Origin of the sequence: Candidatus Francisella endociliophora (assembly GCF_000764555.1) — a bacterium.
Taxonomy (GTDB): domain Bacteria; phylum Pseudomonadota; class Gammaproteobacteria; order Francisellales; family Francisellaceae; genus Francisella; species Francisella endociliophora.
Genome location: NZ_CP009574.1, coordinates 403700 through 461370, shown reverse-complemented (window position 1 = coordinate 461370; position 57671 = coordinate 403700). Strand labels below are relative to the sequence as shown.

Sequence of the window (57671 nt, the reverse complement as noted above, 5' to 3'; positions counted from 1 at the left end):
AACTACTTTTATTAAATGAGTCATTAGCAAATGATTTAGAGTTAGGTTTTTGCGATTGTAATGATGCTGAAAAGCTTGAATTTTTACTTGGTTACACTAGTGAAAATCCAATATCTCAAGCTTATGCTGGACACCAGTTTGGTCACTTTACAATGCTTGGAGATGGTCGAGCAATACTGATAGGTGAGTATCAAAAGCCAACTGGTGAAATTGTAGATTTTCATTTGAAAGGTGCTGGATTAACTGATTTTTCTAGAGGTGGCGATGGTAAGGCTGCTTTAGGACCTATGCTTAGGGAATATATCGTAAGTGAGGCAATGCATAATTTAGGTATACCTACAAGTAGGATATTAGCTGTAATAATTACAGGTGAAAATATCCAAAGAAACAGTCTAGAGCAAAGTGCAATAGCTGTAAGAGTAGCAAGTAGTCATATACGTGTAGGGACATTTCAATATGCAGCAATGCTTGGACAAGAGTATAGCCAAGAACTTTTAGATTATACTTTGAAACGGCATAATATTGCTTTTGGTGATAATAAGGCTTTATCTTTACTTGACCATGTCATAGATAAACAATCCAGTTTAATTACACAATGGGAAAGGGTTGGGTTTATTCATGGTGTTATGAATACTGATAATATGACAATATCAGGAGAGACTATTGATTATGGTCCTTGTGCATTTATGGATAACTATGACCCAGATACAGTTTTTAGTTCGATTGATCAAGGTGGTCGTTATGCTTTTGCAAATCAAGCTTCTATTGCTGGTTGGAATATTGCTAGGCTAGCAGAGAGTCTTTTACCATTGATTTCATTAGATCAGGATGAGGCTATTAAGTTAGCTCAAAATAAACTAGAAGAATATTCAAATATCTATAAAGATAAGTGGAAAAAAATGTTTCTTAGTAAACTTGGTTTGGATAGTAAAGTTGATAAATACGATGAAATCATTTCAAATCTACTTATAGAGATGCTTAAAAATAACCTAGATTATACAAATACATTTTATGATTTGAGTTATGAGAAGTTTGAAAGCTTAAAATCAAAAGGCCTATCTGATTGGTTAGATACTTATTTCAAAAATAAAGATATAGATCTTACTAAGATGAAACAAGTAAATCCTGTAATTATTTCAAGAAACCATCAAGTTGAGAAAGCTATAGTATCAGCAGAAAATGGTAAGTTTGGCAATTTATATAGCTTACTTGAAGTAATTAAGACTCCTTATAAGTTTGAAAATACAAAAGAAAAGTATATGTTAGAGCCAAAAGGAGATGAAAAAGTTAAGGCTACTTTTTGTGGTACATAAATACTAAGAAGTTGAAGTAGTTCTATCAACAATGATTGCTGTAGTCATACTTCCATGAATATTTAAAGGTGTTCTAAAACTATCAATAAGAGCATCAACACCAATAATAAGAGCAATCATATGCCAAGGAAGACCAAAGTAAGAGAATACTACTCCAGCAGCAACAAAAGCAGTTCCTGGTATTCCTGATACGCCAAGAGATGCTAGCATACAAATAAATGAAATTAAGAAAATATTTGATAATGTAATATCTACACCAGTAGCATTCATAGCCATTATAGCTAATACAGCAGGGAATACTCCGGCACAAGCATTCATACCTAAAGTTGTTCCCATAGTTGGAGCAAAAGTAGCTATACTGCTAGATGTGCCATATTTGTTTAATCCATCTATAGATAGAGGAAGAGTTCCCATGCTTGATCTAGAGGTAGCAGCCACTAACATAGCTTTCCAAATACTTTTGTAAAATCTAACTATATTTGTTCTAAATACAACTAATAAGACAATATGCATCACTAAAACGATCATCATTGCGATGTAACAAGTTAAGATAAAATATAAAACCGTAGAGATACTATTTTTATCAAGTTCAATACTCATTTGAATCATTAGCCCAAGCACACCATATGGAGTTAGAGCAATAATTATTCTAGCAAGCTTTTTAATTACAAAAAAAGCAGAGTCAATGAAACTAATAAAAGGCGCAGCTAATTTACTATCTTCACGATGTGCAATTAGCATTGAGAATCCAAGGAATATTGCAAAGATAACTACAGCCATTACGTTGTTATTATTCATCTGATGGAATAGGTTATCTGGTAAAAAACCTAAGATAGTTTCTGAAATGGTTGATGTTTTCATATCTTTTGCAACGTCACCTGTTATAGATGCAAGATCTATACCTTGACCTAGATGCATAGAAATCGCTACTATAGAACCAATTGCTGCACTTATGCCTGTTAAAACAAGTAGTATAGCTATTGTCTTATATGCAAATCTTATAACATAAGAGCCATCATAGTTTTTTAAATTAACAATTGAGTGAACTATAGAAGTCAGGACTATTGGAATAATTAACATCTTTAGCAAAGATATATAACCATCACCTAAAATATCGCTAATTTGAACAAAACTTGTACTATTATAGTTAGTAGTATTGTATATTATTCCTATAACTATACCTAAGATTAGTGCAAGAATAGTTCTAAAATTAAAGCCAAAATTTTTTAGATGTAATAAAACTAAGGCAAATACTGAGCCAATAAGTAATATAAGCATTATAGTCCTTATGAGAATCTAATAAACGAGATTGGAATTTTAACATACTTTACCAAACTGGTATACATTTGTTAGCAAATGATATTTGGATAATTTATTATCGTAGTCAAAATTTGATGTATATTTTGATGTAATTAAATATTGATCATGATTATAATAAAGCAATTATAGCTTTTAATTATTATCGTTAAATGAAAGAAACTCTTATGCACAAAGAAGCTAGCAGTAGCTTTGAAAAAGTTGCTAATCAGCTTAGCTTAAATAAAGATATTATCAAAAATATTGTTAAAGATCTTAAAGAAAAAAACATTAGAAGAGTAATTACAATCGCAAGAGGTAGTTCAGACTGTGTTGCAAACTTTGTGAAATACCTTTTTGAAACACAACTAGGTTTTAGTGTTTCATCTCTCCCTCCTTCTGTCACTACCATATATGGAAAAAATATAGGTGATGAGCAGACTTTAGCTATCGCTATCTCCCAGTCTGGAGGATCACCTGATCTAAAAATGGCTTTAGAGGGATGTAAAAAGGCTGGTTGTACTACATTGGCTGTAGTTAATAAAGAAAAATCACCTTTAGCTGATTGTGCTGATCTAGTTTTACCAGTTAGAGCTGATGCTGAGAATGCTGTTGCAGCTACAAAAAGTGTTATAACTTCTTTAGTAGCTTTGATAAATATTGTTGCCGAATATAATCAAGATCAAGAACTGCTAACTGAGTTAAATCGTTTACCAGAAGTGCTCGAAAAAAGTCTTGAGTCTGATTGGTCGATTGCTATAGAAGAGTTGAAAAAAAGTAAAAATATGTTTGTAATAGGAAGAGGTTTTGGTTTTCCTATTGCTCAAGAAATGGCACTTAAATTTAAAGAAACATGTGGCATTCATGCCGAAGCATTTAGTTCAGCAGAGGTTCTACATGGACCTTTTGCTTTGATGAATCAAACATTCACTACATTCACAATTTTACAGAATGATCAGAGCGCCTCTGGCACACATGAAATTGTTAAACGAATGACTGATTTGGGAGTTAAAACAGTTTTTGCAACAACTGATTTAGATTCGGCTGCAAAAGTACATTTACATGTAGATGTTCAAATTCACCCAATACTCGAAACAATTGTATTATTACAAGAGTTCTATCTTATGGTTAATCAGTTGGCTTTGTCATTAGGATTTAACCCAGATAGTCCGAGTAATTTAAAAAAAGTTACTGAAACTGTTTAATTCTATCAGTATTGAATTTAGAGGATAACTAGCATGAGCGAAACTATTAAGTTGAAGTTTAGAATTGCTGTGATTGTATTTTTTTCAGCAATGGGTGGTATGCTATATGGTTATGATATAGGAATAATAAACAGTGCTTTTTTATTTATAAACAAAGATATTCCAATGAGTAGTTTTCAGACATCTCTTTTAGGGGGATCTGTTCTTTTTGGTGGTGCTTTTGCTATTTTGATTGGTGGAATAATTGCAGATATTCTTGGTAGGAAAAAAACACTAATTTTATCTGCTTTAATTTTTATAGCATCAGTAATTATGATTGAAAGCTCTACTAATTATACTATGCTTTTATTATCAAGGCTTGTTCAGGGCACTTCAGTAGGCTTTATCTCTGTAACAGTACCTATTTATTTAACTGAGACAGTTCCTAGTACAATTAGAGGTTTTGCAGTCACATGTTTCCAACTGTTTTTAACTGCTGGGATACTCATAGCAAATTATGTCGGTCTTTTGCTTGAAAATACTGGTAATTGGCGAGCTATGTTTTTTACAGCTTTAATACCTGGGGGTATATTCTTTTTAGGTTGTTTTTTCCTGAGTAAGTCTCCTCGCTGGTTATTGATGAATGGTAAGAAAAAAGAAGCTAAAAAAGTTTTAATTGAAACAGTCGGGGAACAGAAAGCCAATATTGAGTTAGAGGAAGCTTTGGTAGTTATAGAGCAAAGTAAACTAGAGACGGTTACTTTAAGCTCTATATTAACTACGAGACATTACCTAGTGCCGATACTTTTAGTTTTCTCCATTGCTATATTAGCTCAACTTACAGGTATAAATAGTTTTTTAGAATTTTCAGCAACTTTATTAAAAGCAGAAGGTTTAAACTCAAACTATGTAAGTATAGTTGGTGGAGTTGTTATAACAGCTATAAATTTTTTGGCTACTATGATTGCTGTTTTAATCGCTGACAAAATAGAAAGAAAGTTTACGATTATGGTATGTACATTTTTTGTAGGCTTTACTTTGCTTGTAACAGCAATCGCTCTTTGGATTCTTCCTGTCTGTCTTTTGCAAGGATGGATTTTATTAGTTGGGCTTGTTGTATTTATATTTTTCTTTGCGCTAGGGCCAGGAGCGTATGTTTGGGTTATTATGTCAGAGTTATTACCAACTCAAATACGAAGTAAGGCCTTAGCTGTAGCTTTATTCTTAAATAGTATGATGTCTGCTATTTTAGCATCAGTATTTCTTCCAGCTACTAAGCATTTAGGAGATAGCAGCATGTTTTTTATATGCGGAGCATTTACTTTATTATATGGTTTTATAGTATTTAAGTTTGTTCCAAAAACTAGTGGTAGATCTCTAGAGGATATTGAAAAAGAGTTTATAAAATAAGTTAAGCAGGGTTATCAATATCTATAAATTTTGTTTCTAAATTAAATTTGTCTCTTAATAAATCTGCAATTGCTTTGGCTCCTTCTTTCTCAGTTGCATGATGCCCAGCTGCAATGTAATTTATACCAAGCTCACGAGCTGTATGAGTTGTGCGTTCTGAGATCTCTCCTGATATAAAAGTATCAGCTCCAACTTTGTGGGCATATTCTATATAGTCCTGAGCTCCACCAGTACAAATCGCTACTTTTTTATTTCTATCATTAGCTTTTATAACTGTTGGAATTCTACTTGATTTATTCTCAATTAGTTTAGCAAAATTATCTAGATTAGTATCACAATCTCCAATAATAGAAATATCAGGTTTTGAACCAGTTTCAAAAAACTCTAGATTTGTAAGATTTAACTTTTTCGCTAATAGAATGTTGTTACCAATCTTCGGATGTCCATCTAAAGGTAGATGGTAGCCAAATAGATGTATACCATTTTTTATAAGTTTAGCTATACGCTCATATTTCATACCAACTATTGGGTAACTCTCACCTTTCCAAAAATAGCCATGATGTACTACAATAGCATCAGCATTTTCATCGATAGCTTTATCAATTAAAGCTTGGCACGCTGTAACACCAGTGATTACCTTTTTGATATCTTTATCACCTTGAACTTGTAATCCATTAGGAGCGTAATCTTTAAAGTTTTCTATTTCAAAATAATTATTTAAATAATTTTCTAACTCTTTGAAGTGCATAGGTCTGAAAAATCTCTTTTATAATGATATAATCTTGTATTGTATATTTTTCGTAGAATTTTTTGAAATAGAATTACATTTTTTTGGAATTTTAGAATGAGTAAAACAAATGTTGTAAAAGTTGGCGATGTAGCCATAGGTGGAGATAATCCTGTTGTTGTTCAGTCAATGACGGATACATATACAGCGGATATTGAAAAGACAGTTAAACAAATACTAGCTTTGCATAAAGCTGGAAGTGAGATTGTAAGGCTTACTGTAAATGATGAGCCGGCAGCAGCAGCGGTTCCAAAGATTGTTGAAGAGTTGGCTAAACATAAATGTTTCGTGCCATTAGTAGGGGATTTTCATTACAATGGACATACACTTTTAAGTAAGTATCCAGAGTGTGCTAAAGCACTTGCAAAATATCGTATTAATCCTGGTAATGTAGGTTTTGGTAAAAAGAAAGATACACAGTTTGCAGAGATTATAAAAATAGCTATTGAAAATAATAAGCCAGTGCGAATAGGTGTTAATTGGGGAAGTTTAGATCAGTCATTATTAGCTAAGCTGATAGATGAGAATAATGCTCAGGAAGATCCTCTAAGTTTACAAGAAGTTATGCACAAAGCCTTGATAACATCAGCTCTAGAAAGTGCTAAATATGCTGAAGAGCTTGGGTTAGCAAAAGATAAAATTATAATTTCATGTAAAGTCAGCGAAGTACAAGATCTAGTCGCTGTCTATCAAAAACTTGCAAGTCAGTGTGATTATGCTCTTCATTTAGGTCTTACAGAAGCTGGTATGGGTACTAAAGGAATAGTTGCTAGTGCTGTTAGTTTAGGCATTTTGTTACAACAAGGGATTGGTAATACTATTAGGGTATCTCTTACACCTGCACCAAATGCTCCGCGTACAGAAGAAGTCAGGGTGTGCCGTGAGATTTTACAAAATCTAGGTATGCGCACATTTACTCCGAGTGTAACATCTTGCCCAGGCTGTGGTAGAACTACAAGCTCATTTTTTAGGGAGCTTACAAGTCAAGTTAAAGAACATCTTGATGAAAAAATGCATACATGGAAAGAACAATACAAAGGCGTTGAAGCTATGAAAGTAGCTGTGATGGGCTGTGTTGTAAATGGACCTGGTGAGTCAAAAAATGCTGATATTGGAATATCTTTACCTGGCAGTGGTGAGTCACCAGTCGCTCCAGTATTTATAGATGGTAAAAAAGCTCATACTCTAAGAGGAGATAATATCTCAGGAGAGTTTATTGAGATTGTTGAGAACTATGTTAAGAATCGTTATGGTAATAAATAGGTGAATTTAGAATATGTCAGTAGTTTTTATTAATACACCATTTCCAAGGCTAAAGCTTGGTTATACAAATAAGCTGCAAGGATTCAGCAAAGATAAGTATGCTAAATTTAACCTAGGAGATAAGGTTGGTGATAAGCACCTTGCAGTAGAGAAAAATCGTAATTTATTTAAATCATATACAAAAGCAGATGTTAAATGGCTTAATCAAAATCATACTAATATTGTTAAAAGTTTTGACGAATGCGATGCTGGTTTTTGTGATGCTATCATTACAGATAAGCCAAACCAAGTTTGTGCGGTATTAACAGCGGATTGCCTACCAATAATACTTTTTGATAAAAAGATGACAAAAGTTGCTGCAGTTCATGCTGGTTGGAGAGGTTTATCTCAAGGAATACTAGAGGAGACTTTAAAAGAGTTTATTGGTCTTGATCTAGTAGCATGGTTTGGTCCATGTATTACAGAGTCTCATTATGAAGTGGGAGCTGATGTTCATGATAAGTTTATTGAACTTCATGAAAATTTTGGCCAAGCTTTTAGGCAGAAAAAAGAAGGTAAATATTTATTTGATATGAAATTTATTGCAAGACAAATATTAAATGATAATCATTGTTTTGATATTGTTGATTCAAACTTATGTACATATAGTAATAAGAGATTTTATTCATATCGTAAAGAAGGTATTACAGGTAGGCAAGCTTCATTTGTGTGGTTTGAATAGCTTTTTAAAAAAGGATTTTATATGTCTGAAAAATTACAAGTTTTAAAAAAAATAATGCAAGAAAAAGGGTATGATTTTTATTTAGTGCCCTCAACTGATGATCATAATAATGAATATGTACCTGATTGTTGGCAATATCGTGCTTGGATAAGTGGATTTGATGGTTCTGCAGGGGATGTTCTTGTTGGTATGGATAGAGCATATTTATCTACAGATGGTAGATATTTTACACAAGCAGATTTTCAGCTGGATAAGCAAGAATTTAGCTTACTTAAACAGACAACTTTCGCATCAAAAATTGAAGAGTGGCTGAGTGAGAATTTGGCTGGTAAGATTCTAGCAATAGACCCTAAAAAAATAAGTATAGCAAGAGCTGAGAACTTATTGGAAATAGCTAATAATACTGGTGGAAAAATTGTATTTGATAGTGAAAATTTAGTAGCACAGGCTCAAAAGGAGTTATCTCAAACTGTAGAGACTCCAACAGAAAATATTTTTGTGCATGAAATTCAATATGCAGGCCAATCTGTTGAATCAAAGCTAAATAATATTCGTAAAGAACTTAAAGAAAAACAAGTAAATGCGTTAGTTATATCTAGTCTTGATGAAATTATGTGGACACTTAATATCCGTGGTAGAGATATTTGTCACACTCCTGTTGCTATTAGTTATTTGGTAGTGACTCTTGATGAACTTTATCTATACATAAATAAATCTAAGATTGATGATGAGGTTGCTGAATATCTTAGCTCAAACACTATTACAGTTAAAAATTATTCAGAGTTCTACACTGATTTGGCGACTTATGAGGCTAAATATTTGCTAGATGTAACAAGTGCAAATTTCGCAATGAAACAGGCTATCAAGCAACAAGTAAAAAGTGAAATATTACTAACTCAATCACCAGTAATACTTAGTAAAGCTCTTAAAAATACTATGGAAATAACAGGTGCTAAAGATGCTCATCGAAAAGATGCAGCCGCATTTATCTCTTGGTGGCACTGGTTAGAGAATAACTATAAAAATAGTGTAAATGAGATCCAAGCACAAGAAAAATTAACTGAGTTTAGAGCAAAACAAAAAGGTTATGTTGAAGATAGTTTTAGTTATATTATTGGACATGCTGCAAATGGAGCGATAATTCACTATAGCGCAAAAAATGATGAAAATCTTAAAACTATAGATGATCAAGCACCGCTATTATGTGACTCTGGAGGACAGTACAAGGATGGTACTACCGATATTACAAGAGTACTGCATTTTGGTAGACCTTCAAAAGAGCATAGAAGATACTATACATTAGTGCTTAAAGGGCATTTAGGATTAGGTAGGGCGGTGTTTCCTAAAGGTACAACAGGATCTCATCTTGATGTTCTAGCACGTGAGCATTTATGGCATTTTTGTTCTGACTATAGTCATGGTACTGGTCATGGTGTAGGTAGTTTCCTTGGAGTGCATGAAGGACCTCAAAGGATAAATTCTGCATCAAAAGTTGAGCTTATGCCTGGTATGATTGTCAGTAATGAACCGGGTGCATATTTCCCTGGTGAATTTGGTATTAGAATTGAAAACTTATGCTATGTAAAACAGCGTGACCAAGAGTCTCCTACTGGACATGGGCCATTTTTCTGTTTTGAAGATTTAACTTTGATTCCTTATGAATATAAGTTGATTGAAACATGGATGCTAACTTATACTGAGAAAAAAACTATAAATAACTATTATAGTAGAATTAGAAAAGAAGTATTGCCTTTGATTGAAGATAAAGATGTTAGAGATTTCTTATTATTTAAAACAAGGCATATCAAATAAGTAATATAGATACTGCAACTCACAGTATCTAAAAATGGTTATGACAAAAAAAACAACGAACAAAAAAGATACTAAAAAGCAAGATTCTAAGAAGCCTGTAAGTCCAGTCAAAATAATTATATTACTGATACTTGCGATAGGTGGAGGCTTCTCTGGAGCTTTTTTAGATAAATATGATCTTAAAGAAAAGTTCATAAGCTTTAGACATGCTGTTTATAATTATTTTACTAGTGAACCTATAAAACATTTTACTGCTAAAGATAATGAAAATATTGTTGCTAAGTTTTTCTCCGAAAGTGATGAGGCTAAAAAGCAAGGGTCTAATCAGTTTAATAATTTAGAGCAATACTCACCACAAAGAACCTTGCCAGCAGTTACAGATTACTGTCATGACTTTCTCGCTTATGGTAACCCTAGTTTTGATGTTACAGAAGGTTTGGGACAAACAAATCTTTATTTATGTAGAGATGGTTATGTTGTTGGTTATAACTATCAAACTAAAGAAGCAACTTGGGTAGCATTTAAGTTGACTAAGTCTAAGGTGGCTAATCGTCGTGAGCGTGAAGATAGATTTAAAGAAGATGACGATGTGCCATTCGTGTATAGAGCTACTTTAGATGATTATTCTCATTCTGGCTATGATAGGGGACATTTAGCTTCTTATGCTTCTATGGATTTTAGTCAAAAATCTGCAGATGAATCTTTTTTACTATCAAATATGTCTCCTCAAAAAGCAGGTCTGAATAGACAGGGTTGGGAAAGATTAGAAAGGGATGAACGTATTTGGGCAAACATGTATGATTCTATATATGTGTATACAGGCCCAATATATAAGAAACAAACAATTCATAAAACTATAGGTGATAATAAGATAGCTGTACCAGATTATTTCTTTAAGATAATTTATGTGCCATCAAAAAATAAATCTATAGCTTTTGTAATGCCAAATGCAAGAGTTGGTAAAACTAAGGTTGCTAATTATAGAGTATCTATCAAAGATATCGAGCAACGAACTGGTTTGCATTTCTTAGATAATATTCAAGATAGAGATATGGTTGTAGATAATGTTTCACCAATGTGGCGAACTTCTTATTTATAATTATTAACTATAACTAGTTTAGTAGCTTGCTGAATAATTTTCTCACTACTTGGTGCTTTTTTATCTGTAGGATCTGTATACATCATTCCTAAAGCAAAAGGTTCGGCATTTTGTGGCCATATAATCGCAATATCATTAGTCGCTCCATATTCTCCACAAGTCCCAGTTTTATCCCCTACAATCCAGTTCTTTGGAGTATTATAAGCGATCCTATTAACACCTGTATTGTTATCTTGTAGATATTTAATAAAAATTTCTTTGTGTTTTTCATCAAGAATATTACCAAAAGCAATTTTATAAATGTCATTAGTAATAGCTTTAGGTGTAGTTTTGTTGATAGTACTATCTGGTTTTGTATGATTGATTTTAGGCTCTATGTTTTTGATATTTGTATCATTGTCACCAAGTTTTTTGATGAATTTATTAAGCTTATCAATCCCTCCGAGCTCTTTGACAAGAATATTTGCCGCAGGATTATCACTAAGAATAGCAGCAAAACACAATTGAGAAATTGTTAAGTCTTTGCTAATATTTTTACCTGTAACTGGAGCATAGCCCAACGTACTAATGTCTTTCTGAGTTATGGTAATCTTTTTATCTAAGAATCCTTTATTGTGCATATCTTTTTCAAGAATAGCTCCTACTAACAAAAATTTGAAAACACTGCAAATTGGGAAATAGTAATTTTCATTATAGTTAATAGATGACTTATCTGTACTATAAATTCCAAGCTTACCATTATATTTATTTTCTAAATCTTTAAATGAATCATCTAGAGAAGTATTTGCTAATAATATTGATGGAAGTAGACATATACTTGATATTAAGAAACGCATTATAAGTTTTTTATTAAAGAATAGATGATTAGAGTTTATAGTAAAAAATTGCTATATTAGAAATCTTTTTTTGCAGAATCAAAAGCTTCGATATTTTTTTTACTATTGGCATTATAGATAAATTCATAGCCATATATATATGTTACTGGTGGTTTGTTTGCAAGATCACTTGCATGAATAACTTTTTCTAACTCTTCTTTTGAAGTATTTTGATCAACTGTTAGCATTTCATTTAATTGAGCAATTCTGCGATGTTCACCATTCCATTTTTCATGTTTGGCAGACTCTATCATATTATTGAGATAGGTTTTGCCACCATTTAGAACTCCAGTAATAATGTCAAAGAATTGATCCATCATTTTAGCTTGGGCACGATCAAAGATACTATTAAAATCATCATTTTTAAAAATAGGAAAACGTCTGCATTCTAATATTTGACCGCTATCAATACCACTATCAACAAGATGAGCTGTAACACCATAAGTAGGGCGTCTTTCATAGATTGCAAAGTTGATACAACCTCTACCAGGATGCTCAACAGGAGCTGGATGGAAGTTGATACTAGTAATGTTTGCTCTATCTAGTAGCCACTGTGGAACTAAGAATAAAGTCTTGAAGCAGATTATATAATCCCCATACCAGTTTCTAACCTCTTCTGTTAGTAGAGATTGTTTATTGGCTGTTGGAGTATAGCCAGTTAAATATTCTGTAACTTCACAATGTTGTGATTTTAAAAAGCGAATAGCTTTTTGGGTCATTTCACAATTAGCGGAACCAAATATAAGCACTTTAGTATTTTTGTTATTAATATTTTGCATAGTTTTTGTTTTTTTAAAAATACAGTTAGAAATCATAGTATTGTATAGTAGTTGATATTACAAGCTATTAAGATGTTATAATTATCAAAAATAGAGGAATGAATTATGAATTTGCCCAAGTCAGAAAGATTAAGGTATCGTTTATTATCACGATCTCAAGAAGATAAAGATCTAATACGTTTGTTAGATACAAATCCAAAGAATAAGGAGTTCTTTCCTGATGGAGCATCTTCAAAAGAAGATATTCCAAAAATTATAGAAAGATTTGTCGGTGGTTATGAAAAATATAATACTCCTATTTTTATGGTGTTTGATAATGAAAATAATTTCATTGGTCGAGCTGGGTTTGGTTATGCCGAAGAAATAGATGCTATAGAAATTGGCTATGTAATTGATCATAAGTATTGGGGTAAAGGTTATGCAACAGAGGTTGTTAAAGCTTTGCTTACTTGGGCGAAAGAAAATCTAGAGTATAATGAAGTATTTGCTTTTACAGGAGTTGATCATTTAGCATCTATTGCAGTTATGAAGAAAAATAGTATGGAATATGTTGGTAAACAAATTCTAAAAGGGATAGAGTGTGTTCTTTACAAAAAGGAAATTATCTAAATTTGGCACCGTAGGGTGTGTAGTCAATTGCATAGTTACTTTTGTTATGATTTTCTACCAGTTTTGAATGTAGGCCTGAGCTTGTTGGGCTTATATTAGAATTCATTCTATTGTATTTGCCCCATAAATTATCATGACTAAATTCAGATTGGCAGCTTCCTAATAGTATTACTATAATTAATGTTATTACGCTCTGTTTAAACATAATTTTATCCGTAGTTTTCATTCAAAGTTGCAAACCCAAAAGATCTAAGAGCTATTTTAGCAGATTAAGTCTAAAATAATTAATTTGTAGATAGATATTTATTATTAAATTTCTCTAATTTAGTAAAATATTTACTTACTCTTTTTTCATAAGAGCTATTAATTCTCAATATGTGTTTAAATTATATTATTTGTTACCCTTGCCCAGAAAATATTTTTTAATACGTTAAATTAGAATGAATGTAAGAATTTTAAAGAATCTCAAACAAGAGAAAGGTTTTTCTGTAATAGAATTAATGGTGGTAATTGCGATAATAACAATTATTGTAGCTATTGCTATACCATTATATTCAAACTATCAAATTAGAGCAAAACTCTCTAATGCAGATACTGCAGCTAGAATTTATGTTAATGAAATTGCTCATTATACATATGAAACAGCCGAATTTCCTGCAGAAGATTCTAAACTTTGGAGATGTGAAGTTATAAATAGAGATTATGTCAATCAAGTTTGTAAAGAAAGAATTGATATTCAAAATGCAGTTATTAAAGTTTATGTTGAGCCAACTTTAATACCAGAGATTACAGATCCATACTATCAATATGACTTAACATTGACTGAGTAAGAAATAGATATAGGAGAATATGATTATGGATATTACGAAGTTATTAGTTTTAATAGGAGGAGTTTTTTTTAGTATTTACTTAAATGCTACGACCCTTGAAATAAACAAATCAGCAGGAAATATGCCCGCTAACATGGTCCCCGGTGTTACAAATGAAGAAGGTGATAATGCAGAAGGTTCTTCAAATGAAGTATCTACAGGCTTTGATTCTTCCTTACTAGAAGAAGCAGATAAATGGAATGGATCTTATAGTTGTAATCAAAGTAAAGGAAAATGTTATACTTACTCAGATAATCAAAGTTTATTTGATTATAAAGATCAGTTCTCAGTTAATTTTTATGAAGGTGCAGGATTAGGTGAAAAGCCTTATGATGAGAATTTTAATTTTAAGGAATCATATAATATATATACACAACCAGTTAATGGTTATATGTATGCGAATGGAACTTTAAATGGAGAAGAGTTTGATGTAGCTTTTAATTCTTTGGAGCAAATGGAAAACTCTGATTTAGATGAAAGTATCAAAAATGATATTCGTAATTCAATAGATATGATGAAAGAAACAAAGAATTTTTGTAATAACAATAGTTCTTTTTGGGCTTGTAAGTAATTTTAAAGTTTCTATCTTTCTAATTGCTTTAAATACCATTTATTAAGAGATATTATACAGTTACCATATTTAACTGATTCATAAGTTCCACCTTTATAACTAGAGCTAACATCTGAACAGATATTGTCACGATATTTTTTAAACTTTTTTATATTATGATCTTGAATTTTATCAAGCTTAGTATCAAACTTTTGCATTTGTGATTTTAGGCATTCATTTATCTCATAAGTATTACCATCACACTTGGTAGTTTTACTAATAGCTAGAACAGGTAAGCATAATAGAGCGATTAGACTAAATATTTTAAATTTTTTCAAAGTGATTTCTCCTAAATATCAATTATATGATTTTCATGATTAATGAAATTTTCTATTTTATGTCTTTCTGTAGTTGTGATAAAAACTTGTGATCTTAATTTCTTTAGATACTCAAAAAGTGTCTTTGTATGAGTGCTATCTAATTCAGAAGTTATGTCATCTACAAGGTAGATACATTTATTTTCATTTTCTAGATTATGAACTTCTCCTTGAGCCAATTTTATAGCACAAATAAGTAGTTTCTGTTGGCCACGCGAAAATGTATCTTGTACTGGTTTATGATTTGTCGTAAGAACTATATCAGCCTTATGAGGACCATGATTTGTGATGTTATAGCGATTATCATAATTAAAAGACTCTTCAAGCACTTGAGATAGTTCTTTGTGAGAGTTCCAGCCACGAGAATATTCGATATCAAGTTTTAGATCAGGATTAAACTGAGCCAATATTTCGTATATTTTAGGCTTCAATTTTGAAAAATAAGTATGTCTTTTTTTATCCAAAATATCTGCAAATTCGCATAGCTTGTTATCAATGCCATCTATATAAGTTTTAGGATAGTTTTGTTTAAGAGCAGAGTTTCTTTGTTTTATAAGAAACTTTGTTTGTTGCCATATTTTCAAAAATGTTTTATCTAAATAAAAGGCTCCCCAATCTAAAACCTTGCATCGTTGTTGTGCTCCTGAGTTTATAATATTAAAACTCTCAGGGTTCATTAGTTGAATAGGTAAGTTCCTAGTTATCTCAGTGTGATTTTTTTGTATTTCAGAGTTTAGCTTTGAAATATTGTTATTATTTTTTTTACGCGATAGCGATATTGTAATTTCATCTGGATTATATGCTTTTGTATAGATTACAAATTCATCAGAATCATGATTAACAATACGATTAAGCTGAGAGCTACGAAATGATCTACTATGAGATAGGAAGTATATTGACTCGAGAACAGACGTCTTCCCAGAGCCATTTTTACCAACTATAAAGTTTAAGTTATCTGTAAAATCAAAGCTTTTAAAAGGTATATTTCTAAAGTTTTGTAAACGAAGATTAGCTATATACATTTTTTAGATAAGCTCTAAGCTGGTATTATAAATTTGTTGTTTTAGTATATCAGGATTTATTTGATAAATATTGCATAGCAGTTCAAAAATTTTTGGGATATTTTCAGGTGTGTTGATTACATCTTTACTATTATGCAATTGCATATCTGGAGAATCTGTTTCTAAAACTATATTATTTGGATCAATTTTTGTAAGTGTTTGTTTTAGTTTTGAATTTGGCTGAGAGATTATTCCACCAATACCAAGTTTAAAGCCAAGATCAATATATTTTTTAGCAATATCTTCATTGCCATTAAAAGCATGAATAATACCACCATTTTTAAACTTGTGATCTTTAATAGCTTTTATGATTTCATTATGAGATTTTACAGAATGGATAATTACTTGTTTATCAAGGTTTTTAGCGATATCAATTTGTGCTGAGAAAAATTCTAACTGCTTATTGTAGTTATTGAATCTTTTATCAAGACCAATTTCACCAATTAGTTTTGTTGAAATATTTTGAGTATATTTTTCTAAATCATTTAAGTCATCAATTTTATGTTTATCTATAAAAATAGGGTGTAGTCCAAAGCAGATATGAATGATTCGATACTCTTTGTTTAAATTTATCAGGTTCTGCCAAGTTGCTCGTTGTGTTGCTGGATTTATAAAATAATTGATACCCATGCTTTCACAGTTTTGTAATAGCTCTTCACGAGTATTATCAAAAACTTCAAAATCCAAATGACAGTGAGTATCAATAAACATAGTCTTTTATTTAAATTCTTTAGGTTATTAAGTTATAATACATCAAGTTATTTAGACATTAAAAATAAACATTTATCTATAAGGTTTGTAAATGAGTAAAGTTACAAAAGATTTTTTATTTGAATTAGGTACGGAAGAGCTACCACCAAAAGCGCTTAAAAATTTATCTCAGTCACTATTAGCAAGTGTTGAGAGTCAGTTAAAAGAAGCAAAAGTCAATTTTTGTAAGGCTAAATGGTTTGCATCTCCAAGAAGATTATCTTTTATAATCAAAGATTTGGCAGAATCACAAGATGATATCGTTATCGAAAAGCAGGGCCCTCTAGTAAATATTGCTTACAAAGATGGCGAGCCAACAAAGGTTGGTTTAGGCTTTGCAAAATCTTGTGGTGTTGAGTTAGATCAACTAGATAGAGTAGAAACGCCAAAGGGAGATAAGCTTTTTTATAAGGCGACTCAGCAAGGGCAAAAAACGGTAGATTTATTACAAAAGATAATTACAAAAGCTCTTAAACAACTACCAATTCCAAAAATGATGCGTTGGGGAGATTCACCTGTTGAATTTGTTCGACCTGTACATTGGGTTGTTGCAATTTTTGGTGATGCTATTGTAGATATGGAAGTGCTAGGACATAAAGCAGCAAATATCACTTATGGACATAGATTCCATCATCCTGAAGCTGTAAAAATTGATAGCATAGATAATTATGTTGATCTATTAGCAAACGTAAAAGTATTTGTAGACTGGGATCAGCGTAAACAAGAAGTTATTAACCAAGCTCAAGCAATTGCTAAAGAACATCATTATCAAGTTGTACTTGATGATGATTTAGTAGAAGAAGTTTGTGCAATTGTTGAATACCCAAATGCTATGCTGTGTAGCTTTAGTGAAGACTTTTTGAGAGTGCCACAAGAAGCTCTTATTTCTTCGATGGAAGAGCATCAAAAGTGTTTTGCTCTATTAGATAAAGATGGTAATTTAGTAGCCCACTTTATTACAATTTCAAATATTCAAAGTACTAAGCCAGAACTAGTAACATCTGGTAATCAAAAGGTTATGAATGCTAGACTAGCTGATGCAGCATTTTTCTATGATACTGATTTGAAGCATTCTTTAGAGAGCTTACTACCTAAACTAGAAAATGTTACATTCCAGAACAAACTTGGCAATATGTATCAAAAAGCTCAAAGAATCGCAAAATCAGCTCAAAAATTAGCTCAAGCAGTAGATGTGGATGCTGAGCAGGCATATAGAGCTGGTTTGTTGGCAAAAGCTGATTTAATCTCAGATATGGTATTTGAGTTTACTGATCTTCAAGGGATTATCGGGAAATATTATGCAAAAGCCCACGCTGAAGATGAAATTGTAGCTGATGCAATTGAGCAACAATATTGGCCAAAATATTCAGGTGCTGAGCTACCAAAAACTGATGTTGCTGTCTGCGTTGCTTTAGCAGAGAAGTTAGATACTCTTGTTGGTATATTTGGCATTGGTCAAAAACCTACGGGTAATAAAGACCCATTTGCATTAAGAAGATCAGCTATTGGTATTCTAAGAATGCTTAGAGATACAAATGTTGATATATCTTTAGATAAGGTTATAGATATTGCTTTAGCTAGTTATAAAGAAATTAATGGTCTGAATTTTAAAGTAGATACTAAAGAAGAAATTATATCTTTTTGTATTGATAGGTTGAAGAATCTTTACAAAGAAGAGGGTGTTTCAGTTGACACATTCGAATCTATTAATAATACTCAATATGATTCAATCAAAGATTTTGCGGCAAGAGTCATAGCTGTAAGTGATTTTAATAACTCTAATAAAGCTCAAAGTTTGATAGCTTCAAATAAGCGTGTTGCAAATATCTTAGCTAAGAATGCTCAAGGAAAATCACAAACTTATGATATTGAGTTAGCAAAATCTGTTGGTAATGAATATGAATTAGCTTTAGCTTACAGTATCGAGGAAATCACCCCTGATCTTCAGAAATATCTTAAAAATAGGGAGTATAGTTATGCTCTTGAGCTTCTAACTTGTTTAGATAAGGTTATTAGTGAGTTCTTTGATAATGTTATGGTGATGGATGAAGATGCTAAAGTTAGACAAAATAGAATAACTTTACTTGCAAATATTCACCAGATGTTTGCAGATGTTGCGGATATTTCTAAGCTTTAGACCTCAATTTTATTTTACATTCTGAATATACTTTTTTATAAATTTCAGGATGTTATTTTTAGTATTAGGATTTAAGCTGATTGCTGTAGTTTAAGTTTTTTATTTAATTTATAAATCCCAAACAAAAGTCCAATAGTTATTATAGCAAATACTAATTGTGTATATGGTGATGCAAGTACTAGATGTCTACCATGATAAAAGCTAACAACATAACTACCAATAGCAGCTATCATATTTTTTGAGAAATTTAATATGGAATTTGCTGTACCAAAGCTATGATTTACTTGATCCATTGCAAATGAATAAATTAGCGTTGAGCTAAAGGCTACATTACCACATAAAACAAACATTGTAAGGGTGTAAATTAAAGCACTATCTAAATTTAAGCTATTAAAAATAATAAGTATAATACAACTAGTTGTCATTAGAGCAATACTGTAGTATAGAAACTTTAACTGTTGTACATGACTTGAGTTTTTTTTAATAAGAATATTTGCAAATATAGCTCCTAGGCAACATAGCCCAAAATATAAACAATATAAAAATGAACCAGTTTTATAGTCGTTTAAGTATATTAAAGCTGATGATGATATATAAATAAACAGTGCTGCGAATATTGTTCCACTTGCAAGAGTCGCTAACATAAAACTAGGATTAGTAATATGATTAAAATAACCAGGAATTAACTTTAGTAAATTAGGCTGTCTATTTTTATGTTCTAAAGTTTCTTCTATCATAAAAGCAGTAATAAGCATTACTACACCATAAGCAGTTAAAAAGTGAAAAGTAGCTTGCCACGAATGTGTTAAGTCTGTAATAATTGTGCCAATTATAGGGGCTACTATTGGAGCAATTAATAATATTATAATTATTGAAGCAAGAAGGTTTGTAAGCTGAGGTCCTTTATAGCAATCCCTAGCGATGGAAAATGCAATCACTGCACCAACAGAATCAGATAGCCCTTGTACTAGTCGCATCATCTCAAGCATTTTAAAATTATAACTATATGAGCAAAGTATAGTACTAATAATGTAAATTATGCTACCTATAATTATGATTTTTTTGCGACCAAATTTGTCAGAAATAGCTCCCCAAAACAGCATGCCAAAGCTGAAGCCTATAAAATAAGTAGCAAAAGTAGTTAGTACCTTACTATCACTAACACCAAATTCATGAGCAATCAATGAAATTGCAGGCGCATAGGTATTTACAGCTAAAGGAGGTAAGGCTGCAAAAAGAGCTAAAATTATTGGAAAAATTTTTGAGTTTCTAGTTATATAATTCATTATAAGTTAGTCCGCATTATAAAATATTACGCAGAACTTTTTTGTAGCATCTTAATAAGTATTGACTTTACAGATCTATCAAATAAGTTCTTGATGATTGATTTAGTTTAGGTAAATCTTTTATTGCAGTATGCTATAAAAGTTAGAAAACTATTTATATATTCTCTAGTATATACTCTTTTAATTTTTTACCAACTACTTTATGACGCCAGCCATTTAGGAGTTTACTACTAATATAGTCTTTATCTATGCTAAGGTTATATATTAGAGAGCGAATATCTTTTCTTGAAGCAATCAGGCTAGCATCAAATCCAAGTTCTTTAGTTTCTAGATCAAAATATGCTATAACTTTATCATATGTTTCAGGAGATAGCTTATTTCCTGATTTTTTTTCTAGAATCATACTATCAACACATTGCCCTGTTTTAAGAGCTGATACAATATCCTTTTTTATCCAAGGTTTTAGTTTTTTTAATTCTGGATGCTCAAAAGAATCTAGAGATTTAGGGCTTACATGAGCAATGGTATATAAGATTTTATTGTCAAAAATAAATCTAACAGGTATATTCTTTTTTTGAGCAATTTTTTCACGCCATTGAGCTATTAAAATAGCATTTCTTTGAACTTTTTCACTAAATTTTTGGATATTGCCAATTTTAGTATGAATAATATCGACAGAATTAAATTCTGTTTTTTGTATTTCTATAAGCTCTTCTTCGAAAAAATCTTTATAACTGCTTTCATTAAGTTTTTGATCTAAATGCTCTTTTACTTCAATTAGGTGTTCAACATCTTTTAGAGCATAATCTAACTGCTTTTGTGAAAGGGGTCTTTTGCGCCAATCTGAAAACTGTGATTCTTTCTCCATTTCAATATCTAGAATATCTTTTAATAAAGACTTTAGAGATGACTGCATTTGATAACCTAAAAAGGTCGCTGCAAGTTGAGTATCAAAGACATTATTTACTTCACAGTTGAAGAATTTTTTTATAATTGGAATATCATTTGTTGCTGAATGAATAATTTTTTCAATATTTGTATTTTCAAAGATTTCTTTGAGTAATGAAAAATTTAGTTCTTTTAAGGTATCTAATAGAAATATTTCATTTTCAGTAGCTATCTGAACTAAGCATAGCTCAGGATAGTATGTACGCATCCAGTAGAACTCTGTATCCACTGCTATTTGATTCGAATCTTTAATAGTTTCAATAAGATTTTGTAGTTGTTTGTTTGTGTTGATTATCATTTATTTGCTTAGAATACTTTTGAGAACTTTTAGGTATCTCTTTGCAGTATTTATTTTTTATAAAGTATTTAATTTAGATATGTTACCATTTTCATATATTTATTGCGTGATAAAAATTAGATGATTTCTGATAATTCTCAAGATTTTGATTTAAAAAGCTTTTTAGCAAACTTAACAACTCACTCAGGCGTTTATCGTATGATTGATAGACATGGTGAGATAATTTATGTAGGTAAAGCAAAAAATCTTAAGAATCGTGTGAATAGTTATTTCTCAAAAGGTGCTAAAGATACCAAAACTTTAATGATGGCATCACAAGTGGCTAAGATTGAGATAACTATCACACCTAGTGATTATGAGGCGTATTTGCTTGAGAATAATCTTATTAAACAACACCGACCGAAGTATAATATTTTATTTAAAGATGATAAAAGCTATCCCTATTTAGTTATTTCGCGTGATAAATTTCCACGAGTTGCTTTTTATCGTGGTAAATCAGCTTATAAAAAAGGACAGTGCTTTGGTCCATTTGTATCAATTTCATCTGTAAAAAATACCCTAAATATTATCCAAAAAATTTTTCCAATTCGCCAATGTGAAAATTCATACTATAAATCAAGAGTTAGACCATGCTTACAATATCAAATTAAACGATGCTTAGCTCCGTGTGTTGGGCTAGTCTCTCAAGAGCAATATGATGAACAATTAGCAATTTTAAAAAAATTTCTTGCAGGTAAGTTTAGTAGTGTGCTAGAAGAAATTTCTGAGAAAATGTATCAGGCTTCTGAAAATATGGAATATGAAAAGGCTCAAGTTTATCGTGATCAGCTTGTAGTATTACGTAAGCTTCAGCAACAGCAAATAGTTGATATCCAAGCAGATAAAACTTTTGATGTGATTGGGATATATATCCAAGATAATTATGCAAGTATCGCCTTGTTGCAGATTCAAAATGGTGATGTGGTAGCTGATAGGCATTGGAGCATTGACGCAAAAGGGCAAGATAAGACATCCATAATGCATGCATTTTTATCACATTTTTATCTTGGGGATGAGATTCGTAATATCTGGCCAAAAAATATAATTTTATCAAAAGTTGATTTCGCTGAGATTACAGATTTGATGAATAGTATTTCACAAAAGATAGGCCAATCAATCAACTGGATAATTGCACCAGCAGCTGACAACCTTAAGTGGTTAAAGCTAGCAGAAGTAAATGCTAGACAAAAGTTAAACATATACACAAGCTCAAAATCACAATATCAAAAACGCTTAGACTCATTGAAAGAATTTCTTGAATTTGAAAATGATATTAAACGGATTGAATGTTTTGATATTTCACATTTTCAAGGTGAGGCTACAGTTGCTTCATGTGTTGTTTACACAGATGAGGGGGAGGATCGTAAATCTCATCGTAGATACAATATTAAAGATGTTAAAGCTGGTGATGACTATGCAGCTATTCACCAAGCAGTATATCGTCGAGTAAGCTCAGGATTAGAAGCTGATAATCTTCCAGATGTAATGATAATAGATGGTGGAAAAGGGCAGATTCACCAAGCAGAAGCAGTATTTCGTGAATTTGGTATTCAAAATAAAGTACAGCTTGTGAGTCTAGGTAAAGGTGTTGAGCGAATTAGTGGTAAAGAAAAAATCTACAAAGGATTTGATGATGCTGAATATACTTTAGATGAGTATGACCCAGGCTTTTTACTATTACGACAAGTTCGAGACTCTGCTCATGACCATGCTATCAAAGGTCAGCGTAAGAAAGTTAGCTCAAATAGACAATCTTCAATTATAGAGGAGATTGAAGGTGTTGGACCAAAACGCCGTAAAGCATTAATTATGCACTTTGGAGGCTGGCAAGAGTTATCTAGAGCATCAGTTGATGAAATTGCTAAAGTAAAAGGGATTAGTAAAAAACTGGCCCAAGAAATTTGGGAATGTTTTCATTAGGAATGATTAATGAATAATAAAAAATTAGCATTAATAGTTATGACTGGTTTTGGCTTAAATAGTAATAAGCTACTTTTTTGTTGATAGGCAGGTAGTGTGGTTTTTATATGAGCATAATTCAAGACAATATACCTTTATGAAGTTTTTTTAGATGATCTTGTTTCTATTATAAAAAAATTGACATTTGTTTTTTATATTTATTTTTTTACCAAGTTACTATTGAAGAAAATTATTGCTACTGATAAAAAGCCTCTGTTAGTCGCTAACGCAATTGTAATAGGACAGTTTGTTAAAGATATTTTAAAAGGTTTTTTTAGTAGATATTGGCCAGAGACATTTAAAAATAATCTGTCTCTAATTAGAGATAATGCTTATGGATTTAATTGGTTTAAATTTGATAATATCAATAACTCGTTTCCATCAGGACATGCAACACTTATATTTTCTTTTTGTGTGAGTTTGTGGATTTTATTTCCAAAATACAAATTATTATGGGCATTATTAATTTCCTTAGTTGTAACAGCTCAACTACTTCAATATTTTTATTTTGCGAGTGGTCTCGATGCTTGGCTCTTTAGTTGGATTTTACGCTGCAAAATATTATGATGAAAAATAAAATTGTTGAGTGAAAAAAATCACAATTTTAGCTTACTTTTTATGATAGGATATTTTATAGTAAAACATCCAACCTATATGAAATGAATAGAATTAAATTAGTAACAAAAAGCCAGGTTTTTTCGATAGTTACTTTTATTTCAGCAATTATTTTTTTGGTAGCCTTAGTGTATGTTTCTACTGATGAAAAAGATATAAAAGTTGAGTCTTATCAGAATTTTAGAACATATGCAGAAGAAGGCAAGTCATTTGACTTTATATTTGATGTTACAAAAGAGCCAAATGAAAAAATAATGGATGGAGTTTTGAAATATAGTGCAACGCTTGATAATTTACTTATTAAACAAAACTCAATTGTTTCTGTAGGAAAAAGATTTGATGATCAAGGTAAGGAGGTAATTGTGACAAGGACTTTTTTTCCTAATGGAGATGTCAATTTTGATGTGAAAATTTATGATAATCAGAAACTTGAACAACAGATACATAGAAAGGGCAAGCTTAACAAATCTGTGTTTTTAGAAACATCGACTGCAAGAATTAAACTTTAAAGAAATATTTCTTTTCTACTAAGTTCAAATTAGAATTTTAAATAAAATCTAGTTAAACAATATCGATATGCTAAAATTGTTACAAATATTTAATAATTAGATTTTTAAAACTATAACAATGGAACAAAAACAAAGAAAAGCAATATCACTTATATCGGGTGGTCTTGATTCAATGCTTGCTACAAAAATGATGATAGAGCAAGGTGTTCATGTCGAAGGTATAAACTTTTTTACAGGGTTTTGTGTAGAGGGACATACTCATGCAATTCGTAAACATGATAAAGAAAAACAAAAGCGAAATAATGCTCTTTGGGTTGCTGAACAATTAGGTATTAAGCTTCATATTATAGATGTAATAGAAGAATACAAAGATGTACTTTTAAATCCTAAATATGGCTATGGTGCAAATATGAATCCATGCCTTGATTGTAAGATTTTTATGGTGCGTAAAGCAAAACAGTGGGCTTTAGAAAATGGCTTTGATTTTATAATTACGGGCGAAGTTATTGGCCAAAGACCAATGTCTCAAAGAAAAGATACTATGCCAGTAGTACAGAAACAATCTGGAATTGATGATCTTTTACTTAGACCATTAAGTGCAAAAAACTTACCTGAAACAAAACCAGAAAGAGAAGGTTGGGTTGATAGATCTAAACTAATGGGAATTACAGGTCGAGGTCGTAAAGAGCAAATGAAGATGGCTAAAGATTGGGGTATAGAAGATTATGCTTCTCCTGCAGGTGGCTGTTGCTTCCTTACAGATAAACAGTACTCTGATAAGCTTGTAGATTTATGGCAAGCTCGTAATTCAAAAGAGTATGAGTTTGATGATATTATGCTTTTAAAAGTTGGCAGACATTTACGTTATAAGCCAGAATATAAGCTTATAATTGGTCGTGAAGAAGGCGAGAATAATTATCTGAATGGCTATAAAAATCAGTTTGCTTATGTGTATTGTTCTTCTCATGGTGGACCATTAATTTTAATAGATGGTGACTTTGATAAAGCTGATGAAGAATTTACCGCTAAAGTTTTGGGTAGATTCACTCAAGGTAAAAATGCTGATACTGTAACTATGGTGTTTAACTATCTTGATGGCACTAGTAAAGAGGTAACTGTAGCACCAATGCCTGCTGATGAAATCAAACAAGAATGGTATATATAGATGAAAGAAATAAATCTAGAAAGACTTTTATGTCCAATGCCTGTTATCAAAACTCAAAATGCTCTAAGAGGTATGCAATCAGGAGAGCAATTAAAAGTTATTTGTACAGATCCTGGTACTATGCATGATATCCCAGCATGGTGTAAGGTAAATGATTATATACTTGTTGAAGCTAAACAAGTAGAAGATAAATATCAATTTGTAATTGAGGTGAAATAATGGATCATTCAGTTTTAAATGTGTTAGTTTGTCCTGTTTGTAAATCAAACTTACATTATGATAAAGAGAATCAGATTTTAGTATGTAAAGCTGATAAATTAGCTTATCCAATAAGAGAAAACATACCTGTAATGTTAGTTGAGGAAGCTAAAAAACTAACTCTTGAAGAGGTAAAGAAATATGGCTAGAACTCATATTGTAATTCCTGCTAGACTTAAGTCAACTCGTCTACCAGGTAAGATGCTAGCAGATATTGCTGGTAAGCCAATGATTCAAAGAGTTTATGAGCAAGTATCTAAATCAAAGTTCGATAGCATCTTTATAGCTACAGATTCTCATGAAATTAAAGAAATAGCAGAGGGCTTCGGTGCCAATGTTATTTTAACAAGAGATGATCATGAATCAGGCACTGATAGAATTGCAGAAGCTGTTACAAAGCTTGGTTTTGATGATGAAGATGTGGTCGTTAATGTTCAAGGTGATGAGCCTCTTATCCCTATTGAGAATATTGAGCAAGCAGCGGAACTTCTTATCAATAAGCCAGAAGCAGTAGTATCGACTCTTTGTGAGCAAATTACAGATGCAAGTGATATTTATAATCCAAATAATGTTAAAGTGGTTTTTGATAAGAATAATTATGCTTTGTATTTTAGTAGAGCATCTATTCCTTTTGAAAGAGGGTTTTCTGAGAAAAATCAGGTTAATATTTCAGAATTTTTTAGGCATATAGGTATCTATACATATCGAGTTGGATTTTTGAAGCATTATGCTGAGTTGACAGTATCTCCTATTGAAAAATATGAGGCGCTTGAACAGCTTAGAGTTTTATATAATGGTTATAAGATTGCTGTAGATCAGGCTGCTAAACCAACTCCTGCAGGTGTCGATACTTTAGAAGATTTAGAAAAAATTAGGAAGCTATTTTAATGTTTGAATTAGATTCGCGTTTAAAAGCAGATACTTTTGAAGTTTGTGAGTATTTAGATTGTAAAATTTTAGTGATGAATAATTCTATTGTTCCATGGTTTATCGTAGTTCCATTTACAGATAGAACAGAGTGGTATCAGCTAGATGATTCTCAACAATACAATATCAATAAAATTATAAATAAACTATCTGACTTTATAGTCAAAGAATATAATACTGATAAGCTAAATGTCGCAACTATTGGAAATGTTGTTAAACAAATGCACATTCATGTAGTAGGGCGTTTTGAGAATGATCCAGTTTGGCCAGCTCCAGTATGGGGGAGTATTGAGTCAAAATTGTATGCAAAGCAACAAATAGAGCATCTAATTAAAAAAGCCAAAAGTATTTTTAATTAAATTTAATGTCTTTACCCATATTAAATTCTATCCTTTGATTATTAACTTGTTTATCTCATAAATTCTTAAATTTATAATAAAGAAAGTATAGATTAAATATTTTTTCCTATAAATATTTTGCTTATGTTAAAAAAAATCTTGTTATAGATTGAAATTATAGTATATGATGAATATTGCTTACTATTTAGTAAATTCATACAGGAAATAAATAACTATGAAAGAAAAAAAAATTAATTTTATAACAGTTAAGATAGCTGTTATAGCAGCCCTAGCTGGTTTACTTTTTGGGATGGACACAGGTTACATCAATGGCTCACTTAAATTTATAGCACAAAGTTTTCACCTGACAGAATCACAGCAGGGACATGTGGCTAGTATATTATTAGTCGGTGCGGCTATTGGAGCTTTATTTAGTGGTGTTTTATCTAAGAAATTTGGGCGTCGAAAAGTATTAATAATTGCTGGAGGAATTTTTTCTTTAGCTACATTGGTAAGTATTTTTGCTCCTAACTATGAAGTATTTTTTATAGCCAGGTTTGTTTTGGGAGTTGGTGTTGGTGTGGCATCTTTTATTGCTCCTTTATATCTATCAGAAATATCTCCAAAAGAGTTCAGAGGAGCTCTTGTTGGAATGTATCAACTAATGATTACTATTGGGATATTTTTAGTTTTTGTTACAAATTCAGCTCTTGAGCAAACTGGTTCATGGAGATTGATGATGGTAGCATTAGCAATTCCTTCAGTTCTAATGTTTGTTGGATGCTTAACCCTTCCAAGAAGTCCTAGGTGGTTAGTTTTAGTTGGTAAAAATGATGAAGCTGAAATAACACTTAAAAAAATAAGAAATTCTGAAAGTGAAGCTGTAGCAGAGTATCAGGAGATAAAAGAAACAACAGTGTTAAATGTTAATCCATTTTCGATGCTTAAGCATAAATACTTTATTAAAGTATTATTTTTAGGTATGGCTCTACAAGTATTTCAACAGTTGACAGGTATTAACGTATTTATGTACTACTCTGCTCAAATATTTGAAGGAGCTGGGTTTGCTAACCCAATGATTTCTACTATTACTATTGGTTTATTAAATGTTATTACAACAGTATTAGCTATAAAATATATAGATAGATTTGGGCGTAAGCCAATATTATACTTTGGTTTAGCTTTAGTAATAATTTCGTGCTTGGTTGTAGGATTTATTTTTTCAACTCATCATGTTGTTGGTCAAGCAATGAACTTATCTGAAACATTGCAGTGGACAGCTTTAGCATTTTGTTTGATCTTTGTTTTTGGTTTCGCTATAGCTATGGGACCAATTGTTTGGATTGTATGTTCAGAGATTCAGCCTGCAGAAGGAAGAGATCTGGGTGTTACTGCCTCAACTATGAGTAACTGGGTTTCTAATGCTATCATTGTTAATTTCTCTTTAGCTTTTGTAATACATTCACCAGGTAAAGTATTTATATTTTTTGGAGTAGCTAGTATTTTATGTTTAATATTCGTTAAATTCTTTGTTCCAGAAACTAAAGATGTATCATTAGAACAGATTGAAAACAATCTAAGAGCTGGAAAACCTCTTGCAAAAATTGGTAGCTAGTAATTTAATAAATTATCCATTTAAATTTTGTAACATAGCTATTTAAGTATACAAAAACTAAGAGAATTATTATGAGTCCAAGTAGAAACCATATTACATTTGTCAGCGTTACGCTGGCTTTTTTTATGTGGGGATTGCTCACATCTTTAAATGATGTTTTGATTCCTCATTTAAAAGAGTTATTTACCCTTAATTATGCTCAAGCAATGTTAGTACAGTTTGTGTTTTTTATGGCATATGCGTTGTTATCAATACCTGCTTCTAGAGTATTGCAGAGATTTGGTTATAAGTGGGCAATTGCAATAGGTTTTGCCGTTGCTGGGTTTGGCTGCTTAGGGTTTCTACCTTCTGCTGAATATGCTGTGTATGGATATTTTTTGATTAGCCTATTTGTTTTAGCTACAGGTATTGTTATTTTACAAGTAGCTGCAAATCCATATGTATCTTTACTTGGAGATAGAAAAAACTCTTCTGCTAGACTTACTTTTGCACAAGGACTTAACTCTTTGGGTACTACTTTGGGACCTGCTCTTGGAGGAGTTTTTATTTTAGGTGCTATAGCGGCAGCTAATGGAAATGAAGATATTGTTATAACAGCAATTCAACATCCTTATTTAGCTCTTGCTGTTGTTATGTTTTGTTTAAGTTTATATTTTATTTTCTTTCCTTTGCCTCAGTTGAAAGAAGAAGAGATACCTGAAGATCATATAAATATTTCTAAAAAACCTATTTGGGAGTATAAACATTTAATATTAGGTTGTGTCGCAATATTTGCATATGTTGGAGCAGAAGTTAGTATAGGAAGCTTTTTAATTAATTATTTAGGAACGGATCATGTTTTATCTTTGGCTCCTGCAAAAGCTGCTAGCTTTGTTGCTTTTTATTGGGGTGGAGCTATGGTTGGCAGATTAATAGGAGCAGTTGTCTTGACAAGGGTTAAACCATCTAAAGCTGTGACGTTTAATGCAGTGTTAGCAATAATGCTAGTTTTAATCTCAATGTTTTCATTTGGTAATATTGCCTTGTATAGTATCGTTGCGGTAGGCTTGTTTAATTCAATACTGTTTCCGACAATATTTAGTTTAGCTGTTAGGGAGTTGGGAGAAAAAACTTCTCTGGGGTCAGGGCTTTTGTGTGTTGCTATAGTCGGAGGAGCTATTATACCTGTTATTCAAGGAGTAATAGCTGATCATATAGGTATAACAATGTCTTTTATTGTGCCAATTGTATGCTATTTGTATATATTGTTTTTTGGAACTTATGGGTATGATTCTCAAGTTAGGTTGTCATAATATAATAATAGCTATATAAATTTCTCAAGTTGTATATTTTTACTAAATAATGTATCCTTTAGCCTTGTAATTATTAATAGTCAAATCAAATTAAATAAGGAACTATAATTATGAAAGCTTCAGCTAGACATTTGCTAGTACAATCAGAATCTGAATGTCAACAAATCAAAAGCGATATAAATGAAGGTAAAATCACATTTGAAGAAGCAGCTAAAAAGCATTCTCTATGCCCATCTGGTGCTAGAGGTGGTGATTTAGGTACTTTTTCTCAAGGGCAAATGGTTCCTGAGTTTGATAAAGTAGTGTTTAACGATGAACTAAATACAGTTCATGGTCCAGTACAAACTCAATTTGGTTATCATCTATTAGAAGTTACATCACGCGGATAATTTCTAAATTTCTCATAATTTTCAAATTATTAAATAAATTTCTCAAAATAATTTACGGATAAAAATGAATTCTGAAACTAAAAAAGATTTTAGCCAGCTTGGGCTAAGTCAAGATATTGTAGATACTGTTACTAAATTAGGATACGAGAATCCTACTCCTATCCAACAGTATGCTATTCCATATATCTTATCGGGTAGAGATGTGCTAGGTCAAGCACAAACGGGTACAGGTAAAACAGCAGCGTTTGCATTACCTTTAATAAATAATATGGATTTTGAATCTAGAGATAGAGCTCCTCAAGTTTTAGTATTAGCTCCAACTAGAGAGTTGGCTATACAAGTTGCAGAACAGTTTGAAGCTTTTGCAAAAAGTATTCCTAATTTAGATGTCGCTTGTATATATGGTGGTCAAGAGTATGGCTCACAAATTAGAGCACTTAAAAGAGGTGTTAAAGTTGTAGTCGGTACTACAGGTCGTGTAATGGATCATATTGAAAAAGGCACATTACAGCTTGATAACCTAAGAGCGTTAGTACTTGATGAAGCTGATGAAATGCTTAGAATGGGCTTTATTGATGATGTTAGGTATGTATTAAGTCACGTATCTGATGAGTGTCAAAGGTTGCTTTTCTCAGCGACTATCCCTACTGATATTGCTGATATCATTCAAGAATATCTTAGAAATCCTTGTAAAATACAAGTAAAAGCTAAGACAAAAACAGCTAATACTGTTACACAAAAATTTATAGTAATCAAAGGCTTTAGAAAAATTGATGCTCTTGATAGACTGCTTGAGGTTGAAGAGACTGATGGCGTAATAATTTTTGTAAAAACTAAAACAAGTACTATAGAAGTTGCGGATAATCTTAAAGCACTAGGCTATAAAGCTGCAGCTATCAATGGTGATATGCAACAATCGCAAAGAGAGTATATTGTAGATCAGTTTAGAAATTCTAAATCTGATATTTTGGTAGCTACTGATGTTGTGGCTCGTGGTATTGATTTAGAGAGAATTTCTCATGTGGTTAACTATGATCTTCCTAATGATGCTGATACTTATGTACACAGAATTGGTCGTACAGGTAGAGCAGGGCGTGAAGGTGTATCTATTTCATTAGTTCCTTTAAAAGATATGCGATTCTTGAGAATTGTTGAGAGGTTTACTAGTTCGCCGATGCAAGAAATATTTATGCCAAGTGCAAAAGATCTTGCAGATAGTAGAATTGCAAACTTCAAAACTAGAATTGCTTCAGCTATCGAGAAAAATAAATCTCTTGATAAGTATAAAGAAATTATCACAGGTATTCGTGACGAATTAGAGTTAGACTCAGATGATCTTTTAGCTGTACTTACATTGCTTACTCAAGGTAAGAAATCATTCTTCCCAAGAGAAATACAAGCTAGAGATGATAGACCTCGTAGAGATAGAAATGACAGAAACTCTAGAGATGGTAGAAGAAATGATAGGTTTGAGCGTAGAGGCGACCGTAATGATAGAGGTGATCGTGGTGATAGACGCTTTGATAGATCAGAGAGAAAACCTCGCAGAGCTCCAAATATAGATTTGACTACATATAAGTTAGAAGTTGGTCGTGATAATGATGTTCAGCCTAGAAATATCGTTGGTGCTATAGCTAATGAAGGAAATATTGATAGTAAACATATTTGTAATATTTCTATTCAAAAAGACTATACTCTAGTTGATCTACCTGCAAACTTATCTCCTAAAGTTGTCGGTCATCTTAAAAAAGTTTGGGTAGCTGGTAAAAAATTAAACATCACTGCTCAATAATTAAATCTATTTTTATAAAGGTGGCTAGTAGTTTGTCTTTATAAATATCTATTCTGAAAATTTATCAATTGATCGAAATTAATAAACTATCTTATAGATCAATACTAAATTTAGCTATGTTTGTTCTATTTGATCCTTTAAACCTGTATAATTTGTCAAACTATCTATTCAATTATAATTTTTACAAATGAGTAACTATATATTTATAGTTTCTGCACCATCTGGTGCTGGTAAAAGTTCTTTATTAAAAGCTTTTTTAGAAACGAAAACAGGTAAAAATAATTTTGCTGTAGCTACTTCTCATACAACTAGAGACCCTCGAGCTGGTGAAACAAATGGTAAAGAGTATCATTTTGTTACTATAGCCGAATTTGAAAAGATGCTTAAAAACGATGGTTTCATTGAGTATGCAAAAGTTTTCAAAAACTACTATGGTACTTCAAAGGCAGAAATAGATAAACTTCTTGCTGCTGGTAAAAACATTATACTAGAAATAGACTGGCAAGGTGCTCAACAAACAAGAGCTATATATGGCGAAAAAGCTAAGAGTTTATTTATACTGCCACCATCAATGGAGGAGTTAAGAAAACGCTTAGAAGCTAGAAATACTGATTCAAAAGAAACTATAGATTATCGTATGGATCAAGCAGAGGATGAGATTTCTCATGCCGATGAATTTGACTGTCAGTTAGTAAATGATGATTTTAGTCAATCATTAGAGCAGTTATGTAATTATTTCGAAGAAAATATCCAAGGTTAAAATCAAAGGAGCATTTGGATGTTAAATCAAGAACTTATAAAAGACAAAATATCGCAAGCTAGAAAAGAGTTACCTAGTTTAAAAATCAAAGATGCTGAAAAACAGCAATATATGCAAGAAATCAAAGATTTGCTAAAACAAAATAATGCTTGTTTAGTAGCTCATTATTATGTTGATGATGAGATTCAGGAGTTAGCTGAGCAAACCGGAGGCTTTGTAGGTGACTCTCTTGCTATGGCTAAATTTGGGCTAGAAAGCTCATGTGATACTTTGGTTGTCGCAGGGGTTAGATTTATGGGTGACTCAGCGAAAATTCTTAGCCCTGAGAAAAAAATTCTAATGCCGACCTTACAAGCAGAGTGTTCACTAGATTTAAGTTGTAATAATGGTGAGTTTGAGAAGTTTATAAAAGCTAATCCTGACAGAGAGGTGGTGGTATATGTAAATACTTCTGCTGAGATCAAAGCTCTAGCTGACTGGACGGTAACTTCTTCCAATGCTTTAGAAATTTGTTCGCATTTACATAAGCAGGGTAAGAAAATTCTTTGGGGACCTGATAGATTTCTGGGAGATTGGATCACTAAGCAAACAGGTGCTGATATGCTACTATATGATGGTAGTTGTATTGTGCATGAAGAGTTTAAGGCTCAAGCTCTTGATGATTTGATGCTTGAATATCCAGATGCAGCAGTTTTAGTTCATCCAGAATCTCCAGCTGAAATTATCAAAAGAGCAGATGCTGTAGGCTCTACTTCACAGCTCATAGCAGCAAGTAAAGATATGGAAAATGATAAATTTATAGTTGCTACAGATATTGGTGTATTCCATAAGATGAAGCAGTTATCACCACATAAGCAGTTTATCCCAGCACCAACAGCCGGCCGAGGTGCTACATGTCAATCATGTGCAAAATGTCCGTGGATGAAACTTAACCAACTTAAAAATTTAAAAGATTGCTTAATTAATCAAACAAATGAAATTTTTATAGAAGAAGAAGTTCGCCAAAAAGCTCTTGTTCCTTTAAATAGAATGATAAATTTCTAGGAAATACTTATGTCTGAAGTAATGCTAAATACTAATCAAATAAAAGAAGTACCTTTTGATATTATACAAAGGCTAGTAAAAGAATCTTTAGCTGAAGATGTTGCTAGTGGAGATATCACAGCTCAATTAGCTAGAGACATAAATACTATAGCTTTTTGCATTACTCGTGAAGATATGGTTTTATGTGGTCAAGCATTTGCTAATGAAGTTATAAATCAAGTTGATAAAGATATTCAAATAACATGGTTTTATAATGATGCTGATAAAGTAGCAGCTGGTGAGAAAATCTTTGAGTTAAAAGGTAATGCTAGAAGCATATTGACTGCAGAAAGAGCAATGCTTAATTTCATTCAGATGTTATCTGGAACTGCTACAACAACAAATAATTTAGTTACACTTATTGCTAATTATAAAACTAAACTGCTTGATACGCGTAAAACTATACCAAGCTTTCGCTTAGCTCAAAAATATGCAGTCAAATGTGGTGGTGGATTTAATCATCGTATTGGGTTGTTTGATGGTTATTTAATTAAAGAAAACCATATTCGATCTGCTGGAGGTATTGCTCAAGCTGTCACAAAAGCTAAAGATCTAGATAGTAGCAAAATAATAGAGGTTGAAGTTACGAATTTAGATGAGTTAGATCAAGCTATAAATACTGGAGCTAATATTGTCATGCTTGATAATTTTCCTCTTAAAGATATATATACAGCAGTTAATTTAGCTAAAGGTAAAATAGCTCTAGAGGTCTCTGGAAATATTGATGCTGATTCAATAGTTGAGATGGCTAAAACAGGTGTTGACTTTATATCCTCAGGAGCAATAACAAAGCATATAAAAGCAATAGATTTATCTATGCAGGTTCAGTTATAAAAATGATTACAAAAAAACATGATGTTGCTATAGTTGGTGGAGGGCTGGCAGGAGTTGTCGCTGCTATAGAACTTGCTGAAAATAATGTAGATGTTGCAATTATATATGATCAGAAAGTTAATTTCTCAGCTAGCTCTTATGCGCAAGGGGGAATCGCCGCAATAATATCTAGTGACGATACGATAGAATCTCATGTTGCAGATACTATTATAGCAAGTGGGAATCTTGCAAATCTTGATAGCGTGACACAGGTAGTCAAAAATTCATCTTCATCAATAAAGTGGCTTGAAAATCATGGTGTTGAATTTGATAAAAAAGCTGATGGTGAGTATAGCTTACATTTAGAGGGTGGACACTCCTTAGCAAGGATCTTACATATTAAAGACTATACTGGTAGGGAGGTTATCTCAAGATTATATGAGAATCTTAATAAGCATAAAAATATAATAGTATATCCAGAACATAATGTTGTAGAACTTATAAAGGGTAAAGATAAGTGTGTAGGGTTGTATGCTTATGATAAAAATTATCAGGCTGTTAAATTTATAACTAAAAAAGTAATACTGGCATCAGGTGGAGCATCAGGTTTATATAAGTATGTAACTAATGCAACAGCTGGAACTGGTAGCGCAATGATTATGGCAAATAGCATAGGATGTCAGCTAGAGAATCTTGAGTTTACGCAATTTCATCCTACTTGTTTCTTTGGAAAAGCTGGAGAGCCTATTTTAATCTCTGAAGCTATTAGAGGAAGTGGAGCTGTACTTGAGACTAAGAAAGGTATTCGCATCATGAAAAATATTCATGAAAAACAAGATCTAGCACCTAGAGATATCGTTGCCAGACAGATATACATAAATATGCAAGCTGGTAGAGAAATATATCTAAATGCGACTCATCTAAGTACAGCTCAGTGGCAAGAGAAGTTTCCATATATTTATCAAAACCTACTTGAAAATGGTATAGACCCAGCTGTGGCTCGAATACCTATATCACCAGCGGCGCATTATAGTTGTGGTGGGATAAAGGTTGATGGTAATTCTCAAACAGAAATAGAAAACCTATATGCTGTAGGAGAAGTATCTTGTACAGGATTACATGGTGCTAATAGATTAGCGAGCAACTCTTTACTTGAATGTATTGTATATGCTTTAGAAGCTAGTAAACATATCCTTCAAAATTTAGATAATGATCTTATTGATAACAATCAGAAATTTAAATTACTAGAATCAAAAAATAATTATTCTGAGCATATATCTAAAATAAGACAGTTAATGTGGGATAAAGTAGGGCTAGTTAGACAAGAGCAAAATCTTTTGGAAGCATATCAACAAATAAATTTATTGGAAGATTCTTTAGATAAAAATACTAGCCTAGATAATTATGACTATAAGTTAGAGAATTACAGAAAAACTATAAGCTTAGCTAAGCTTACCATTGAAAGTGCAATTGTGAGAAAAGAAAGTATTGGTAGTCATTTTTTGCGAAATAGTTAATTTGTCAAAAAATATATTTAACCTGAGGAATTATATGAAAAAATTATTATTGTTTTCTATTGGATTTTTTATTTGTTTCTCTGGCTTTTCTAACCAAAAACAAAAAGTATCACTTCTTATAAAAAATGGTTTAGTTTTAACAATGAATAAAAATCATGATGTGATAGATAATGGCGTTGTTGTTATAAAGGGTAATAAAATAATTGATGTGGGAAATAAAAAAATAGCTAATAAATATCTTCCAAAGGAAACTATCGATGCTCAAAATGGGATAGTAATGCCTGGGATGATTAATGCTCATACTCATGCCGGAATGTCAATTTTTAGAAGTGTTGGGGATGATGTTGCTGATAGGTTAACAAGATATTTATTTCCATTAGAGGCTAAACTGGTAAGTCCTAAGCTAGTATATGATGCCACTTTGCATTCTGCTATAGAGATGGTCAAAGGAGGTGTTACAACTATGGTTGATATGTACTACTTTGAGGATTATGCAGCTAAAGCTGTTAAGAAGATTGGGATGAGAGGCATAATGGGTGAAACAATTATGATGAACCCAACACCTGATTCAAAACAACCGTATGGCGGAATTGATTACGCTAATTCAAAACTAATTCCTAAATATAAAGATGATGAACTAATTACCCCTGCGTATGCCCCTCACGCAACTTATACTAATGATTCAAAGCATTTAAAGGAAATTGAAAAACTATCGAAACAAAATAATGTACCTATAATAATTCATCTAGCTGAAACTAAAGCAGAATCAGAAAAATATAAAAAAGAATATAATAAAACTCCTGTTGAATATCTTGATTCTATAGGTTTGCTATCTGACAGATTAATAGCTGCCCATTGTATTTTTGTAAATGAAAATGATATTAAGCTTCTAAAAAAGAATAACGTAGGAGTATCTCACAATGTCATAGCTAATATTAAATCAGCAAAAGGTATTGCTCCAGCCTTAGAGATGTATAATCAAGGTGTCGATATTGGCTTAGGTACAGATGGTCCTATGAGTAGTAATACTCTAGATATAATAAACCAAATGAGTTATGTGGCAACTATGCAAAAGTTAAAACATAGTGATAGGACGGTTATGCCTGCTGAGACAGTTGTTGATATGGCAACAATAGGAGGCGCTAAAGCAATTCATATGGATGATAAATTAGGCTCTATAGAAAAAGATAAGTTGGCAGATATTGTAATAGTTGAAACAAAATCAACCAATATGAATCCTATATATAATCCATATTCGGTTTTAGTCTATTCAGCATCTCCTTCTAATGTTGATACAACTATAGTTAATGGTAAAGTTCTTATGAAAAATAAAAAATTACTTACCTATAACGAACAAAAAGATAGAGAAATAGTAAAGAGCTATGCTAAAAAAGTAGATAGTGTAGTAACAGAAATGGATTCTAAATTATAAACAGTGGGGAAAATCTATGCTAAAAAAAGATATTTTATCAATTCCTAAAGTAGTATTGCATGATCATCTAGATGGAGGGCTAAGATCTCAAACTATTATTGAACTTGCAGATAATTATAATATAAGCCTTCCTGAGAAAAATTCGCAAAAACTTTTAGAATGGTTTTCAGAGGAATTTTCATCAAAAGATTTTGATAAATGTTTTGATTCATTTAATGTCGCATGTTCTGTAATGCAAACTGTAGAAGCTATTGAAAGAGTTGCCTTTGAATTTGCAGAAGATCATGCATTAGAAAATGTAATATATGTTGAAGCAAGATTTTGTCCATTTTTTCATAGAGAAAAGGGGTTATCATATGATCAAATAATAGAGAGTATTGCCAAAGGTTTTAGTAGGGCAAAGCAGAAGTATGATATTGAAACAGGTATATTAGTTTGTGGAATGTATCATTTCACCGATGATACTAATCTAGAACTTGCAAAATTATGCTTAAAGCATAATGAAATTGTTGGTTATGATTTTGCGGGTATGGATTTAAATGGTAGTGTATCTACAGCACATCCAAAAACTATAAGTTTTCTGCAAGAAAACAATATTGACTTTACAATTCATAGTGGAGAGTTCTCAAATATCCAAAATATAAAAGATAGTATATTAACTGGAGCAAAAAGAATTGGTCATGCCTGTAATTTGTATAAAACTGTAGATAATGATCTTTTACGAGAAGTTGTTGGACTACTTATAGATAAAAATGTACATATAGAATCTAATGTTAGTAGCAATCTAGCACTAGGGATAGTTGATAGTTTTGAGAATCATCCATATCAAAGAATGTTTGGAGATAATATAAACGTTGCTTTAAACACTGATGATAGATTAATGCTTAACAATATATCTATAACTGATGAGTATTATAGTGCACATCTAAAAAATAATTTATCTTTCTCTAGCATGGTTATTATGAATTTAAATGCTGCAAAGGCAGCGTTTATCAAAGGTGATAAAAAAGAAAAAATAGTTACAAAAGTAAAGGCTTTTGCTGAATCTGAGATATTATGATTTATTAAATAGTTGCTTGATTCTAACAGCTATTACTCCAGCAAGCATTGCATATATGAAGTTTATAATTACAGGAATAATAAATCCAAAAATTACAAAAAATATCCCATCTAAATATTTTAAAGCTTTAGGCTGAGTCATATTCATATAGTTAGCAAACCATTGTATAAACTCTTCTCTAAAAAAGAGATGAGGGGCAACTTGTAGCTTTGTTGTAAAGACAATGTTACATAATGCACCTACAAATATTCCTGGGTCAGAGATTAGTTGATGAAAATCAATGTTACTAATTTTAAAAGATCTAAAATAGACAATTTGCAAATGATTATACTCACATATTACAAATATAATTAGAAAAACAATAATGTATATTCTAAAGTTAGTCGGAGGGAGTTTATTTAGAAGGTAGAGCTTGATTGATAAACAAATTAGACAAGCAAAGCTTAATGCTAGAAGAAAAATTCTAGCGTTAAGATAGGAACTTAAAACTAAAATAAATGAACAAAATATCATCCAATTAAAAAGTTTCCATACTTTAGGTTTTAGAAATTCAAAATCATTTTGAATTTCTTTTATTACATCAGGTTGTTCAGTTTGCTTTTTTCTAAATATCATAAGATATATTTATTTGTGTTTTATCTTATTATGGGGTTTAAAAAATTTTTTTAAAAGTTTATATTAAAGGATTAATGGAGTTATTATGTTTTTATTGTGATGAAAAGAAAGATTACTATAGCAAGTATTTTCTATATTTTAGCGACTGGGTTACTATTTGCAGATACAAGTGGAGCTGTAAATCAGCCTATTCAACATTTAAGAAAGCAAATAGATAAAATTGATGAACAGATAATAAAGCTAGTTGAAAAAAGAGACGAAGTCGTAAAAAAACTAACAGATTACAAGAGTGAACATAACCTACCTGTGATATCTCCAGAGCGAAATGTGAGATTACAGAAACAACATGAAATTTTAGCTGGTAAATATAATGTATCTCAAGAGAAGATTGATGATGTTTTTAAAGCAGTAATGACACCATAAAATAGTTCTAGTTTGCCTTAAATTTGCAGAATTATCTTTTAAATAAGTCTCTAAAACATTATAGTATTAAAATCTTAGATAAATTATATAGTACTTATGAAAAAATATATAATCTTAGCTCTTGGCTTTGTTTTTTGTAGTTCAGTATTTGCAATGGCAACAAATTCTGCAAAACCATCTGTAGAAGGTTACAAAGCAAAAATAATGAATGCAGATCAACAGATTGTTCAGTTAATGGCTGAGCGTAAAGGTTGGCGCAAAAAAATGTTAAAGCTTGAGAAAAAGCAAAATCTAGAGCATTATGATCCATTTGAAGATAAATCATTAGCAAATACGCGTACATCATTTGCAATACAGTATGATGTGTCTCCTAAGTTAGTAAAAGAGATTTTTGATATCTTAAACAAAGATACTCAAACTGCAGATCAAAGTTTTTAATAAAGTATAGGAGAAGAAATAATGTCTATTTATGATTTTAAGCTTACAGCAAATGATGGTACGGAATTTTATTTACCAAAAAATAAGGTTTTGCTTATTGTAAATGTTGCAAGTAAATGTGGTTTTACTAAACAGTATAACGGGCTTCAACATCTTCATAAGTTATACCCTGATTTGGAGGTTGTAGCATTTCCTTGTAATTCCTTTGGAGGCCAAGAGCCGGGTGAAGATGGAGAGATTAAAGAATTCTGCCAAACAAATTTTGGTATTACATTTCCCATTATGAAAAAGACAAAAGTTAATGGAAAAAATGCTGAACCAATATTTGAGTATCTAAAAGAGAAAGCTAAAGGTGTATTAGGTACAGAAAGAATTAAATGGAATTTTACAAAATTCTTAATTTCAAAAGATGGTCAAACTGTACAGAGATATGCTCCTAGAGTTATTCCAGAAGATTTAATTCCTGATATTGAGAATTTCTTAAAAGACTAAATCTGTTATATAATCTAGTAATCAATAATCTCTTTTTTTAAAAAAAATGATAACAACTTCACTTTCTTACATATCATCATTGTTAATGATATGTAGCCTTATTGTACTTATTTCTAGTAGATCAAAGTCTAAAATCTTTGAATATTTTCCTGCTATTGTAATTATTTATTTCACAATAGTAGTTTTATCTATGCTTGGTTTTTGGGATGCTAGCTCAATGCAGATTAAGCAAACTAAATCACAGCTAGAAGATCTGATACTTCCTATAATGCTATTTTTGATGTTAATTCGTTGTGATATTAGAATGGTAATAAAGCTTGGGAGAAAATTACTAATAGCATTCTTTGGTGCAAGCCTAAGCATTATTATAGCGTTTACAATCATGTATTTAACAGTTGGAAAGCATATATCGCCAGATGCTTGGAAAGGATTCTCAGCATTATCAGCAAGCTGGATGGGTGGTACAGGTAATATGGTTGCAGTCAAGCAAGCTTTAGGTACTCCGGATAATCAAATGGGTTACATACTTCTTACAGATTCAATTAGTTATACTATTTGGTTTGCATTTTTATTTGTTCTAATTTCTAGAGCTAATATCTTTGATAAATGGACAAAAGCTGGCTGTATAGAAGAGCATATCAAAAAAGTAAATATAGAAGATCCTTATAATATTAAAGGGGATATAAATTTTGTAGGAATTTTTGTGCTAGTGGCTGTTGCATTTACAGCTACAGACATAGCAAATATATTATCCTCATATCTTCCTGCTACACAGTTAATATCAGCTAAAACTTGGACTATTCTTTTAGTTACGTTATTTGGATTTGTTGGTGCTATGACACCTCTTGCTAGAATCAGAAGTGATAGTATTATAGCAAGTATATTTTTATATTTTCTTGTTGCTCTTATTGCGTCTGGCTCAACTTTTGAAGGTTTCTCAGAAGCTCCAATATATATAGTTTGTGGACTTATGGTTTTAACTATACATGCAATAATTATGGTTATTATTGCTAAAGTATTTAAGTTAAATTTGGCTATGTGTTCGATTGCTTCTTTAGCAAATATTGGTGGTATTGCTGGAGCTCCAATTCTTGCTAGTGCATATTGTAGAAGTTTAGTTTCCATTGCGGTAGTTATGTCATTGTTAGGTTTTCTTATAGGAACTCAAGGTGGTTTAATTGTAGCTAAAATACTTTCTGGATTTGCAATATGAATAAAATAATAGATATAAGAACATCAATCATTAAAACACCTCTTAAAAGAACTTTTGTAACGGCTGTTAGAAGTACTAATCATATAGATTCTCTAGTTGTTGAGCTAACTTTAGATAATGGTCAAAAAGGTTATGGAGTAGCTCCTGCAACGACTGCTATAACAGGTGATACACTACAAGGGATGACTTATATAATTAATGAGGTTTTTGCACCTGTAATAAAAGGCTCAAAATTAGAGGATTATAAAGAAACTATAGAGCATGCTTTTAAGCGAGTAATGTTTAATAGTGCTGCTAAGATGGCCGTAGATCTTGCTTTTCATGGCTTACTAGCAAAACAAAAAAATATATCTGTAGCACAGTTACTTGGTGCTAAGAAAAATACTATAGAAACCGATGTGTCTATAAGTTGTGGTAGTGTTGCAGAAACTATCCAAAATATTCAGAATGGTGTTGAAGCTGGTTTTAATGCTATCAAAGTTAAAACTGGTGCGGATTTTAAAAGAGATATAGAACTTCTAAAAGCTATTGATAGTGAATTTTCGCGTGATATTAAGTTTAGGTTTGATGCTAATCAGGGTTGGAGTATTTTACAAACTAGACAATTTATCGAAGAGCTTAATAAATACGATATAAATGTTGAGATTATTGAACAGCCTGTAAAATATTCTGATATTGCTAGTATGAGAGAGATTACTCAATTTAGTAATATACCTGTGGTTGCCGATGAGTCAGTTTTTGATGCTAAAGATGCACAACGAGTAATAGATGAAAAAGCTTGTAATATGATAAATATTAAACTAGCAAAAACTGGTGGAATATTAGAAGCACAAAAAATTAAAAAAATAGCGAATGAGGCAAATATCCCATGTATGGTAGGTTGTATGATGGAATCCCCTGTTGGGATATTAGCGACAGCTAGCTTTGCATTGTCAGAAGGTATAAGTGTTGCTGACCTTGATCCTCTAGATTGGGTTGATAAAAGTATATATAGTGATTATATAGGCTTTGAAGAGCCTAATATTATTTTGAAAAATACCAAAGGTTTTGGGTTTAGTGCTTAATATATGAATGAAGATAAAGTTTTAGTATTAGTGCATGGATTTATTAAAAATAGTAAAGACATGCGTACTCTTAGAGATTTTTTTGCAAAAAAGTTTGACGATATAATATCTGTTGATTTACCTACTACTTTTGTAAGTCTTGAGGTTGCTGTTACAAGGTTATGTGAGGTTCTTAAAAATATTCCAAAAACAAAAACCATTACATTTGTCGCACATAGTATGGGAGGGCTTATAACTTGTAAAGCTATACATGAGTTAAATCTTGATAATATTGATAAATGTATTTTTATAGCGACACCATTTGCAGGATCAAAAGTGGCAGATTTTGGTGATAAGATTCCTTTTTATTCAAAAGTTTTAAAGCCAAATAAAGATTTATTAGCAACAGATAAATATATAGAGTTTTGTAATAGTGTTACAGATAAGTTTCCTACTGGTTTAATAGCTGGTAATAAGCACTCAAAGTTTAATTTGTTAGCTAAACTTTGCTTAAGTAAGGAGCATGATGGTCTAGTAGATGTTGATTCTGTTTTTGCTATTAATAGTAGTGATAGAGTTGTTTTAAATAAGAATCATAGAGAAATACACCATGATGCAGAAACTTTTAGTAAAATAGCTTACTTTTTGGAAAATAATAAATTTAAATAAGTTCATAAAATATCTGATAATAATCCATAAAAATTTTATTTTCTATTAAAATAAAGTAGTATTGTAATTTAGTTGAATTATAAATTGCATGATAATTAGGAGATTATTTTGAAGTTTTTGAAAGTGTTATTAGTTTTGACAATAGTATCTGGGGCTTATGCTAAGGACAATACGCATTACAAAAATTTTATAGTATTTGGCGATAGTATCTCTGATACAGGAAATCTTCCGGAAAACTATTTACTGCAAAATTCTGCAGAAGATCTACCGATGAATTATGTTGTTCCTGTAACTAATCCTATAGCTGAAAATATGCTAGGCACTAATTTTCAAATGCCTAGTTTTGTTGCAGATAACTATCCTGATATGACTTGGGCATGGAGTGTTCCAAATAGTGAATATGCTGAGCTTTCTCATCCAAATAAAGAACATTATTCATTTGGGTGGTTTGATTATTTTATTTATAATACTTATCCTCAAGCTAACACACCTTCGATGGTGAACTGGATAGATCTATACCGCAATCCAAATAGTCTAAAAGATAGTACTTCGCTTAACTATGCTGTTGTTGGAGCTATGACTATAGATGGTTATACCAATCCAGACTATTTCGCTGTAACTACGCCTGTCGATGAGGGCGATATAGGTAAAGAGCAAGAGCAAGTTAAGTCTAAAATAGATAGCTATACTAAAAGCGTTTCTAACGATAATTGGGAAAATTTAGCTGTTGCTGGAGTTATAAAGCAAATTAAATTTTATTTATATGATAAAAATAAATATTCTCAGCTTCAGGATAATACAGATACTGCATATATCGTTTGGATTGGAGCTAATGATATTAGTAATGCTATGTTAAATAAGCTTCTTAAAGGTAAGCTAAATGCTTTTAAGCAAGATATCGGTACATTTAAGCTGCCAGGAAATATAGCAAATAACATTCAAGAAGCTGTGAAAATGCTAGAAAAGCAAGCCGGTGCAAAACATATTTATGTTATTAATGCTTATAATTTAGGCCTAACACCAACAGCAAGAAATTTTGGAGCTTTATATTCGCTTCCTTCTTTGATATCACAAGCATTGAATGCTCAGCTAGAAATACTATTTGTTAATGATAGTAATGTGAAAGTTATAGATATGGGTAGTAAGTTAGATAAAGCAATAGTATCTCGAGAGTTTGTAGCAAAAGCTAAAAAAACAGAAACATGTAGTAAAGACTATTTTAGTGCGCAAGTTATTGAAAATAATTGTTATTATAAGCCTATGAGTCCTAGAGAAGGGTATCCTTTTTGGAATAATAGTCACCTTGCACAACCTATGCAGCAAATCATAGCATTTGAACTTATGAATAAGATAATCAATGAACCATTCTTAGAAAGAGCTAATGTTTTGACTATTCAAAATCCAGAAAAAATTGATAAAGAAATAGCAGCTATAGCTAATTCAATAGTTAATAAGTAAGTTTTTTTATTTTTTTGTAAAATTTATTTATCAAAACTCTTATTGGCAAAGAGTAAGTTCTTGTACTGGGAAAGATTGGTTAGATGTTCCCATTTGATGCACATATCCAAAACTTGTAGTTGCTAAAGTAAGAGTGATTACAGCTGTTAAGACTAGTTTTTTCATTTTTTTGCCCTTCTGTTTTGCTTAATTTATTTTATGTATCTATTATTTCACTAACATGTATATATGTAAAATTAATGTTTTTTATTATATATATCAGTAAAGTTGATATGTGCTATTTTAGGGTGGATGTTGAGTTTATAAGAAGCTTTGCTTTATTATAGATATACAGTTGTCTACAAATATTTGTCTTATGTGTTTTCTTTCTGAATTACAAAATCGTCAAATTGAAGAATATGCTATTTCTCAAGGGTTAAATCTTATTGAAAATGCTTCTGATGAAATAGTAAGCCTTATTTGCTCTAAGTTTGATAAGAAAAATAAAATCTTGGTAGTTGTTGGATCTGGTAATAATGGTAGTGATGGCATTGCTGCAGCTATCAAACTATATAGTCAAGGTTATGATGTAGATATCTATAGAGTCTTTCCAAAAGCAAACCTAGATAATCAAGGTTATTATGATAAATTTTTTAAACTTAAAAAGCCTTTGGAAAAATTACCAAATGTAAGTGACTATGATGTAATTATAGATGGAATATTTGGCATAGGATTAGATAGAGATCTTGAGGGAGATATTTTAGAGCTTGTTAAAACTATAAATCAAAATTCTAAATATACGTTAGCTATAGATGTACCAAGTGGTTTAGGTGCTTTTAATGCTAAGGTTTATGGTGAAGCAATTCTAGCTAGACAGACAGTTACATTTTTAGCAGATAAGCAGGGCTTACATACAGGCGATGGTCTTGATTATGCTGGTCAGGTAACTGTCAAAGAGCTAATTAATAGTGAAAATATCAAAATTAGTCAATCAGAGTATCAAGTCTATAAAAATCATATTCAAGATATAAATCTCGATAATATTCTTAGGAAAAAGAAAAATACTAACAAAGGCACTTATGGCAATCTAGCTATAATTGGTGGTAATGTTGGTATGAATGGGGCTTTGCAATTAGCTGGTAAAAGTTCGCTATATAGTGGTTGTGGTAAGGTCTCGATGATATCTTTAGATAAAGATTTTCGTGCAGATATGTCTATGCCAGAGTTAATGACAAAATCTCTAGGAGATATCCCTAAAAATCTAAATACTTTCTCAGCTTTAGCAGTAGGAGTTGGTTTTGATACAACTGATGACGCTCAACAAGTTTTAGAGTTGATAATTGATAACCTAACTCAACCTGCAATATTTGATGCAGATGCTCTAAATATAATCTCAACTAATCAGCAAATTAGAGAGAAATTTATTAAATTAGAAAACAAAATAATAACTCCACACCCAGCAGAGGCGGCAAGATTACTTGGCTGTACTATTCAAGAGATTCAAGATGATAGATTTGCTGCAGCTAGAACTTTAGCTAAAAAATATAATGCCACAGTCGTACTAAAAGGAGCTGGAAGCCTAATTTGTAAAGATAATGGTATCTATATAAATGCTACAGGCAATCAAGGTATGGCAGTAGCAGGGCAAGGCGATGTGCTATCTGGGATCATTGGAGCATTTTTAGCTCAAGGTTTAGATACTCTATCAGCAAGTAGGTTGGCTGTATATATCCATGGCTTAGCTGGTGATAAGTTAGCTAAAAAATTAGGTGGTTATATTGGAATATTTCCTAGTAGAGTAGCTGAAGAAGTTTGTGAGGCTTTGAATAATATTTATATTCTTCAGTAGTCTACTTCCTGCTATTTTATAGATGGTTTAACAACAGAAAGTACATATTTGCACTACTATAGTTAATTCTTTTATCAAAGTATCTCAGTATTTTTTTAATATAAAAATAAAAATTTCCTATAAATTAAGTTTAATAACTTTTATAATCAAACTAATAAGATTATAAAGTTTTGTGGTATTTTTATGGCCAAAGTATTTGATAGTCGTCCGGATGATTGGGCTGATAAAGATAAATCTGGAGCGAAGAGCCAAAGTAGCGTATCAGAATATAAAAGTGGTAAAGTCCAAAAGAATATAGTTAGCGATGATAGTATAGTTCAAGAGGAGTTAGCAGAAGGTAAAAAGAAGAAGCTAATATCTTCATCTAAGGTAGAAGAGATTAGTAAAGGAAATATCTATAACACTTACGAAGATGATACTAAGATTTATCAGCAATCTAAATCAGCCAAAGAAACATTTCATGCAAAAGATTATAAGAGCGAAACTAAGCAAGAAACGACAACTATACAAGCAAAGAGTAGAGTTGAAACGATCATGGCTGATAGTACAACCATAAGTGATAATATACTGACAGAGACTGGCTCAGGCAAGCATACAATCACAGCTACAAAGAATATCAATCTTAAATCAAACAAAGCCACGATAAGCACAGACAAGCTAAATGTAAAAAGTGCTGGTTTTCGAGTAACAGCGAAGAATCAAACAGAAAAAGCGCCATTTAAAAATATTAATGCAGGTAGTATTAAGTACAATATTGGCTCTAAGATGGTTATAGATGGTGATATGACTAAATCATCATTTAAATTACAAGAGTATCAAGTTAAACAAGCAGAATATAAACATCCTGATGATAATGCAGATGATATTTACTATATTGGTGATGTGATATATAGCCCTAAGCAAGCTAAGCTATATTTTGTACCGACAAACTTAGTTAGAGATATATTTAATTCACAAGCTAAATATTTAAGTAAATCAAAGACGAATTCTATATATAGGAATAACTTTGCTAAACGTCAAGTAGCAAATAGATTTGACACAAGTAATGACCTTGAACAAGTGATATTAGCTAATAAAGAATATATCCATATAAGCTTTGTAAGATCTGGTATCTGTATGCTAGACCAGTCTGTACTAGATAGTATGAGTATTGCAGATATAGATTTTGATAAAGATAAACATCTTGATGGAGATACATACCTGATTAACTGGGGTGCTATAGGTGGAGATTTAGAATCTAAGGTTAAAGGATTAGGTTTTAAAGGAGGCTATCAGTTTGCTAACCAACAAGCAGTAAATAATGGCATAGAGCATTTACAAAACTTATCTGAGACAAATATCAACAGATGGTTAGATATCGGTAAGACTACACAGTCAAGTATGCTATATATGGGCTTGATGTTAGCAGGTAGGTACAACTTCAAGCAGTTAGCAGAGACTTATGCTAGGTTACCATATAAGCCTGATCTAATAGCAGATATTGATTATGATAATGAAAAAGCAATAACACATAAATCATATCAACATCAAGTAGATGAAGAGTATGGAGTATTTGAGTTGGTAGCTACAGAAGAATATGTAGATAGTCAGGTATTATTATCGCAAAAAGTTAAAGTAGCAGTCAAAGATGATAAGTATGTCTTAGAAGGTGAAAATCACGATCAATATCCTACAGCTAAAGATAATCAAATAGTTGATGGAATATTGCATTGGAGTAGGGCAGCTAATACTAAGAATAGTAAGAAAATAGAAAAACTAAATCTAGGTAGGTTAAAAATCAAAGACCTACAATCAAAACAACTAACAAATCCATATCAGCTAGATTATAAAGATGATAAGTGGTTGATCTATGCAGATAGTAAATATCTACTCTCTACACATAACAAAGATCAAGACTATCCAGAGGGAGATGCTTTGATATTTGATGCTACAGTGGGTGAGCGTTACTCATTGGAGAAGTTTTATTACTATCAAGAGGCAAGACAAGAGTTTGAGCTAGATGAAACAATCATAGCTAAAACAATAAAACAAATGTTAGGCAGAAGAGCTAACTATCAAGCATTGGTAGATACTTATGCTGTGCCAAATGATGAAGAGATTAAAAAGCACTTAGAAAGCTTACAAGAGAATGGTAAAACAAAGGATATAGAATCAGTAATAGCAGAGTTAGAAAAAGCAGATGATGAGCTGATACTAGCCTTAGTACCTGAATCAGTAGGTAAACTACTATACCTACTTAATAACCCAAGTAAAGCTAGCCAAAAAGCTATAGAGGATAGTATAGAATTATCTGAAAGGGTGCTTAAGATGTGTATTAAGCTTCTATCTACCTTTAGAACTAGAAAAGGCTATCTAATCGCACTAAAACATTATCAGCCATTAAATGAATATGATGAAGTAGACCCTGTTAAAAGTGTCGATCATTTATGGAATAGAGAAGAAGACATGCTAAGCATTGAAGATAGCAGTCTACAAAGGAAGATAAACGGTTTATACAACGAAATAAACAGTGAAGAAATGACCCTGAAGCTTAGAAAGGATAGAGATCTTTTCTACAAGCATGAATACTTAGAGATAACACCTGCTACAGTAATGCTTACGAGGGATGCTGAAGACATAATCCATGACCTAAAAGAAGAAGACCAGGAAGACACAAGCCAACCGCTAACAGACTTACCAGATAAAGATGCTAGTGTACTATGTGAGTTGGTGTATGAAGAGGAGTTTTTAGAGGCTGTAATAAGACAGCAAAAAGATAATCCTATACCTTTATCACAAGCGATATATAAAAAAGATAAGAAAAGCTTAATAGATGATCTTGATAAGGTTTTATCAGTTGATAAGCATGGAGACTTGAATATACCTTTTGCTGATTATTCTAACTATTATTATCCAATCTTAGCTAAATACAAAATAGTAACAACAAGTAGTAAACTGAAAAACACCGTTGGCTACTATGGTATAGCAATTGCTAATGCAAAAGATAGCACTAATAGCGGTATCTATGTAATCAATAGAGGTACAAGGCAAGATACCTTAGAAGCGGTTTATCATGACTTAGTTAAGTCTGACGTACTTGATATGGGTATATTAGGCAAAAGTATGCCTGTAACTATAATATCAGAACACGCAAAAGCAGGTATTGAATTTGGTGAAGACTTACTTAAAGACAATAATCTGAAGTATATTGGGTTTAGTGGTCATAGTTTAGGTGGTTCTATAACTCAAATGCAAGCAGTTTATTTTGCAGATAGAGCTTCAAAAGGAGTTAATTTATCTCCATCAAAAGGCTTTGAGCCTTTTGGTGTTGAAAATGAAGTTGCTCCAAGAATTAGTCATATTACAGAAGGTCATAAAATATATTATATGACTTTAAATCCTCTTAAAGCTTTAAATTCAGCTGTATGTATGGCTGGAATTGATTGGAATTGTAATAGTTGGCAAGGTATCGCAGATAAACTAGTAGTTAATTATGTAGGATATAAACCAAGTATTAAGTTTACAGCTTTTGGTCGTAAAGGTGATTTAATAGCAAATCTAGCACATAGTATAGGAAATACAGTAAATATAGATAGTGCAGGAAGTACTAGCGACTTTTTAGAGCTACACTCTATGAGTAATTATAGATACCAAGGATATACTGCGGATGGTAGCTTGATAAATACTCTTGTAAATATAACAAACTCAAATATCTTAAAGTCATCAGATAATACAGAACAAAAAATCAAATATAGACTCTGCTTTGGTACTCCAACATTTACTAATCATGAGGAACTATAAGATGAGGTTTATAAAAATAGCAATATTATTTGTTTTTATGGTAAGTTTGATCAGTTGCGGAGCTTATCAATATACAACAGCTAAAAGAGAAAGTAATGAAGCAACAACAGAGCAACAACAGAAAGTTAAAACTGAGATTTTAAAATTACTTGAAGATGAGTACAAGCAACCATTCAAGCTAAAAGATTTTAATTATACATATGAAAGACATTGGGTAGATAATACTTGTCAGATGAGCTTTTGCAAAATGGAAAAATATGGTATATATAGCTTTAAAGTACAGGCGGTTGATAATCCTATAATCATCATGAATTTTAAAATAAATGATGGAGATGTAACAAAAGCATCAATTAAACCCTTAATTGATGCTTTTAAAAAGCATCAATTAAATACAATATATTGCAGTTCATTTGGAAATTATTGGAAAGAACATAAGAATGATAAAAATAATGATGCTTTAGAAAAAATTAAAGAATATTGTGATGAAAAAGGTCAGACAGAATCTTATGATAATTTCTGGACGCAGTAAAAACATAGACTTTACAGGTCATAGTTTGGGTGGTGCAATTGCACAAATTCAATCGGTATATTTTGCTAATAAAATGCGAGGAACTACAAAGACCTTTGAAGCATTTGGACTTAAAAGCCAAGTACACTTAACTTTAGAAGTTATACATGACAATAAAGTTTACTACCCTACTTTAAACCCTATTAAGTCTTTACGCTCTTGGGCAAGTACATTTGGTATATTGTTTGATGGTGGTGATTGGGAAGATTTGGAAGATAAGCTAATAGGTAAGTATGCTGGAGATAAGGTCAATATTGACAGTAAAATAACCAACTATATAAGGGAAGGAGATTTGGTTGGAACTACAGCTGAATTAGTTGGCAGTACAAATGTCATAAAGACAGGGTTATCTTCATTGTCAGTTACTCTATTACATTCAATGAGTAACTATAGGTATCAAGGCTATCTACCTGATGGTACTTTAATTGATACTCAAATAAATACTACTAATGCTAGTATCTTGAGTGAAAAGCTAAGCCCTGCATACCAAGAAATTATAAACACTCAAAAAGCAAAATATAAAGCTTGTTTCTCTAAAATGTCTAACTATATCGAGGTTTAAAGTGAAGTACTTAAAATTAATCCTAGCATCTTGTTTAATATTTTTTTTAACTAGTTGTGCGACAAAGTTATCAGCTAAAAGTAGTAGTGATGACCAAGTAAAAGTTAAACAAGAAGTATTACAGTTACTAGAAAAAGAATATAATCAAAAATTTAAATTATTAAATTTTGATTATAAATATGAAAATCATATAAATGGAGCTACTGATTGTACTTTTATTTACTGTAAAGGTAAAGAGTATGGTACTTATTACTTCAAAGTGCAGGCAGTAGATAATCCAATTATTATAATGAATTTTCAAATAGAAGATATTGATAGTCTAAAAGCATCTATAGATTATTTCAAAAAGAAACGATTAAAAACTATTTATTGTAGTTCTTTTGGTAAATATTGGAAATACCATAAAAATGATAGAAAAAATAATGATTTAAATAAAGCTATAGAATTTTGTAATAAGATAGGTCAAAAAGAAGACTATGATAATGCTTGGACGCAATAAACATTTAGGTTTGAAGTTAAGGTCAATAAATATTGTGATGCGAGAGGGCAAACTCGAGACTATGATAATGTTTATACAAGATATTAATTATAGATGTTTAAATGGTATCATTAACTTATGAAAACAGATTTAAGCAACTTACCAGCATCTAAGCAAAATCATCTATCTCAGATAGTCGCTGTTATACGCGATGAGTTTGAGCAAGTGACAGGCTTTTCTCATGGTAAAAGAAAAAACAGTAAGATTTTAAAGATTATCCTATTCGGTAGTTTTGCTACAGGTAAATGGGTCAATGATCCTGCACATGGTTATATAAGTGACTATGATATCTTGGTTATATTAGATCGCCAAGAGCTAGTAGAAGAGTACAGGATTTGGGATAATGTTGAATCTCGTATGGCTGCTAGGATTCGCCCAGAAGTAAATATAATTGTCCACTCTCTTAAAGAGGTAAATGAAGCTCTTGTAAAAGGGCAATATTTCTTTTCTGATATAAAACGAGATGGAATAGTGCTATATGAGTCAGATCGTAGAGAATTAGCATTAGCTGGTAATCTAAGCAAATCTGAATCAAAAGAAATCGCTGAAAAAGACTACGAACAATGGTTTGAGAGTGCTAGTGAATTTGTCGAATTCTTTCAAGTAGCAATTGAAAGAAACTATCCGAAAAAAGCAGCTTTTTTTCTACATCAAGCTTCGGAGCATTTTTATGCTTGTTTACTTTTAGTTTTTACAAACTATAAACCAAACACTCATAATTTGGTTAAACTCAACTCATTAGCAATTGAATTAGATGAGCAGACTGCTGAGATATTTCCACAAACTAGTAAGGTTGAGCGTCGCAGATTTCAACTTTTAAAGAAAGCATATATAGAGGCTCGCTATTCAAAACATTACAAGATAACTGAAGAAGAACTAACTTGGCTGGGTGAGAGAGTTAAACAATTACAGCTTCTGACAGAAAAGCTTTGTAAAGATAAGATTAGTGAGTTTGATAAATGATGTTTAACAAGTATAAACTTAAAGATATTTATCTATATAATTATTTTATAAAGGTTTATACATTTCTTTCTATGGCCAAAGTATTTAACACTCGTCCAGATGATTGGGCTGATAAAGATAAATCTGGAGCGAAGAGCCAAAGTAGCGTATCAGAATATAAAAGTGGTAAAGTCCAAAAGAATATAGTTAGCGATGATAGTATAGTTCAAGAGGAGTTAGCAGAAGGTAAAAAGAAGAAGCTAATATCTTCATCTAAGGTAGAAGAGATAAGCAAAGGAAATATCTATAACACTTACGAAGATGATACTAAGATTTATCAGCAATCTAAATCAGCTAAAGAAACATTTCATGCAAAAGATTTTAAGAGCGAAACTAAGCAAGAAACGACAACTATACAAGCAAAGAGTAGAGTTGAAACGATCATGGCTGATAGTACAACCATAAGTGATAATATACTGACAGAGACTAGCTCAGGCAAGCATACAATCACAGCTACAAAGAATATCAATCTTAAATCAAACAAAGCCACGATAAGCACAGAAAAGCTAAATGTAAAAAGTGCTGGTTTTCGAGTAACTGCAAAAAATCAAACAGAAAAAGCACCATTTAAAAATATTAATGCAGGTAGTATTAAGTACAATATTGGCTCTAAGATGGTTATAGATGGTGATATGACTAAATCATCATTTAGACTCCAGGAGTATCAAGTTAAACAAGCAGAATATAAACATCCTGATGATAATGCAGATGATATTTACTATATTGGTGATGTGATATATAGCCCTAAGCAAGCTAAGCTATATTTTGTACCGACAAACTTAGTTAGAGATATATTTAATTCACAAGCTAAATATTTGAATAAGTCAAAGACAAATTCTATATATAGGAATAACTTTGCTAAACGTCAAGTAGCAAATAGATTTGACACTACAGCTGACCTTGAGCAAACATTATTAGCTAATAAAGAATATATCCATATAAGCTTTGTAAGATCTGGTATCTGTATGCTAGACCAGTCTGTACTAGATAGTATGAGTATTGCAGATATAGATTTTGATAAAGATAAACATCTTGATGGAGATACATACCTGATTAACTGGGGTGCTATAGATGGAGATTTAGAATCTAAGGTTAAAGGATTAGGTTTTAAAGGAGGCTATCAGTTTGCCAACCAACAAGCAGTAAATAATGGCATAGAGCATTTACAAAACTTATCTGAGACAAATATCAACAGATGGTTAGATATCGGTAAGACTACACAGTCAAGTATGCTATATATGGGCTTGATGTTAGCAGGTAGGTACAATTTTAAGCAGCTAGCAGAGACTTATGCTAGGTTACCATATAAGCCTGATCTAATAGCAGATATTGATTATGATAATGAAAAAGCAATAACACATAAATCATATCAACATCAAGTAGATGAAGAGTATGGAGTATTTGAGTTGGTAGCTACAGAAGAATATGTAGATAGTCAGATATTATTATCGCAAAAAGTTAAAGTAGCAGTCAAAGATAATAAATATGTCTTAGAAGGTGAAAATCACGATCAGTACCCTACAGCTAAAGATAATCAAATAGTTGATGGGATATTGCATTGGAGTAGGGCAGCTAATACTAAGAATAATAAGAAAATAGAAAAACTAAATCTAGGTAGGTTAAAAATCAAGGATTTAGAATCAAAACAACTAACAAAACCATATCAGCTAGATTATAAAGATGATAAGTGGTTGATCTATGCAGATAGTAAATATCTACTCTCTACACATAACAAAGATCAAGACTATCCAGAGGGAGATGCTTTGATATTTGATGCTACAGTGGGTGAGCGTTACTCATTGGAGAAGTTTTATTATTATCAAGAGGCAAGACAAGAGTTTGAGTTAGATGAAACAATCATAGCTAAAACAGTAAAACAAATGTTAGGCAGAAGAGGTAACTATCAAGCATTAGTAGATACTTATGCTGTGCCAAATGATGAAGAGATTAAGAAGTACCTAGAAAGCTTACAAAAAGATGGTAAGACAGTAAGTATACAAGCTGTGATAGATGAGTTAGAAAAAGCAGATGATGAGCTAATACTAGCACTAGTACCTGAATCGGTAGGTAAGCTACTATACTTGCTAAATAACCTAAATGATAATGACCAGAAGCTGATAGATTCAGATGAGAATCTAGCAAATGCTAGAATAGCAATGGGACTCAAACTAGTATCAACTTTTACTTCTAGAAAAAGTTATCTAATCGCATTACAGCACTATCAACCACTAACAGAATATGATGAAGTTGAGCCAGAAGATAGTGTAGATGCCCTTTGGCATGATGAAAAAGGTATATTTGCAGATGAGAACAATAGACAGGTAAACGGCCTATATGATTATGTAAATGAGTTAGACTAATGAAAACTATGATTATAACGCTATCGGTGATATTTATATTAATTGCGAGCTTTACCGTAGGTAGAGCGATGGGCATATTTGGACCGAGTCAAAGTAGTATCAATGAAGTAGGTGAAAAAGCTGCTGCACAACTAGAGAGTGCTTATGATAAGAAGTTTGTCGTAGTAGCAGATAGTGGTAGATATGCAACTGGTAACCGAAGCTATGAGTTTGAGATGTATCCAGCTGATGACAAAGACTATAAAATAGCAGTAACTACAGATGTTTATGGTCGAGTTGAGTTCTCTAGCTATGATGAAAATCACTACAAAATAAAAGAATGGAAAGATAAATATATATGCCCATATATGGATAAAATCACAAAAAATAATACTTGTGGTTCAATGGTTGCCGTAGCTTTAGGTGTAAATAATAGTGACTTTGATGCAGCTAAGGCAACCTTAGATAAGTATCCAACATTTATGCAAGCAATCGAGCATAGTACTCGAGGCTTACAAGTTGGCGCTGGAGGTAATGTGAAGTTTGATATAACTCCGCAAAATATATTAAAACTAATGGAGGAAACCTATAAGTTAGGTAAGTTCCTCGATCAATATAAGTTTTATCAGACTAGTATAAGAATAAGAATTTGTAATCCAAAAGATAAAGAAGGGCATTGTACATATTGGGGTGGAATTGGTATTAAAGACTGGTCATATATGCCAAATCCTGAGAAGCGCTGGATAAAGAAAGAAAATATAAAAAATTGGCAGTCACCTTTAGATTTGGCCGATTTTACAAAAGTTGTAGATACTAAACCTGGCGAAGTTCCTAAAAGAGTAAAATTATCAGAATCAATGATGTGGCCAGAAATTCAAAGATTATATAAAGAACAACAAGCTTAGGAGTCTAGAGCTATTAAATTTATAACAAAGCATAGCCTTGTTAATAAACTACGATAAAGAAAAATAGGATAACAGATGAAAACTATGATTATAACGCTATCGGTAATATTTATATTAATTGCGAGCTTTACCGTAGGTAGAGCGATGGGCATATTTGGACCGAGTCAAAGTAGTATCAATGAAGTAGGTGAAAAAGCTGCTGCACAACTAGAGAGTGCTTATGATAAGAAGTTTGTCGTAGTAGCAGATAGTGGCAGATATGCAACTGGTAACCAAAGCTATGAGTTTAAGATGTATCCGGCTGATGACAAAGATTATAAATTCTCAGTAACTACAGATGCTTATGGTCGAGTTGAGTTCTCTACCTATGATGTAAATCACTACAAAATAAAAGAGTGGGAAGATAAATATATATGCCCATATCTAGATAAAATTTCAAAAAATAATACTTGTGGTTCAATGGTTGCAGTAGCTGGAGGTATAAATAATAGTGACTTCGATGCAGCTAAGGCAACCTTAAATAAGTATCCAACATTTATGGAAGCAATAGAGCATAGTACTCGAGGCTTACAGGTTGGTGCTGGAGGTAATGTGAAGTTTGATATAACGCCGCAGAATATATTAAAACTAATGGAGGAAACCTATAAGTTAGGTAAGTTCCTCGATCAATATAAGTTTTATCAGACTAGTATAAGAATAAGAATTTGTAATCCAAAAGATAAGGAAGGACATTGTACATATTGGGGTGGAATTGCGACTAAGGATTGGTCATATATGCCAGAAGCTAATAAAGAGAATGGTTGGATAGAAA

At 31.7% G+C, this 57671-nt stretch carries 56 protein-coding genes (2 of these 56 running past the window's edge); 45 read left to right on the top strand and 11 right to left on the bottom strand.

The window, feature by feature from the left end:
• Positions 1–1313 carry the 3' portion of a protein adenylyltransferase SelO gene (locus QI37_RS02155; protein WP_040008138.1) on the top strand. 82 nt of this gene lie to the left of the window's left edge, so the window shows 1313 of its 1395 coding nt (coding positions 83–1395); the start codon falls outside the window, past its left edge; the stop codon is at positions 1311–1313.
• Between the two features lie 3 nt (positions 1314–1316).
• On the opposite strand, the gene QI37_RS02150 is transcribed toward QI37_RS02155, so the two are convergent.
• A complete protein-coding gene (locus tag QI37_RS02150; protein WP_040008136.1) occupies positions 1317–2591 on the bottom strand; it encodes a dicarboxylate/amino acid:cation symporter in 1275 nt (424 codons plus the stop codon).
• A gap of 191 nt (positions 2592–2782) precedes the next feature.
• Here QI37_RS02150 and QI37_RS02145 point away from each other — a divergent pair, with 191 nt between their 5' ends.
• Positions 2783–3814, top strand: a complete 1032-nt coding sequence (locus tag QI37_RS02145; protein ID WP_040008134.1) for an SIS domain-containing protein — start codon at positions 2783–2785, stop codon at positions 3812–3814.
• Positions 3815–3847: 33 nt separating this feature from the next.
• On the top strand, positions 3848–5203 hold the full coding sequence (locus QI37_RS02140; RefSeq protein WP_040008133.1) for a sugar porter family MFS transporter: 1356 nt from the start codon (positions 3848–3850) through the stop codon (positions 5201–5203).
• A 1-nt stretch (position 5204) separates the two neighbouring features.
• Here the strand turns inward: QI37_RS02140 and QI37_RS02135 are convergent, their stop codons facing one another.
• Positions 5205–5951, bottom strand: a complete 747-nt coding sequence (locus QI37_RS02135; protein WP_040008131.1) for a Nif3-like dinuclear metal center hexameric protein — start codon at positions 5949–5951, stop codon at positions 5205–5207.
• A gap of 96 nt (positions 5952–6047) precedes the next feature.
• Here QI37_RS02135 and ispG point away from each other — a divergent pair, with 96 nt between their 5' ends.
• From ispG to QI37_RS02115, 4 genes are read left to right on the top strand one after another with little or no spacing between them, the layout of a single operon-like run.
• Positions 6048–7253 carry a flavodoxin-dependent (E)-4-hydroxy-3-methylbut-2-enyl-diphosphate synthase gene (gene ispG, locus QI37_RS02130; protein WP_040008129.1) on the top strand — a complete coding sequence of 402 codons (1206 nt, stop codon included), beginning with the start codon at positions 6048–6050 and terminating at the stop codon, positions 7251–7253.
• Positions 7254–7266: 13 nt separating this feature from the next.
• The gene (gene pgeF / locus QI37_RS02125) at positions 7267–7974 is read left to right on the top strand and encodes a peptidoglycan editing factor PgeF (RefSeq protein ID WP_040008127.1); all 708 of its coding nucleotides are present in this window, start codon (positions 7267–7269) and stop codon (positions 7972–7974) included.
• A gap of 21 nt (positions 7975–7995) precedes the next feature.
• Positions 7996–9786, top strand: a complete 1791-nt coding sequence (locus QI37_RS02120; RefSeq protein WP_040008125.1) for an aminopeptidase P family protein — start codon at positions 7996–7998, stop codon at positions 9784–9786.
• Positions 9787–9826: 40 nt separating this feature from the next.
• A complete protein-coding gene (locus QI37_RS02115) occupies positions 9827–10885 on the top strand; it encodes a DNA/RNA non-specific endonuclease (RefSeq protein WP_040010651.1) in 1059 nt (352 codons plus the stop codon).
• Here QI37_RS02115 and bla read toward each other — a convergent pair.
• Positions 10876–11721 (bottom strand): class A beta-lactamase, encoded by an 846-nt coding sequence (gene bla / locus QI37_RS02110; RefSeq protein WP_040008123.1) that lies wholly within the window; start codon positions 11719–11721, stop codon positions 10876–10878. The two genes, QI37_RS02115 and bla, sit on opposite strands and share 10 nt — an antisense overlap.
• A 56-nt stretch (positions 11722–11777) precedes the next feature.
• Positions 11778–12539 carry a formyltransferase family protein gene (locus tag QI37_RS02105; protein ID WP_158409061.1) on the bottom strand — a complete coding sequence of 254 codons (762 nt, stop codon included), beginning with the start codon at positions 12537–12539 and terminating at the stop codon, positions 11778–11780.
• Positions 12540–12644: 105 nt separating this feature from the next.
• On the opposite strand from QI37_RS02105, the gene QI37_RS02100 reads away from it, so the two are divergent.
• The 3 genes from QI37_RS02100 to QI37_RS02085 all read left to right on the top strand — a co-directional run bounded on the left by QI37_RS02100 (position 12645) and on the right by QI37_RS02085 (position 14588).
• A complete protein-coding gene (locus QI37_RS02100; protein WP_052399123.1) occupies positions 12645–13148 on the top strand; it encodes a GNAT family N-acetyltransferase in 504 nt (167 codons plus the stop codon).
• A gap of 440 nt (positions 13149–13588) precedes the next feature.
• Entirely contained in the window at positions 13589–13978 is a 390-nt protein-coding gene (locus QI37_RS02090; RefSeq protein ID WP_040008120.1) for a prepilin-type N-terminal cleavage/methylation domain-containing protein, read from the top strand.
• A gap of 25 nt (positions 13979–14003) precedes the next feature.
• On the top strand, positions 14004–14588 hold the full coding sequence (locus tag QI37_RS02085; RefSeq protein ID WP_040008118.1) for a hypothetical protein: 585 nt from the start codon (positions 14004–14006) through the stop codon (positions 14586–14588).
• 11 nt (positions 14589–14599) lie between these two features.
• Here the strand turns inward: QI37_RS02085 and QI37_RS02080 are convergent, their stop codons facing one another.
• From QI37_RS02080 to QI37_RS02070, 3 genes are read right to left on the bottom strand one after another with little or no spacing between them, the layout of a single operon-like run.
• Positions 14600–14878, bottom strand: a complete 279-nt coding sequence (locus tag QI37_RS02080) for a lysozyme inhibitor LprI family protein (RefSeq protein WP_052399192.1) — start codon at positions 14876–14878, stop codon at positions 14600–14602.
• Positions 14879–14916: 38 nt separating this feature from the next.
• Complete coding sequence (gene recF, locus QI37_RS02075; RefSeq protein WP_040008116.1) at positions 14917–15966, bottom strand: DNA replication/repair protein RecF; 1050 nt, start codon at positions 15964–15966, stop codon at positions 14917–14919.
• Positions 15967–15969: 3 nt separating this feature from the next.
• Complete coding sequence (locus QI37_RS02070; RefSeq protein WP_040008115.1) at positions 15970–16716, bottom strand: TatD family hydrolase; 747 nt, start codon at positions 16714–16716, stop codon at positions 15970–15972.
• Between the two features lie 91 nt (positions 16717–16807).
• Between QI37_RS02070 and glyS the strand changes: the two genes are divergently transcribed.
• Positions 16808–18892 (top strand): glycine--tRNA ligase subunit beta, encoded by a 2085-nt coding sequence (gene glyS, locus QI37_RS02065; protein ID WP_040008113.1) that lies wholly within the window; start codon positions 16808–16810, stop codon positions 18890–18892.
• A gap of 71 nt (positions 18893–18963) precedes the next feature.
• Here glyS and QI37_RS02060 read toward each other — a convergent pair whose 3' ends face one another.
• Together QI37_RS02060 and QI37_RS02055 are read right to left on the bottom strand one after the other, a co-directional pair.
• Entirely contained in the window at positions 18964–20178 is a 1215-nt protein-coding gene (locus tag QI37_RS02060) for a Bcr/CflA family efflux MFS transporter (RefSeq protein WP_040008111.1), read from the bottom strand.
• A gap of 154 nt (positions 20179–20332) precedes the next feature.
• The gene (locus tag QI37_RS02055; RefSeq protein ID WP_040008110.1) at positions 20333–21424 is read right to left on the bottom strand and encodes a ribonuclease D; all 1092 of its coding nucleotides are present in this window, start codon (positions 21422–21424) and stop codon (positions 20333–20335) included.
• 120 nt (positions 21425–21544) lie between these two features.
• On the opposite strand from QI37_RS02055, the gene uvrC reads away from it, so the two are divergent.
• From uvrC to QI37_RS01965, 18 genes are all read left to right on the top strand, one after another.
• A complete protein-coding gene (uvrC, locus tag QI37_RS02050) occupies positions 21545–23383 on the top strand; it encodes an excinuclease ABC subunit UvrC (RefSeq protein ID WP_040008109.1) in 1839 nt (612 codons plus the stop codon).
• A 219-nt stretch (positions 23384–23602) separates the two neighbouring features.
• Positions 23603–23989 carry a phosphatase PAP2 family protein gene (locus QI37_RS10070; protein ID WP_235261391.1) on the top strand — a complete coding sequence of 129 codons (387 nt, stop codon included), beginning with the start codon at positions 23603–23605 and terminating at the stop codon, positions 23987–23989.
• A 92-nt stretch (positions 23990–24081) separates the two neighbouring features.
• On the top strand, positions 24082–24546 hold the full coding sequence (locus QI37_RS02040) for a hypothetical protein (RefSeq protein ID WP_040008108.1): 465 nt from the start codon (positions 24082–24084) through the stop codon (positions 24544–24546).
• A 118-nt stretch (positions 24547–24664) separates the two neighbouring features.
• Positions 24665–25711, top strand: a complete 1047-nt coding sequence (locus QI37_RS02035) for a tRNA (5-methylaminomethyl-2-thiouridylate)-methyltransferase (RefSeq protein ID WP_040008107.1) — start codon at positions 24665–24667, stop codon at positions 25709–25711.
• A complete protein-coding gene (locus QI37_RS02030; RefSeq protein ID WP_040008106.1) occupies positions 25712–25930 on the top strand; it encodes a sulfurtransferase TusA family protein in 219 nt (72 codons plus the stop codon).
• Entirely contained in the window at positions 25930–26118 is a 189-nt protein-coding gene (locus QI37_RS02025; RefSeq protein WP_040008104.1) for a Trm112 family protein, read from the top strand. Before QI37_RS02030 ends, QI37_RS02025 begins: the two co-directional genes overlap by 1 nt.
• Positions 26111–26857: a 3-deoxy-manno-octulosonate cytidylyltransferase gene (gene kdsB / locus QI37_RS02020; RefSeq protein ID WP_040008103.1), complete on the top strand. Its 747-nt coding sequence runs from the start codon at positions 26111–26113 to the stop codon at positions 26855–26857. Before QI37_RS02025 ends, kdsB begins: the two co-directional genes overlap by 8 nt.
• Positions 26857–27255, top strand: a complete 399-nt coding sequence (locus QI37_RS02015; protein ID WP_040008101.1) for an HIT domain-containing protein — start codon at positions 26857–26859, stop codon at positions 27253–27255. The genes kdsB and QI37_RS02015 overlap by 1 nt, the downstream gene beginning before the upstream one ends.
• Positions 27256–27469: 214 nt before the next feature.
• Positions 27470–28849 (top strand): sugar porter family MFS transporter, encoded by a 1380-nt coding sequence (locus QI37_RS02010; RefSeq protein ID WP_040008100.1) that lies wholly within the window; start codon positions 27470–27472, stop codon positions 28847–28849.
• 71 nt (positions 28850–28920) lie between these two features.
• Positions 28921–30141, top strand: coding sequence for a sugar MFS transporter (locus QI37_RS02005; protein WP_052399121.1), 1221 nt, complete (start codon positions 28921–28923; stop codon positions 30139–30141).
• A gap of 110 nt (positions 30142–30251) precedes the next feature.
• The gene (locus QI37_RS02000; RefSeq protein ID WP_040008096.1) at positions 30252–30530 is read left to right on the top strand and encodes a peptidylprolyl isomerase; all 279 of its coding nucleotides are present in this window, start codon (positions 30252–30254) and stop codon (positions 30528–30530) included.
• A 64-nt stretch (positions 30531–30594) separates the two neighbouring features.
• Positions 30595–32322 carry a DEAD/DEAH box helicase gene (locus QI37_RS01995; RefSeq protein ID WP_040008095.1) on the top strand — a complete coding sequence of 576 codons (1728 nt, stop codon included), beginning with the start codon at positions 30595–30597 and terminating at the stop codon, positions 32320–32322.
• Between the two features lie 187 nt (positions 32323–32509).
• The gene (gmk, locus tag QI37_RS01990; protein ID WP_040008094.1) at positions 32510–33082 is read left to right on the top strand and encodes a guanylate kinase; all 573 of its coding nucleotides are present in this window, start codon (positions 32510–32512) and stop codon (positions 33080–33082) included.
• Between the two features lie 18 nt (positions 33083–33100).
• Positions 33101–34126: a quinolinate synthase NadA gene (nadA, locus tag QI37_RS01985; protein WP_040008091.1), complete on the top strand. Its 1026-nt coding sequence runs from the start codon at positions 33101–33103 to the stop codon at positions 34124–34126.
• A 9-nt stretch (positions 34127–34135) separates the two neighbouring features.
• Positions 34136–34999, top strand: coding sequence for a carboxylating nicotinate-nucleotide diphosphorylase (gene nadC, locus QI37_RS01980; protein ID WP_040008089.1), 864 nt, complete (start codon positions 34136–34138; stop codon positions 34997–34999).
• A 2-nt stretch (positions 35000–35001) separates the two neighbouring features.
• Entirely contained in the window at positions 35002–36495 is a 1494-nt protein-coding gene (gene nadB / locus QI37_RS01975) for an L-aspartate oxidase (protein WP_040008087.1), read from the top strand.
• Between the two features lie 34 nt (positions 36496–36529).
• On the top strand, positions 36530–37927 hold the full coding sequence (locus tag QI37_RS01970; protein WP_052399120.1) for an amidohydrolase: 1398 nt from the start codon (positions 36530–36532) through the stop codon (positions 37925–37927).
• A gap of 16 nt (positions 37928–37943) precedes the next feature.
• On the top strand, positions 37944–38987 hold the full coding sequence (locus QI37_RS01965; RefSeq protein ID WP_040008085.1) for an adenosine deaminase family protein: 1044 nt from the start codon (positions 37944–37946) through the stop codon (positions 38985–38987).
• On the opposite strand, the gene QI37_RS01960 is transcribed toward QI37_RS01965, so the two are convergent.
• Positions 38982–39602 (bottom strand): hypothetical protein, encoded by a 621-nt coding sequence (locus QI37_RS01960; protein ID WP_040008083.1) that lies wholly within the window; start codon positions 39600–39602, stop codon positions 38982–38984. The two genes, QI37_RS01965 and QI37_RS01960, sit on opposite strands and share 6 nt — an antisense overlap.
• Before the next feature lie 99 nt (positions 39603–39701).
• Here QI37_RS01960 and QI37_RS01955 point away from each other — a divergent pair, with 99 nt between their 5' ends.
• From QI37_RS01955 to QI37_RS01925, 7 genes are all read left to right on the top strand, one after another.
• Complete coding sequence (locus QI37_RS01955; protein WP_040008081.1) at positions 39702–40025, top strand: chorismate mutase; 324 nt, start codon at positions 39702–39704, stop codon at positions 40023–40025.
• 96 nt (positions 40026–40121) lie between these two features.
• Complete coding sequence (locus QI37_RS01950) at positions 40122–40463, top strand: chorismate mutase (protein ID WP_040008080.1); 342 nt, start codon at positions 40122–40124, stop codon at positions 40461–40463.
• A gap of 21 nt (positions 40464–40484) precedes the next feature.
• Complete coding sequence (locus QI37_RS01945; protein ID WP_040008079.1) at positions 40485–40955, top strand: glutathione peroxidase; 471 nt, start codon at positions 40485–40487, stop codon at positions 40953–40955.
• 46 nt (positions 40956–41001) lie between these two features.
• On the top strand, positions 41002–42168 hold the full coding sequence (locus QI37_RS01940) for a DUF819 family protein (protein WP_040008076.1): 1167 nt from the start codon (positions 41002–41004) through the stop codon (positions 42166–42168).
• Positions 42165–43232 carry a dipeptide epimerase gene (locus QI37_RS01935; protein ID WP_040008074.1) on the top strand — a complete coding sequence of 356 codons (1068 nt, stop codon included), beginning with the start codon at positions 42165–42167 and terminating at the stop codon, positions 43230–43232. Before QI37_RS01940 ends, QI37_RS01935 begins: the two co-directional genes overlap by 4 nt.
• 3 nt (positions 43233–43235) lie before the next feature.
• Positions 43236–43880 (top strand): alpha/beta hydrolase, encoded by a 645-nt coding sequence (locus tag QI37_RS01930; RefSeq protein WP_040008073.1) that lies wholly within the window; start codon positions 43236–43238, stop codon positions 43878–43880.
• 108 nt (positions 43881–43988) lie between these two features.
• Positions 43989–45338: an SGNH/GDSL hydrolase family protein gene (locus QI37_RS01925; protein WP_158409060.1), complete on the top strand. Its 1350-nt coding sequence runs from the start codon at positions 43989–43991 to the stop codon at positions 45336–45338.
• A 39-nt stretch (positions 45339–45377) separates the two neighbouring features.
• On the opposite strand, the gene QI37_RS10400 is transcribed toward QI37_RS01925, so the two are convergent.
• Complete coding sequence (locus QI37_RS10400; protein ID WP_268746172.1) at positions 45378–45503, bottom strand: hypothetical protein; 126 nt, start codon at positions 45501–45503, stop codon at positions 45378–45380.
• A gap of 190 nt (positions 45504–45693) precedes the next feature.
• Between QI37_RS10400 and QI37_RS01920 the strand changes: the two genes are divergently transcribed.
• The 9 genes from QI37_RS01920 to QI37_RS01880 form a co-directional block, all read left to right on the top strand.
• On the top strand, positions 45694–47166 hold the full coding sequence (locus QI37_RS01920) for a bifunctional ADP-dependent NAD(P)H-hydrate dehydratase/NAD(P)H-hydrate epimerase (protein WP_040008069.1): 1473 nt from the start codon (positions 45694–45696) through the stop codon (positions 47164–47166).
• 183 nt (positions 47167–47349) lie between these two features.
• Positions 47350–50946, top strand: a complete 3597-nt coding sequence (locus QI37_RS01915) for a hypothetical protein (RefSeq protein WP_040008067.1) — start codon at positions 47350–47352, stop codon at positions 50944–50946.
• Position 50947: 1 nt separating this feature from the next.
• Positions 50948–51475 carry a hypothetical protein gene (locus QI37_RS01910; RefSeq protein WP_040008066.1) on the top strand — a complete coding sequence of 176 codons (528 nt, stop codon included), beginning with the start codon at positions 50948–50950 and terminating at the stop codon, positions 51473–51475.
• A complete protein-coding gene (locus QI37_RS01905; RefSeq protein ID WP_144242691.1) occupies positions 51429–52076 on the top strand; it encodes a lipase family protein in 648 nt (215 codons plus the stop codon). The genes QI37_RS01910 and QI37_RS01905 overlap by 47 nt, the downstream gene beginning before the upstream one ends.
• 1 nt (position 52077) lies before the next feature.
• Complete coding sequence (locus QI37_RS01900) at positions 52078–52575, top strand: hypothetical protein (RefSeq protein WP_040008062.1); 498 nt, start codon at positions 52078–52080, stop codon at positions 52573–52575.
• Between the two features lie 117 nt (positions 52576–52692).
• Positions 52693–53577 (top strand): HEPN domain-containing protein, encoded by an 885-nt coding sequence (locus tag QI37_RS01895; RefSeq protein ID WP_040008059.1) that lies wholly within the window; start codon positions 52693–52695, stop codon positions 53575–53577.
• 71 nt (positions 53578–53648) lie between these two features.
• Positions 53649–55976, top strand: a complete 2328-nt coding sequence (locus tag QI37_RS01890; protein WP_144242690.1) for a hypothetical protein — start codon at positions 53649–53651, stop codon at positions 55974–55976.
• Entirely contained in the window at positions 55976–56860 is an 885-nt protein-coding gene (locus QI37_RS01885; protein ID WP_040008055.1) for a hypothetical protein, read from the top strand. Before QI37_RS01890 ends, QI37_RS01885 begins: the two co-directional genes overlap by 1 nt.
• A 75-nt stretch (positions 56861–56935) precedes the next feature.
• Positions 56936–57671, top strand: partial view of a hypothetical protein gene (locus QI37_RS01880; RefSeq protein ID WP_040008052.1) — the 5' portion only. Its footprint extends 149 nt past the window's final position; 736 of the gene's 885 nt are visible here — the first part of the coding sequence; it begins with the start codon at positions 56936–56938; its stop codon lies off the right edge, out of view.

Coding starts and splice junctions, on each gene's coding strand:
- glyS (WP_040008113.1), top strand. CDS start 16,808: ATGAGTAAAGTTACAAAAGATTTTTTATTTGAATTAGGTACGGAAGAG.
- QI37_RS01890 (WP_144242690.1), top strand. CDS start 53,649: ATGGCCAAAGTATTTAACACTCGTCCAGATGATTGGGCTGATAAAGAT.
- QI37_RS02150 (WP_040008136.1), bottom strand. CDS start 2,591: ATGCTTATATTACTTATTGGCTCAGTATTTGCCTTAGTTTTATTACAT.
- QI37_RS02090 (WP_040008120.1), top strand. CDS start 13,589: ATGAATGTAAGAATTTTAAAGAATCTCAAACAAGAGAAAGGTTTTTCT.
- QI37_RS02135 (WP_040008131.1), bottom strand. CDS start 5,951: ATGCACTTCAAAGAGTTAGAAAATTATTTAAATAATTATTTTGAAATA.
- QI37_RS02025 (WP_040008104.1), top strand. CDS start 25,930: ATGGATCATTCAGTTTTAAATGTGTTAGTTTGTCCTGTTTGTAAATCA.
- QI37_RS02005 (WP_052399121.1), top strand. CDS start 28,921: ATGAGTCCAAGTAGAAACCATATTACATTTGTCAGCGTTACGCTGGCT.
- QI37_RS01970 (WP_052399120.1), top strand. CDS start 36,530: ATGAAAAAATTATTATTGTTTTCTATTGGATTTTTTATTTGTTTCTCT.
- QI37_RS02010 (WP_040008100.1), top strand. CDS start 27,470: ATGAAAGAAAAAAAAATTAATTTTATAACAGTTAAGATAGCTGTTATA.
- QI37_RS02015 (WP_040008101.1), top strand. CDS start 26,857: ATGTTTGAATTAGATTCGCGTTTAAAAGCAGATACTTTTGAAGTTTGT.
- bla (WP_040008123.1), bottom strand. CDS start 11,721: ATGCGTTTCTTAATATCAAGTATATGTCTACTTCCATCAATATTATTA.
- ispG (WP_040008129.1), top strand. CDS start 6,048: ATGAGTAAAACAAATGTTGTAAAAGTTGGCGATGTAGCCATAGGTGGA.
- QI37_RS02060 (WP_040008111.1), bottom strand. CDS start 20,178: ATGAATTATATAACTAGAAACTCAAAAATTTTTCCAATAATTTTAGCT.
- QI37_RS01885 (WP_040008055.1), top strand. CDS start 55,976: ATGAAAACTATGATTATAACGCTATCGGTGATATTTATATTAATTGCG.
- QI37_RS01955 (WP_040008081.1), top strand. CDS start 39,702: ATGAAAAGAAAGATTACTATAGCAAGTATTTTCTATATTTTAGCGACT.
- QI37_RS02120 (WP_040008125.1), top strand. CDS start 7,996: ATGTCTGAAAAATTACAAGTTTTAAAAAAAATAATGCAAGAAAAAGGG.
- QI37_RS01895 (WP_040008059.1), top strand. CDS start 52,693: ATGAAAACAGATTTAAGCAACTTACCAGCATCTAAGCAAAATCATCTA.
- pgeF (WP_040008127.1), top strand. CDS start 7,267: ATGTCAGTAGTTTTTATTAATACACCATTTCCAAGGCTAAAGCTTGGT.
- QI37_RS02030 (WP_040008106.1), top strand. CDS start 25,712: ATGAAAGAAATAAATCTAGAAAGACTTTTATGTCCAATGCCTGTTATC.
- QI37_RS02145 (WP_040008134.1), top strand. CDS start 2,783: ATGAAAGAAACTCTTATGCACAAAGAAGCTAGCAGTAGCTTTGAAAAA.
- QI37_RS01910 (WP_040008066.1), top strand. CDS start 50,948: ATGAGGTTTATAAAAATAGCAATATTATTTGTTTTTATGGTAAGTTTG.
- recF (WP_040008116.1), bottom strand. CDS start 15,966: ATGTATATAGCTAATCTTCGTTTACAAAACTTTAGAAATATACCTTTT.
- nadB (WP_040008087.1), top strand. CDS start 35,002: ATGATTACAAAAAAACATGATGTTGCTATAGTTGGTGGAGGGCTGGCA.
- QI37_RS02040 (WP_040008108.1), top strand. CDS start 24,082: ATGAATAGAATTAAATTAGTAACAAAAAGCCAGGTTTTTTCGATAGTT.
- QI37_RS10400 (WP_268746172.1), bottom strand. CDS start 45,503: ATGAAAAAACTAGTCTTAACAGCTGTAATCACTCTTACTTTAGCAACT.
- QI37_RS01945 (WP_040008079.1), top strand. CDS start 40,485: ATGTCTATTTATGATTTTAAGCTTACAGCAAATGATGGTACGGAATTT.
- nadA (WP_040008091.1), top strand. CDS start 33,101: ATGTTAAATCAAGAACTTATAAAAGACAAAATATCGCAAGCTAGAAAA.
- QI37_RS02055 (WP_040008110.1), bottom strand. CDS start 21,424: ATGATAATCAACACAAACAAACAACTACAAAATCTTATTGAAACTATT.
- QI37_RS02070 (WP_040008115.1), bottom strand. CDS start 16,716: ATGTTTATTGATACTCACTGTCATTTGGATTTTGAAGTTTTTGATAAT.
- QI37_RS02085 (WP_040008118.1), top strand. CDS start 14,004: ATGGATATTACGAAGTTATTAGTTTTAATAGGAGGAGTTTTTTTTAGT.
- nadC (WP_040008089.1), top strand. CDS start 34,136: ATGTCTGAAGTAATGCTAAATACTAATCAAATAAAAGAAGTACCTTTT.
- gmk (WP_040008094.1), top strand. CDS start 32,510: ATGAGTAACTATATATTTATAGTTTCTGCACCATCTGGTGCTGGTAAA.
- QI37_RS01995 (WP_040008095.1), top strand. CDS start 30,595: ATGAATTCTGAAACTAAAAAAGATTTTAGCCAGCTTGGGCTAAGTCAA.
- QI37_RS01905 (WP_144242691.1), top strand. CDS start 51,429: ATGAAAAAGGTCAGACAGAATCTTATGATAATTTCTGGACGCAGTAAA.
- QI37_RS01940 (WP_040008076.1), top strand. CDS start 41,002: ATGATAACAACTTCACTTTCTTACATATCATCATTGTTAATGATATGT.
- QI37_RS01965 (WP_040008085.1), top strand. CDS start 37,944: ATGCTAAAAAAAGATATTTTATCAATTCCTAAAGTAGTATTGCATGAT.
- QI37_RS01950 (WP_040008080.1), top strand. CDS start 40,122: ATGAAAAAATATATAATCTTAGCTCTTGGCTTTGTTTTTTGTAGTTCA.
- QI37_RS01920 (WP_040008069.1), top strand. CDS start 45,694: ATGTGTTTTCTTTCTGAATTACAAAATCGTCAAATTGAAGAATATGCT.
- QI37_RS01930 (WP_040008073.1), top strand. CDS start 43,236: ATGAATGAAGATAAAGTTTTAGTATTAGTGCATGGATTTATTAAAAAT.
- QI37_RS02100 (WP_052399123.1), top strand. CDS start 12,645: ATGAATTTGCCCAAGTCAGAAAGATTAAGGTATCGTTTATTATCACGA.
- QI37_RS01960 (WP_040008083.1), bottom strand. CDS start 39,602: ATGATATTTAGAAAAAAGCAAACTGAACAACCTGATGTAATAAAAGAA.
- QI37_RS02035 (WP_040008107.1), top strand. CDS start 24,665: ATGGAACAAAAACAAAGAAAAGCAATATCACTTATATCGGGTGGTCTT.
- QI37_RS02000 (WP_040008096.1), top strand. CDS start 30,252: ATGAAAGCTTCAGCTAGACATTTGCTAGTACAATCAGAATCTGAATGT.
- uvrC (WP_040008109.1), top strand. CDS start 21,545: ATGATTTCTGATAATTCTCAAGATTTTGATTTAAAAAGCTTTTTAGCA.
- QI37_RS02115 (WP_040010651.1), top strand. CDS start 9,827: ATGACAAAAAAAACAACGAACAAAAAAGATACTAAAAAGCAAGATTCT.
- kdsB (WP_040008103.1), top strand. CDS start 26,111: ATGGCTAGAACTCATATTGTAATTCCTGCTAGACTTAAGTCAACTCGT.
- QI37_RS02140 (WP_040008133.1), top strand. CDS start 3,848: ATGAGCGAAACTATTAAGTTGAAGTTTAGAATTGCTGTGATTGTATTT.
- QI37_RS01915 (WP_040008067.1), top strand. CDS start 47,350: ATGGCCAAAGTATTTGATAGTCGTCCGGATGATTGGGCTGATAAAGAT.
- QI37_RS02105 (WP_158409061.1), bottom strand. CDS start 12,539: ATGCAAAATATTAATAACAAAAATACTAAAGTGCTTATATTTGGTTCC.
- QI37_RS01935 (WP_040008074.1), top strand. CDS start 42,165: ATGAATAAAATAATAGATATAAGAACATCAATCATTAAAACACCTCTT.